Source organism: Ruminococcus sp. RTP21198st1_G1_RTP21198_201120, from assembly GCF_040924265.1.
Taxonomy (GTDB): domain Bacteria; phylum Bacillota; class Clostridia; order Oscillospirales; family Ruminococcaceae; genus Hominimerdicola; species Hominimerdicola aceti.
Window position 1 is genome coordinate 57,672 of record NZ_JBCOMH010000014.1, and the last position, 45,694, is coordinate 103,365.

At 43.8% G+C, this 45,694-nt stretch carries 37 protein-coding genes and 1 pseudogene (1 of these 38 running past the window's edge); 26 read left to right on the forward strand and 12 right to left on the reverse strand.

Annotated elements, in window-relative coordinates; translation table 11 throughout:
- The 3 genes from AB5627_RS10110 to AB5627_RS10120 all read left to right on the forward strand — a co-directional run.
- A protein-coding gene (locus tag AB5627_RS10110; protein WP_022288484.1) for an ABC transporter ATP-binding protein crosses the window boundary here: on the forward strand, positions 1-562 show its 3' portion. It extends 173 nt beyond the left edge of the window; only the last 562 of its 735 coding nucleotides appear in the window; the start codon falls outside the window, past its left edge; its stop codon occupies positions 560-562.
- Positions 563-739: 177 nt separating this feature from the next.
- Positions 740-1,705: a 50S ribosomal protein L11 methyltransferase gene (prmA, locus tag AB5627_RS10115; protein WP_022288483.1), complete on the forward strand. Its 966-nt coding sequence runs from the start codon at positions 740-742 to the stop codon at positions 1,703-1,705.
- A 21-nt stretch (positions 1,706-1,726) separates the two neighbouring features.
- Entirely contained in the window at positions 1,727-2,065 is a 339-nt protein-coding gene (locus tag AB5627_RS10120) for a hypothetical protein (protein WP_022288482.1), read from the forward strand.
- Between the two features lie 85 nt (positions 2,066-2,150).
- Here the strand turns inward: AB5627_RS10120 and spoIVA are convergent, their stop codons facing one another.
- Both spoIVA and AB5627_RS10130 read right to left on the reverse strand, forming a co-directional pair.
- The gene (spoIVA, locus tag AB5627_RS10125) at positions 2,151-3,626 is read right to left on the reverse strand and encodes a stage IV sporulation protein A (protein WP_022288481.1); all 1,476 of its coding nucleotides are present in this window, start codon (positions 3,624-3,626) and stop codon (positions 2,151-2,153) included.
- Positions 3,627-3,638: 12 nt separating this feature from the next.
- Positions 3,639-5,198: an SPOCS domain-containing protein gene (locus AB5627_RS10130; protein WP_022288480.1), complete on the reverse strand. Its 1,560-nt coding sequence runs from the start codon at positions 5,196-5,198 to the stop codon at positions 3,639-3,641.
- 226 nt (positions 5,199-5,424) lie between these two features.
- Between AB5627_RS10130 and AB5627_RS10135 the strand changes: the two genes are divergently transcribed.
- A complete protein-coding gene (locus AB5627_RS10135; protein ID WP_022288479.1) occupies positions 5,425-6,213 on the forward strand; it encodes a ZIP family metal transporter in 789 nt (262 codons plus the stop codon).
- Positions 6,214-6,455: 242 nt separating this feature from the next.
- A complete protein-coding gene (locus AB5627_RS10140; protein WP_265290512.1) occupies positions 6,456-9,029 on the forward strand; it encodes a right-handed parallel beta-helix repeat-containing protein in 2,574 nt (857 codons plus the stop codon).
- Positions 9,030-9,103: 74 nt separating this feature from the next.
- Here the strand turns inward: AB5627_RS10140 and AB5627_RS10145 are convergent, their stop codons facing one another.
- Positions 9,104-10,321 (reverse strand): hypothetical protein, encoded by a 1,218-nt coding sequence (locus tag AB5627_RS10145; RefSeq protein WP_022288478.1) that lies wholly within the window; start codon positions 10,319-10,321, stop codon positions 9,104-9,106.
- Between the two features lie 151 nt (positions 10,322-10,472).
- On the opposite strand from AB5627_RS10145, the gene AB5627_RS10150 reads away from it, so the two are divergent.
- Positions 10,473-10,916: a hypothetical protein gene (locus AB5627_RS10150; protein ID WP_022288477.1), complete on the forward strand. Its 444-nt coding sequence runs from the start codon at positions 10,473-10,475 to the stop codon at positions 10,914-10,916.
- Positions 10,917-10,963: 47 nt separating this feature from the next.
- Here the strand turns inward: AB5627_RS10150 and AB5627_RS10155 are convergent, their stop codons facing one another.
- Complete coding sequence (locus AB5627_RS10155) at positions 10,964-12,037, reverse strand: GGDEF domain-containing protein (RefSeq protein WP_022288476.1); 1,074 nt, start codon at positions 12,035-12,037, stop codon at positions 10,964-10,966.
- 328 nt (positions 12,038-12,365) lie between these two features.
- Here AB5627_RS10155 and AB5627_RS10160 point away from each other — a divergent pair, with 328 nt between their 5' ends.
- From AB5627_RS10160 to AB5627_RS10170, 3 genes are read left to right on the forward strand one after another with little or no spacing between them, the layout of a single operon-like run.
- Positions 12,366-13,223 carry a pyridoxamine kinase gene (locus AB5627_RS10160; RefSeq protein WP_038670828.1) on the forward strand — a complete coding sequence of 286 codons (858 nt, stop codon included), beginning with the start codon at positions 12,366-12,368 and terminating at the stop codon, positions 13,221-13,223.
- Positions 13,224-13,244: 21 nt separating this feature from the next.
- Positions 13,245-13,751: a tRNA (cytidine(34)-2'-O)-methyltransferase gene (locus tag AB5627_RS10165; protein ID WP_022288474.1), complete on the forward strand. Its 507-nt coding sequence runs from the start codon at positions 13,245-13,247 to the stop codon at positions 13,749-13,751.
- A gap of 28 nt (positions 13,752-13,779) precedes the next feature.
- Entirely contained in the window at positions 13,780-14,652 is an 873-nt protein-coding gene (locus tag AB5627_RS10170) for a DegV family protein (RefSeq protein ID WP_022288473.1), read from the forward strand.
- A 67-nt stretch (positions 14,653-14,719) separates the two neighbouring features.
- Here the strand turns inward: AB5627_RS10170 and AB5627_RS10175 are convergent, their stop codons facing one another.
- Positions 14,720-17,254 (reverse strand): InlB B-repeat-containing protein, encoded by a 2,535-nt coding sequence (locus AB5627_RS10175; protein ID WP_022288472.1) that lies wholly within the window; start codon positions 17,252-17,254, stop codon positions 14,720-14,722.
- Positions 17,255-17,508: 254 nt separating this feature from the next.
- Here AB5627_RS10175 and AB5627_RS10180 point away from each other — a divergent pair, with 254 nt between their 5' ends.
- Entirely contained in the window at positions 17,509-19,260 is a 1,752-nt protein-coding gene (locus AB5627_RS10180) for a helix-turn-helix transcriptional regulator (protein WP_022288471.1), read from the forward strand.
- Between the two features lie 98 nt (positions 19,261-19,358).
- Here the strand turns inward: AB5627_RS10180 and AB5627_RS10185 are convergent, their stop codons facing one another.
- Positions 19,359-20,915, reverse strand: a complete 1,557-nt coding sequence (locus AB5627_RS10185) for a hypothetical protein (RefSeq protein WP_333635048.1) — start codon at positions 20,913-20,915, stop codon at positions 19,359-19,361.
- Between the two features lie 495 nt (positions 20,916-21,410).
- Here AB5627_RS10185 and AB5627_RS10190 point away from each other — a divergent pair, with 495 nt between their 5' ends.
- Positions 21,411-23,156 (forward strand): SH3 domain-containing protein, encoded by a 1,746-nt coding sequence (locus AB5627_RS10190; RefSeq protein WP_265290510.1) that lies wholly within the window; start codon positions 21,411-21,413, stop codon positions 23,154-23,156.
- A 51-nt stretch (positions 23,157-23,207) separates the two neighbouring features.
- Here AB5627_RS10190 and AB5627_RS10195 read toward each other — a convergent pair whose 3' ends face one another.
- Complete coding sequence (locus tag AB5627_RS10195) at positions 23,208-23,381, reverse strand: hypothetical protein (RefSeq protein ID WP_022288469.1); 174 nt, start codon at positions 23,379-23,381, stop codon at positions 23,208-23,210.
- A gap of 362 nt (positions 23,382-23,743) precedes the next feature.
- On the opposite strand from AB5627_RS10195, the gene leuC reads away from it, so the two are divergent.
- The 9 genes from leuC (at position 23,744) to AB5627_RS10240 (ending at position 32,400) form a co-directional block, all read left to right on the forward strand.
- A complete protein-coding gene (gene leuC, locus AB5627_RS10200; RefSeq protein ID WP_022288468.1) occupies positions 23,744-25,006 on the forward strand; it encodes a 3-isopropylmalate dehydratase large subunit in 1,263 nt (420 codons plus the stop codon).
- Positions 25,007-25,097: 91 nt separating this feature from the next.
- Positions 25,098-25,487, forward strand: coding sequence for a hypothetical protein (locus AB5627_RS10205; protein WP_022288467.1), 390 nt, complete (start codon positions 25,098-25,100; stop codon positions 25,485-25,487).
- A 27-nt stretch (positions 25,488-25,514) separates the two neighbouring features.
- Entirely contained in the window at positions 25,515-25,994 is a 480-nt protein-coding gene (gene leuD, locus AB5627_RS10210; protein WP_022288466.1) for a 3-isopropylmalate dehydratase small subunit, read from the forward strand.
- A gap of 73 nt (positions 25,995-26,067) precedes the next feature.
- Positions 26,068-26,742 (forward strand): hypothetical protein, encoded by a 675-nt coding sequence (locus AB5627_RS10215; protein ID WP_022288465.1) that lies wholly within the window; start codon positions 26,068-26,070, stop codon positions 26,740-26,742.
- A 1-nt stretch (position 26,743) separates the two neighbouring features.
- Entirely contained in the window at positions 26,744-27,826 is a 1,083-nt protein-coding gene (leuB, locus tag AB5627_RS10220) for a 3-isopropylmalate dehydrogenase (protein ID WP_265290509.1), read from the forward strand.
- A 34-nt stretch (positions 27,827-27,860) separates the two neighbouring features.
- Positions 27,861-28,826 carry a PP2C family serine/threonine-protein phosphatase gene (locus AB5627_RS10225; RefSeq protein ID WP_046440093.1) on the forward strand — a complete coding sequence of 322 codons (966 nt, stop codon included), beginning with the start codon at positions 27,861-27,863 and terminating at the stop codon, positions 28,824-28,826.
- Positions 28,827-28,891: 65 nt separating this feature from the next.
- Positions 28,892-30,583 (forward strand): biosynthetic-type acetolactate synthase large subunit, encoded by a 1,692-nt coding sequence (gene ilvB, locus AB5627_RS10230; protein WP_287209594.1) that lies wholly within the window; start codon positions 28,892-28,894, stop codon positions 30,581-30,583.
- A gap of 26 nt (positions 30,584-30,609) precedes the next feature.
- A complete protein-coding gene (locus AB5627_RS10235) occupies positions 30,610-31,188 on the forward strand; it encodes a hypothetical protein (RefSeq protein ID WP_022288461.1) in 579 nt (192 codons plus the stop codon).
- Between the two features lie 57 nt (positions 31,189-31,245).
- Complete coding sequence (locus tag AB5627_RS10240) at positions 31,246-32,400, forward strand: AI-2E family transporter (RefSeq protein WP_329963327.1); 1,155 nt, start codon at positions 31,246-31,248, stop codon at positions 32,398-32,400.
- Between the two features lie 65 nt (positions 32,401-32,465).
- Here the strand turns inward: AB5627_RS10240 and AB5627_RS10245 are convergent, their stop codons facing one another.
- The 4 genes from AB5627_RS10245 to AB5627_RS10260 all read right to left on the reverse strand — a co-directional run bounded on the left by AB5627_RS10245 (position 32,466) and on the right by AB5627_RS10260 (position 37,815).
- The gene (locus tag AB5627_RS10245) at positions 32,466-34,145 is read right to left on the reverse strand and encodes a [FeFe] hydrogenase, group A (RefSeq protein ID WP_022288459.1); all 1,680 of its coding nucleotides are present in this window, start codon (positions 34,143-34,145) and stop codon (positions 32,466-32,468) included.
- Between the two features lie 8 nt (positions 34,146-34,153).
- Positions 34,154-36,046, reverse strand: a complete 1,893-nt coding sequence (gene nuoF, locus AB5627_RS10250) for an NADH-quinone oxidoreductase subunit NuoF (protein WP_022288458.1) — start codon at positions 36,044-36,046, stop codon at positions 34,154-34,156.
- Between the two features lies 1 nt (position 36,047).
- On the reverse strand, positions 36,048-36,524 hold the full coding sequence (locus AB5627_RS10255) for an NAD(P)H-dependent oxidoreductase subunit E (protein WP_022288457.1): 477 nt from the start codon (positions 36,522-36,524) through the stop codon (positions 36,048-36,050).
- A gap of 316 nt (positions 36,525-36,840) precedes the next feature.
- A complete protein-coding gene (locus tag AB5627_RS10260) occupies positions 36,841-37,815 on the reverse strand; it encodes a biotin--[acetyl-CoA-carboxylase] ligase (protein WP_022288456.1) in 975 nt (324 codons plus the stop codon).
- 206 nt (positions 37,816-38,021) lie between these two features.
- Between AB5627_RS10260 and AB5627_RS10265 the strand changes: the two genes are divergently transcribed.
- The 6 genes from AB5627_RS10265 to AB5627_RS10290 all read left to right on the forward strand — a co-directional run bounded on the left by AB5627_RS10265 (position 38,022) and on the right by AB5627_RS10290 (position 45,320).
- Positions 38,022-38,984 carry a phospho-N-acetylmuramoyl-pentapeptide-transferase gene (locus AB5627_RS10265; protein ID WP_022288455.1) on the forward strand — a complete coding sequence of 321 codons (963 nt, stop codon included), beginning with the start codon at positions 38,022-38,024 and terminating at the stop codon, positions 38,982-38,984.
- 60 nt (positions 38,985-39,044) lie between these two features.
- Positions 39,045-40,136, forward strand: a complete 1,092-nt coding sequence (locus AB5627_RS10270; RefSeq protein ID WP_022288454.1) for a lysylphosphatidylglycerol synthase transmembrane domain-containing protein — start codon at positions 39,045-39,047, stop codon at positions 40,134-40,136.
- Complete coding sequence (locus AB5627_RS10275) at positions 40,133-40,780, forward strand: phosphatidylcholine/phosphatidylserine synthase (protein WP_368369831.1); 648 nt, start codon at positions 40,133-40,135, stop codon at positions 40,778-40,780. The genes AB5627_RS10270 and AB5627_RS10275 overlap by 4 nt, the downstream gene beginning before the upstream one ends.
- 107 nt (positions 40,781-40,887) lie before the next feature.
- Entirely contained in the window at positions 40,888-41,760 is an 873-nt protein-coding gene (locus AB5627_RS10280) for a phosphatidylserine decarboxylase (protein WP_022288452.1), read from the forward strand.
- 43 nt (positions 41,761-41,803) lie between these two features.
- Entirely contained in the window at positions 41,804-43,762 is a 1,959-nt protein-coding gene (gene pulA / locus AB5627_RS10285; protein WP_022288451.1) for a type I pullulanase, read from the forward strand.
- 142 nt (positions 43,763-43,904) lie between these two features.
- Positions 43,905-45,320: a GDSL-type esterase/lipase family protein gene (locus AB5627_RS10290; protein ID WP_368369832.1), complete on the forward strand. Its 1,416-nt coding sequence runs from the start codon at positions 43,905-43,907 to the stop codon at positions 45,318-45,320.
- A 169-nt stretch (positions 45,321-45,489) separates the two neighbouring features.
- Here the strand turns inward: AB5627_RS10290 and AB5627_RS10295 are convergent.
- A pseudogene (locus tag AB5627_RS10295) lies at positions 45,490-45,694 on the reverse strand (hypothetical protein); the annotation flags it as partial.

Sequence of the window (45,694 nt, forward strand, 5' to 3'; positions counted from 1 at the left end):
GGGAATTATCGGAAAGAACGGTGCAGGAAAATCGACCATTCTGAAAATGATAACAGGCGTAAGCTTTCCAAACAGTGGCACTATCACTGTAAGAGGAAAGGTTGCCGCATTGCTTGAGCTTACAGCAGGCTTTTCACTGGATATGACGGGTATGGAAAATATCTATCTAAAGGGCTATCTACTCGGTCTTAATGACGATCAGATAAAGGAGATAGAGCAGGATATAATTGATTTTGCAGATCTTGGAGAGTATATCGACCAACCTGTAAGAACATATTCAAGCGGAATGAAAATGCGTCTTGGCTTTGCTATCAATATAAATATCAAGCCTGATATCCTCGTTGTTGACGAGGCACTGAGCGTTGGCGACGCAGACTTTCAGAAGAAGTGCCGTGACAAGATAAATGATGTTATCTCCACTGGTGTAACGGTACTGTTCGTTTCCCACTCACGCAAGGCTATCGAGGAAACTTGTACAAGGGCGATATTCCTAAAAGACGGCAAGGTGCAGGTGGACGGCACTGTTGAGGAAGCCTTTGACGCTTACGATAAGAAAAAATGATCATGAAAGCTTTTCGTTTTTTGACGGGAAGCTTTTTGTTTACTCTTGTTATAGTTGATATTTGATAAGTGTATACAATTATCAATATTTAATTTTGTATAATAAATCATAGTCAAAAAGCTTTACAAAATCGCAAAAATGTGTTATAATAAGATATTATCGAAAGGAATTGATATTATGAATTGGGTTGAAATGGATATATATACCACAACAGAAGGCATCGAAGCAGTAACGGGAAGTCTGCTTGGAATGGGTATAAACGGCTTTGTTATCAAGGACGCAAAGGATTTTCAGGACTTTCTTGATGATAAGGACGGCAACTGGGATTATATAGATGATGACCTTATGGGACTAAAAAACTGTGAAACTACGGTGACAGTTTATCTCCCTGAGAACGCTCAGGGTCTTGAAAATCTTGAAGCTATGAAGCTGGAGCTTAAAGCGCTCAAAAAGCGTGACGTGAACAATGAGTTCGGCAGGCTTGAATATGAGCTTAAAAACGTTAAGGAAGAGGACTGGGCGAACAACTGGAAGCAGTATTTCAAGCCCCTTTGCGTTGGCGAAAAGCTTCTTATAAAGCCGTCATGGGAAAAGGTCGCTGAGGGTGAAAAGAGAAAGATACTGGAAATAGACCCTGCCTCATCTTTCGGCACAGGTCAGCATAACACAACCCAGCTTTGTCTGGAGCTTGTGGAGAAAAATCTCCATGAGGGCGACAGGATACTTGACCTTGGGTGCGGAAGCGGAATACTTTCTATCGGCGCATTGCTCCTTGGTGCTGAAAGTGCAACAGCGGTGGACGTTGACGAAAATTCTGTTAAGATAGCAAAGGAAAATGCAGAGAAAAACCATATAAGCGCAGAAAAGTATACAGCTTACTGCGGAAATATCATAGACGATAAGGCTCTGGTGGAGCAGATAGGCACAGGCTATGACCTGCTTTGTGCAAATATCGTGGCAGATGTTCTTATAGGCATGAGCGGGATTTTCGGCGGATTTATCAAAGACGGCGGAACGCTCATAGTTTCAGGTATAATCGACCAGAGAAAAGATGAGGTGCTTGACAGGCTTAAAGCAGAGGGCTTTGAGCTTATTGAGATAAGAGAAAAAGAAGACTGGGTGGCTGCGTCATTCAGGAAATAAGAGATGAAAGGACGGATCAAAATGCAGTTATTGTTTTTGGTTATCAAGAGAATCGAGTTAGTAGACGAAATCATGCGTTCGCTGGCACAGGCAGGCATAAGAGGAGGAACGGTCATTGACAGCGTGGGAATGGCGAAATCTATTTCTACAATGGATAATCTGCCTATGATCGGCGTTCTGAGATCTATTCTCAGCGGCGAGGATGCTGCACAAAAGGGCAAGACAATTTTCGTTGCCGTTGCAGACGATCAGGTAGATGTTGCAAGAAAGGCGATAACTGATGTTACAGGCGACCTTTCACAGCCTAATGCAGGCGTGCTTTTCGGTGTGCCGATCAGCTTTGCAGAGGGAGTAAATTAACACTTTATACAAGATAAAAAGCGTTGCACTTTTCACAGTGTAACGCTTTTTTTGGTGGATCAGTTTATTTTCATTTATGAAACTCTTAGAGAATAAAACAGATAAGTCCCGAACAGCCCTCGTTTATCATGCGCTCGATAGTTTCCTTTATCTTCATGCGTGCGTCCTCAGGAAGCTTTGAAAGCTTTGTGTGCAGACCCTCGCTCACAAGCTCGTGGAGTGACTTGCCGAAAATGTTTGACTCCCATATCTTTTCAGGCGATTCCTCAAAATCGTTGAGCATATAAAGCACAAGCTCCTCAGATTGCTTTTCCGAGCCGACGATAGGTGCTACCTCGGTGTTGATAGTGGTTTTCAGCAGGTGAATAGCTGGTGCGGCGGCTTTGAGCCTTACACCGTATTTTCCACCCTGCTTTATTATCTCAGGCTCATCAAGGGTCAGCTCGTTCATTTCAGGCATAACTATTCCGTAGCCTGTTTTCTCCATTTCATCAAGGGCAGAGCTGAATTTCGAGAAACGTTCTTTTATCTTCACAAGTTCCAAAATTCTCGGCATAAGGTCGTTTTCGTCCTTTATCTCAAGCCCTGTGGCTTCGCCTATTATCCTGAAAAACAGCGCAGGGTCAAGTTCCACCTTTATGACAGCCGAGCCTTTTCCAAGGTCTATCTCAGCCACCGAGCCTGAGGACACCTGCTCACAGCAGCATATCTTTTCGGCACAGTCTGAAATGTCACGAAGATTTGTCACGGCTGAAGCCGCTTCCTTGATATGTCCGAAAACCGCTTCTTTCAGCCAGTGACCCTTGTCAAGAGAGTTTATCCATGAGGGCATTGAGATGTTTATCTCTTTCACAGGGAAAGAGTATAGCAGAAGCGTAAGTATCTCTTTTATCTCTTTTTCCGAAAGCTCCAAACAGTTTATAGGCATAACTGTAGTGCCATATTTGTCGGAAAGCTGTTCGCAAAGGTCTTTTGTCTGCTGAGAGTAAGGCTCAGTGGTGTTCATAAGCACCACAAACGGCTTGCCTATCTGCTTCAGCTCGTCGATTATACGCTCCTCACATTCCTCGTATTCTTCTCGTGGAAGGTCGGTGATACTGCCGTCTGTCGTCACCACAAGACCTATGGTGGAATGTTCTGTTATGACCTTTTGCGTTCCCACCTCAGCCGCCATGTTGAAAGGCACTTCCGTGTCAAACCACGGTGTGACCACCATTCTCGGGGCTTCATTCTCAATGTAGCCTATGGCGCTTGGGATTATGTAGCCCACACAGTCTATCATTCGCACGTTGAAGCTTGCTCCGCCCTCTAGGGTGATGTTTACAGCCTCCTCAGGAATGAACTTAGGCTCAGTGGTCATGATAGTCTTGCCTGCGGAGGACTGGGGCAGCTCGTCAATGGCACGCTCCTTGCGGTAGTCGCTTTCAATGTTCGGTATAACGAACTGCTCCATGAACTGCTTTATAAAGGTGGATTTTCCCGTGCGGACAGGACCTACCACGCCTATATAGATATCGCCCCCCGTCCGTGTGGCAATGTCGGTGTAAATATCGTTTTTCATGTGTCTGTCCTCCTAGTTCATTAATGGGATAAGCAACATTCCCTGTTTTGATATTTTATCGTCGGTAAGCTCGTTTTCTTCAAGTATGGCGGTTATGGAAGTTGAATACTTTTTCGCTATCTCCCAGATATCGTCGCTCTCATTGCAGTAGCATATTTTCAGAGCGTATTTGTCATTTTTCTCTTTCGGCTTATCTGTGAGTACCCTAAGCTCTGATATCATAGTCCCTGTCTGTTGAATAGTCATTTCTCCGCCTATCTTGATATCGGCTTTAAGCTCCGCTGTTGTTTCGTCTGCAAGATAGTATGTGCAGTTTTCTATGCACAGGTCAGGGGATATGGATATCTCACCATTGACATTCTCCGGAATGGGTATCTCATGCTCAAAAGGCGAATCGTTTTCAAGATAAAGGGGAGTGCCGTCCTCGTTCCTGCCGATAATACAGAACGTCACGCTTCCTGAAATGATAAAGGCTTTCTTTTCCTCGTCAAGCCTTGATGTCACATTGGAAAGGGTCGCCCAACTGTCGTGAACACAGCGTATCTCACCCTCCTGGCAGGAAAGCTTTGCAGTAACACTGTGGCTGTCAGATAACTTTATGCTTTCGCTGTCAAGTTTGCTTTCACACCTTTCAGCCTCGCACTCAAAGCAGGTGGAGTATGCGTCTGTGACGATCTCACAGGTGGAAATCTTTTTGGCAACGCAGTTCACAAGAAGCACAAGCTCACATTCAAGTGTGCCAGAATCGTCAGATTTCGGTATGATATCACACCCCGCAGGGGTTATCCTCACGTCTGCGGTGAAAGTATCGTCAATGCCGTCTATGTCGATTATCTGTGAGAACGGCAGAGTAAACCGCATTGTTTCGGCTGTTTCTTCTCCATCGGTAGTTACGCAGGAGTAAAGCATCATTATCTCAGCGTCGCCCTTTGTCACAAGCTTGCCTGCTATCATCTTGTGTTCCTGTGGGATAATGCGGCAATCTGTCCGCAGGATAGTGCCAACAGGGGCTTTTGCCGCAGAAAGCTGCAATTCCTCTATTAGTGTGATACGTTTTGCAGCGGTAAGACGTTTTGCTGGGTATGTAACAGCCGCCTTTTTTAGCTGAATGCCGCAGCCGAATGCGTCTGTGACTATAGGCACAGTTACTTCGCCCGTTACCTTTGCGTGGATAGTCACAGCCCCCCTGATATCAAGTCTGCGCTGATTTACCACACGGCAGTTGACATAATCGCATTTTGGCGTGAGCCATATCATAGGGTCACCGCAATCCCCTTGCAGGTCGAAAGACTTTGTGTAGTTCATTTTCTGCTCGATGCAGTTTATCCGCTTGTCGTTCTGGCTGATGTAAAGCACTCTTATGAGCACTGCCATGTCAAAGCTGAGCTTTCCGCCGTTTATGGAATGGCTCTGTACTGTTGGCATGATAACGCATTTTAGTACCCTGAAAATATCGGGATAATAGTCGGGCAGCAGAAAATCCTTTTCCACAGCCTGCTCGCAGGAGGCGTCAAGGATAGTCCGTGTCATTGACAGCATCTCTCTGTTAAGCTTAAGATCCATAGTGTTCATCTTGTCTGTTTCCTCCTAAAAATAAACTGATCATACGATCGTAAAGGGCTTGTAATGCCCTGCTGAGAACATTATATTCACTTGGGACGGGTCATATTCTGAAAATCTCAGACAAATTTAATGTATTTTGTCGTCAGAGGCTTTTTCACACAGCGTAAAGGCTTTTCATAGACTAAGATATGTCATTGTATCTGACATAATACTGTCTGAAAGGAAACATAATAGTATGAATGGTCTACTTTGGGCTGCGGCAGGCACGGGCTTTACATTCTCTATGACGACGTTAGGTGCGGCTGTGGTCTTTTTCATGAGAAAAGAGGGGCAGAGCGAAAAGGTGCAGAAAGCCTTTTTAGGCTTTGCCGCAGGCGTTATGATAGCCGCAAGCGTGTGGAGCTTGCTTATCCCTGCCATAAACGAGGCGGAAGCTCTCGGCAGGATAGGCTGGATACCTGCCGCAGGCGGCTTTGCGCTAGGCGTGCTGTTTCTTATGGGGCTTGACAAGGCAATGCCTTATTTTTTACCTGAGCCTGAAAGGGAAGAGGGCGTCCGCAGGGGGCTAAAGCGTTCGGGAATGCTTATTTTCGCTATCACACTGCACAATATCCCGGAGGGCATGGCAGTAGGTCTTGCCTTTGCACTGGCGGCACATAATGACAGCTCGGTACTGCTGGCTTCTGCTATCGCACTTGCCATAGGCATGGGAATACAGAACTTTCCGGAGGGGGCGGCTATCGCACTGCCGCTGAGGCAATCGGGCATGGGCAGGGCGAAAGCATTCGGCCTTGGCACTCTTTCAGGAATTGTTGAGCCTGTTTTCGGACTTCTCACCGTTCTTGCCGCAGGTGCTATCCAACCGCTTCTTCCGTGGCTTCTTGCCTTTGCCGCAGGAGCAATGCTCTATGTGGTGGTGGAGGAGCTTATCCCCGAAGCACATCTGGGGGAAGGTCACATGGGAACAGTTGGCGTAATGCTAGGCTTCTTGCTTATGATGATACTTGATGTGGCGCTAGGATAAAAAGGCATATTTGTTAAAAACTGCGGTGAAATTTTTTACCGCAGTTTTTTTGTTGTGATAACGCACAAGTATCATGCGTTGACTTTGTGAGTTATTGCTTTCGTCTTTTTGACGTTTTTCGGTTGACAAACGGGGCATGATTTGGTATAATTGAATATGTGTAAAATATGTTCTGCTAAAAAGATAAAAAGAACAAAAAGAGAGCAGCGATAACCCTAAGACAACGAAAGGACAGATGAGAATTGACAAAGATAACTCGCACCTTTATTGCCTCTGCAGCGGCGTGTTTATTCGCCATTATGCTTATGACAGTAAGGTGCTTTGCTTATGATTATTCCACTATCACCGGCACAAAAGCCAGTGGAGCGGAAATAAGCGGATATTCGGGAGCGCTTGAAGTGAATGTTGTTGACTTCGGCGCAGACAAAAAGGGAAAGAAAGACTCCTCAAAGGCGATACAGAAAGCCCTTGACTATGCCATTGACAACGGCTCCAACTCTGTGCAGATAAAGGTCGTTGTGCCGAAAGGAAAATACAGGATAGACAAGCTTTTGGAGATATATTCAAACACTTGGCTGTATCTTGAGGACGGAGCGACTATTGTCAGAAATTTTGACAAGGGCTGTATGATAAAGAACGCTCAGGCAAACGGTGCAGGCGGATATGGCAGCGAGAGAAATATCGTTATCGAGGGCGGCTGTTGGGACGGCAACCCTTCGTCTACTTCAAGACCATTTTCTAATATGAGATTTGGTCACATGAAAAACCTTTGGATAAAGAACGTTGAGATAAAAAACAATTACAATGGTCATCATGTTGAGATAGGCGGTGTAAAGGGCATCACTATCGAGGATTGCGATTTTCATGGTTATACGGGAACATTTCAGAAAGAGGCTATACAGCTGGATACCATAAGTAACAGTGATGTTTTCCCGGCGTATGAGCCTTTTGATGATACCCCTTGCGACAATGCTGTAATAAAGAACAACAAATTCCATGACCTTATAAGAGGTCTTGGCTCACATTCAGCTTGTCTTGGTGTATATTATACTAATACACTTATATCAGGCAACTCATTTTATAATATGAGCGGAACAGCTATCGTACTTATTAATCATAAAAAATGTATAATCGAAAACAATACTATGAAAAACGTTGGCTGTGCCATAGATTTCAAGTACATGACCGATTATGAAAATGCAAATTTCCATGTGCCTAATTCAGGATATGCAGGTATAAAGGATCGTCTTGACGATAATGCCAATACCATAATAAGAAACAACGACATAACCGTTGTGGGTACATATTATTATCCCCAGCCGTATGCTATCCAGATATTCGGCAAGAAGCTTGAAAAGTCATACTCACACCCTGATTACAATTACACTGTAAAGGGCGTGAAGATAGTAGACAACACTATAAAAACAGCTGGTTCGGCAGTAAGGCTCACGGACGTTTCGGGAATTTTCATAGGTTCTAACGATATAAGCTATGACTATGACAGATATAATTATTCCATGGATCTTATATGGCTCAGCGAATCGTCACAGGTGACTGTGACCAAAAATAAGCTTACAGGCACAAAGCAGAACAGCGTTTATATAAGCGGTGGTTCAGGCAATGAGGTAAGCTCAAATACCATTAAAAAGCCGGGCGTGTCGGGAGTTTATGTTTCAGGCGGTTCTGATAAAAATACCATATCAGGCAATACTATAACCTCAGCAGACTCCAACGGCATAAAGATAACCAAAGAATCTAAGGCAGATGTGAGAAAAAACACTGTTAAGAAGTCTAAAAATCACGGACTTATATTCACTGGCGGAAGCGGTAAGGCTTCTGACAATATCCTTGAAGAAAACGGTCTTAGCGGTTTTATGGCTGACAACAGCGCTTCTGTGGAGTTTTTCAACAACACCTGCAATAAAAATAAAGGCTACGGAATAAAAGCTAATAAGAAATCTCAGGTTAAAATAAGCGGAAACAGCTTTGCTGACAACAGCAAGGGCGATGTTTACGTCACAGGCAGTGCGGCAGTGCTTCTGAACGCACCTGATAACGTAAAGTCGCAGGATATCTGCTCTGATAAGCTCACTTTAACATGGGACGAGGTGTCGCAGGCTGACGGCTATTATGTTTACAGAAAGACCGACGCTGAGGACGCAGAGTTTGAGCAGATAGCAACTGTAACAGACGGCACTTCATTTACAGACTATGGACTTGTTCCAAAAACAAGATATGTTTATAAAGTGAAAGCTTTTCTTGACACTGTTGACAGTGTCCAAGAGGGAAGCGACAGTGCGGATATGAGCATAAAAACAAAGCTCACTATTCGGGGTTGTACCACAAATATGCGTGGCTCTATGTCATACACTGGCAAGGAGAGAACGCAGATATTTGACGTTTTTGTAGACGGAGAAACGCTTATTCCTGACGTTGATTACAGAACAGTTTACTCTGACAACGTGAACATTGGAACTGCAAAGGTGACGGTTATAGGCATTGGTCAGTATTGCGACTCGGCTGATTTTCAGTTTGACATAACACTAAAGTCTGACAATGTGATGGTCATAAAGCCGCAGGAGCTTAACAGCAAGTCTATCGTTATGGGCAAGCCTACAATGAAAGCACAGGGCTATGAGGTAGCAGAAGCGGTCAAGGATAAGCTTGACCACACATCTCACAGAGAGCCTGCCATAGTGGTGAACTACAATTCACCTGCACAGGTAATCGCAAAGGCGAGAGCTGATATGCTCGGCCTGAAGGTGCGCTCATACCGTGAACTGACGGGCGAAACTATTTACGGCGCTTGGCTGTAAGCTATAAAAATTGGCATAAAAAACACGGCTGATATTTTCTCAGCCGTGTTTTTTTGTATGTCTTTATTCTTTCCTTACTGTGGTGTCTGCTGAACGTCCTGCATTTGCGGAGCAAAATTTGCAAGGGAATAGAGCCTGTTCATGAAATCACCGTCAACAAAGAGATTTTTCACAAGCACCTTTGTGTCAGGATTTTTGTTCTTAGGGTTGATTGTCTGCTGATAAACTGTGAGATAATTCTCATTGCCTGACTTGCTCACATAGCAATCTATCACCATATATGTAGGCAGGAATTGAGTAACAGCCGTCTGATAATCAAAAAGCGTGTAAGGGCTTTGCTCCATTGAAACCTTAAATGACTTTATGTCCTCAGGCACCATGAATTTGTATGCATCCTTGAGGTTTTTGTATTCTGCCCAATCGTCCTCAGACTCTATAAAAGGCTCTTTTGACTTGATTCTCACACCGCCCACAAGGAAAGCCAGCAGAAGGATAAATTCACTGCCCCATACTATCCACAGGATCGTGCCGTTCACAAGCGAGCCGTTATCTCTTGATGAATGTGATGACTTGTAAGACCAGCGACCCTCCTTGTTGATAGACTTTATATCATTCCAAAGGTCAGACGGGTGTGCGATTATGTCAAAAAGACCTGTCTTGTCATACTTCCTGAAATCGTAGGTGTAGTCATATGCGTTCATGGTGTATGACTTTTCAAGGCTTTTCTGTGCGGATTTTTTATCCTTGCCAAGAAGCTTGTCAAGCTCGAAAAACTGCCATACAGACTTTTTCTGCATCGTGGCAATGTCCTCGTCTGTGAAATCGCCTGTTGAATCGTTGCTGAAAAGATCATATGCCTTGGTCTGGTGATAAAAGTCATAATAATCACCGAAGCCGTCTGTGTTTTCATCAAAAAGCATATTCAGCTCGTCATAATAATCATAGGCTGTGTATTCACCCATAAGCTCATAGCCATATTTTTTCAGATCGTTGTAATCATACAGCGCCCATTTAAAATATGAGGCAAATAAAAAGCCCACCACTGCACAGGCAACTGCCACAACTGTGTTTCGCATTTTGAATGCTCTGACTATCTTTCCTCCCACAAAGCCAAGTGCGCATGACACCGCTATCGCAGCGATAACGTTGAGATAGATGATAGTGCACCAGCCCTCAAAAAGCAGATAGAGCCAGAAAAGCAATCCGCCGCATACTGCCGTTGCAAGCACCATGAGCACTGCTCCAACTGGGCTGAATTTGCCCGACTCTTTGTAATGTTTGTGTTCTCCCATTTAAAATACCCCCTTATATACTTCAGGCATAAGCCATGAAGAAATTATATCACAAATTTAAAGATTTTTCAATAGTTTTGCTGAATTTATGCAGGCATAAAGAGAAATTTTTGTGGAAAACTATTTGCAATTATGAAAGGAGCGAACTTAGATGATAGAAAAGGATACAATAAAGCTTCTCAGGGAGTGCGATGCAGGAATAAAAATGGGTGTGCAGTCTATTGAGGATTCGCTGAAATACACTTCAAACGGAGAGCTAAAGCGAACGTTAGAGAAAAATCTTGCAGGGCATGTGGAGATACAAGAGAAGCTTCAGGGACTTTTAAATTCATATCATGACAGCGGAAAAGAGCCGCCTGCTATGGCAAAGGGCATGGCATGGCTTAAAACCAACTTCAAGCTTGCGGCAGAGAGCAGTGACGACGCTGTGGCAGATTTTATAACGGACGGCTGTAATATGGGCGTGAAGTCCCTGTCTGGATATCTCAACAATTATAAGGCGGCAGACGAGAAGTCCAAGAACATTGCCAAGGAGCTTATATGTCTTGAGGAACGCCTTTCTGTAGACATGAGAGGATATCTCTCTGCAAAATAGGCATGAAAATGGCAGCCGTGGAGTTTTTCCTACACGGCTGCCTTATCTTATTTAGATACAACACAGTTTTTTCCCTGATTTTTGCCCTTGTATAGCAGCTTATCCACTTTTGAGATACCCTCGTCATAGTTTTCGTTCGGAGTCACTGAGTAAACTCCAAAAGTCATGGATATATTGAAACTTCGAGAATTTTCCTTAAATGTACACTCATGTATTTTCTGGCAAATGCTCTTTGCTATCTTCTCACAGCTTTCTGTGTCTGTATTTGGAACAACGAATAGTATTTCCTCACCGCCCCAACGGCACACATAGCCCTCGCTAGGCACGTTTCCAGCTATAACATCTGATACCACTCTAAGTACCTTGTCACCGACTTCGTGACCATATGTATCATTAACGTGCTTGAAATCATCAATATCGCCCAAACACATAGAATATACGCTGTTTGTCCTGCGGCTGTTGCTTTCTATCTTTTTGATAAAATCCATCATGGCACGGCGGTTGAAAAGCTGAGTGAGTGGGTCGATAGTAGCGAGCTTTTGAAGCTTTTCGTTCTGTGCTTTTGCTTCACGCTTGTTATGCTCATTTGTGAAAATGTATATGGAAGATACATAGATAATTATAATAAAGCTGCATAGAGTATTGTAAATGTATAAGATATTCTCTCTGTTGGTATCAAAGCTGTAAGGTGCGACTCTGTTTGTGACTATGATACGCATGACTATGAACACAACAACATCAAAGGACGAAAGTATATATGGTATCGCTTTCCTGTTTTGTGTAATGAAAAATGGAATTGGTATTATACACAGCATTATCTGCGTAAATCCTGCTGACCAGCCTATGTAATAAGCACCCATGCAGGCGTGTACTATTATCTCGCCAAGCACAAGGTAAGTAAATGATATTTTGCCTATCTTCTTAAAATGAAGCAGGAAATACATCACTGCATAGAATGCTACGCTGAAATAGTTATAATATACCATTTGGTATACTCCGAACCGATAAAACAGCACAAGATATATTATATGACCTAACAGCAGTATGATATCACCATAGCGATATATTTCCTCTGCGGTGAACATTCCTGCAAAGAGGTTTATTTCTTTTTTTATTTTCATACATTTGTTTCTTTCTTTGATATTTGGTTTGATATTATAAACAAAATCACTTTACTTTAATAGATATATTATATACTATTTTAAACGTTTTTGCAAGACTAAATTTGTACAAATTATCATGATGAATTTTGTAGGTGCTAGTCTAAAAAGTGCGAAAAATGGCGCTTATTTGTTGCTTTTCATAGCGCGCGTAAATCATATTATATTGATATGAACAATATGAAAAAATATAGTGAAAAAAATATTGCCGGCAAGCCATGGGCTATTGAAAAATCCTGATGGATATGTTATAATAATATTTATGAGTATTTTTTAAGAGGGTTTTATTATGCAGGGTTGTAAAAAGGTTGTTTCCATTCAGGATATATCGGGCCTTGGCAGGTGTTCGCTGACGGTGGTGATACCGGTGCTTTCGGCAATGGGTATTCAGGTGTGTCCTGTGCCTACGGCTGTGCTTTCGGCTCACACGGGCTACAGCGAGTTTGTCATGAGAGATCTTACGGACTTTATGAAGCCTGCATTGGAACACTATAAAAAAATGGATATGAAATTTGACTGTGTGTACAGCGGGTTCCTGGCTTCAAGCGAGCAGATAGACCACTGCCTTGAGTTTTTCGAGGCTTTTCCTGACGCCCTGAAGGTCGTAGACCCTGTTATGGGTGACGGTGGAAAGGCATATAAGACCTACACAAAGGAGCTTTGCAGCCGTATGGTCGAGCTTGTAAAGGTGGCGGATATAATCACGCCTAACCTCACAGAGGCGGCTATACTTCTTGGTGAGGAATATCCTACGGCTTCAATGCGCAGCTCTGAGATAAAATCATGGCTTGTAAGGCTTTCAAAGCAGGGCGCAAAGATCGTTGTTATCACAAGCGTAAATCTTGCAGACGGCGGAATGTCAACTGTAGGCTATGATAAAGAAAATAACAGCTTCTGGAAAATAAAGAATGATTATGTTCCTGCACACTATTCAGGAACGGGAGATATGTTCACAAGTGTTCTTATTGGAGGACTTCTCAAGGGTGACAGCCTGCCTATCGCAATGAACAGAGCCACAGCGTTCACAGAGCTTACTGTCAAGACTACATACAGCTACCAGACCCCATGGACAGACGGTCTTATGCTGGAGGGTCAGCTTCCTTGGCTCACAAGCTATCAGGAGCTTAGGGACTATACGAATTTGTGATATTTGGAAGTGTTACCGAAGATGAACAGACTTAATATCGTGCTTGTAGAGCCACAGATACCGCAGAACACAGGTAATATTTCAAGGACTTGTGCAGTGACAGGTGCGGCACTGCATCTTGTGAGGCCTTACGGCTTTGAGATAAGCGACAAAAAGCTAAAGCGTGCAGGACTTGATTACTGGGATAAGCTGGAGATACATGAGTATGACGACCTTGACGACTTTTTCTCCAAAAACAGTGGTGAGTTTTACTTTTTTACCACAAAGGGCAGAATGGTACACTCAGATGTGGATTATCCGCAGGATAGGGAAGTGTATATAATTTTCGGCAGGGAGGACAAGGGTCTGCCTGAAAAACTGCTTTATGAAAATCCCCAAAGCTGTGTGAGGATACCAATGAGGAAAACGCTCAGAAGCCTTAATCTTTCAAACTCAGTGGCGATAGCCTGCTATGAGGTGTTAAGACAGTGGAATTATCCCGACCTTGGCAGAGAGGGCAAGCTGACGCAATATACATGGGACGAATAAAATAAATAAAAAAACGGAGGGTGAATTTATGGCAAAAATAAAATTTCTTACCGACTCAGCGAGCGATATCACTGAGGAGCTTGAAAAGAAGCTGGATATCCAGATAATGAATTTCAAGGTGGCAATGGGTGATGACAGCTACACATCAAGGATAGATTTCGACAACGAGAAATTCTACAAAATGCTCGACGATTTTGACGGCATACCTGTTACATCGCAGATAACAGCCTTTGAATATCAGGAAACTTTTGAGAAGCTCTACAGCGAGGGCTATACTGATGTTATAAACACTACCATAAACTCAAAAGGCTCGGCAACATACAACAACGCTGTTATGGCGGCAGAGGAGTTTTATTCCGCTCACCCTGAGGCAAAGGGCAAGTTCACTATATACAATATAGACGGCGAGAGCTACTCAGGAGCGTATGGTTATGCAGTAGTTCAGGGCGCAATGAAAGCCACAAAGGACGTTCCTGCGGCTGATATCGTGGCATTTATGGAGGACTGGATAAAGAACTGCGTTATTTTCTTTGCACCATATACACTCAAATATGCAAAGAAGTCAGGAAGGATTCCGTCTGCGGCTGCTTTTGTGGGCGAGGTAATGGGTCTTAGACCTATCATGAGGATACATGACCATGCTATCGTTACAGAAACAAAGGTAAGAGGCGACAAGGCTATTGTGCCAAAGATACTTGACCTGACTGTAAAGGAAATGATACCGCAGACACCTTACTGCATCGTTTACGGCAATGACGAGAGTGTCAGGGACGAAATGGCACAGGCTATGACGAAGAAGGTGGGCTATCCACCTGTGGAGTGTTTCCAAATAGGTGCGGCAATTGCAATAAACGCAGGTCCAAAGGTGACGGGCGTTATCTTTAAGGCACAGAACAAGTAAATTTGATATGGATATAAAAAGACGGACGTTTCGCTTTGAAACGCCCGTTTTTTGTCAGCTCATGCTGTTATTTGTTTTTGCGTGATCTTCTGCCTGCAACTACAAGTCCGCTTCCTGTGATAAGGATAGTAAAGAGGATACCGCCAAGGTCATTGCCTGTGTTAGGGTTTGTGCTTCCTGCATTGTTCTTTACAGGGTTCTTGCTGTCAGTGTTTGAGTTGCTGTTTGTATTTGTGCTGTTGTTTGAACTTGTGTCTTTGCTGTCTGAGTTTGTATCGCTGCTGTCAGAGCTTGTATCATTTGCCTTTGGCGTCATAGTAAGGTCAGTGATGACCCACAAGGTGCCGTCAGAGCCGTCGCTCGTATCATTTTCATAGCGTTTGTAATTCACAAATTCGCCGTTTATCTTAAGCTTAGTGTCTGGTCCGAATATGTAAGAGGTATTTTCACTCTCAACAAAACCAACAGCCGTCACATATACACCATAATAGTAAGTCTTTCCGGCTTCAAAAGCGCTGATCTTGTTTTCATAAATTTCGCTTCCCCACTCTGGCTCTGTAGAGATCAGACCGGTCTTGCTGTCAAGCTCCCACCACGCAGCTCGGAGCGCATAGTTTGCGCCGTCTGGCACATTGCCTGTAAACACTGGCTTGTCGCCGTCCTTGAAGTTGATGGTGGCGTCGTTGATCTCCACCACGTCAATAACTTTCACGGTGGACGGCGTCATGGTCAATACATTGCTGAACCAAATGGTTTCACCGCTATCATCCACATCGATCTGATCGGGTGTCAGGGTGATTTCTTCGCCGTTGATATAGAGCTTCGTGTTCTGATCGAAGCGGTAGCCCTCTTCCATGCCCAAATCGGAAATCTTGAAATATACGCCATAGGTATAGCTTTTGTCGGCTTCAAATTCCGTAATGAGCTTACCGTTATAGCGTTCGTTCCAGTAGTCGCTGGAGGTAATGCCATAACCGCTGCCGTCATTGGCGTCCCACCGCTGATGATCGGTGTCAACGATAGGGTCAATGACACCGGTGCTGAAAAGCGGTTTATCTCCGGCATTAAAGTTGATAATGGCATTAAGTCGGATTTCTTCAACAGCCTGACCGGGGCGCAGCTCTGTTCCATATCTAATAAGACAGGTCTTGCCGTCATCCATCACCATGACCCACGCGCTAGACGGCAGGCTTGCTCCATTCAGTGTAACATTTTCATTTTTCAAATTGCGATCGAAGGTATAGCCGTCCTTTGCCTGAAGTTTCACGGAATATATATACCTTCCGCCCTTTTCAAAGGTATTGAATCGAACATCGTCGTCCGAATAAACGCTTTCATCAGAATACCAGTAGCCAACCGTGTGCATTGTGTCGTCGGCGTCCTTTTCCTGCTTTTCCCAACACTCAAAGAGAATATCATATTTATCCTGATTAGTGCCTGTTCGCTTGGCCGATGCCTGTGGGGCATTGCCCGGCTGATAATCGAGCTTCACGTTTTCGATATCGATCATGTTAATACTGCTTAAAGTTGCCGCAGGCGTCCAATGTGCTTTTAGAGTAATATTCCCAGTGATCTTGGTATCAAAGGTATACTTTGCATCATTTAGATACCACCCAGCAAAATCATAGCCGTTCCTCTTCGGTTCATTTGGCTCGATCGCAGAAGTATTCAATACCTTTTGCTCTGACACTGCACTTCCGCCGTCTGAATCAAATGTCACTGTGAACTCATCAAAAGACCATGGAAATACACCACAGTTCTCGATCGTACCTCCAGAAATGACAACAATCGCCGTATTGTTTTTGCCATATACTGCATTGCCGAGACCTCCCAAGTCTACCTTGCAGTCCTTAATTGTGCCGCCGGTCATGGTGAAGCTGCCATTTTCGTATATGTTCACTGCACCGCCATTATTGCATGCAGAACAGTTTTCAATCGTTCCGCTGTTCATCACGAAGAAGCCGCCCTGCTTGACAAATACAGCACCGCCGTCGTCATCCGCTCTGCAGTTGCTGATCGTACCATCGTTCATTGTAAATGTGCAGCCCATGCCTATATCCACAGCAGCGCCGTCATCACCTGCTTTGCAATCCTTAATAGTACCGCCGTTCATAACGAACTTGCCGTACTTGACCGGAGTTTCCGTTACACCAGTGTTGGATACATCCACTGCGCCGCCGTCTCCGTCGGCATCCGTGCAATTCACGATACTGCCGCTCTCTAGAGTAAGCGTTCCGCCCTTGACTTCAAATCCGCAGTTCTTGTTCTGCCCATCGATCTTGCCATTGGTGCCGCTGTCCTTTACTGTTAGGTTTCCGCTGCTGCGCACCCGAATTATATCCTCATCTGTCGAGCTGCAGCTCAGGGTATATCCGTTGAGATCAAGAGTAACAGTGCGCTCCACATCTAGTTCCCAGGTGGTCTCAATGTTTCCGCCCAACTTGATCTCTGCAAATTCCGTATTTTCCAATGCCGACTTCAGTTCCGTTTCATTACTGACTGTAGAATTTTCAGCAAATGTCAACATAGACATTTGTGGTGCTGCCAAACATAGGGTAAGGATAAAAGCGGTTATTCTCCCTTGCAGTGATCGTTTTTTCATAATATACATCTCCTTTTGATATTATATTTTTTCTCATGTTCGTTATTATCCTATAAGCACACCTCCATTACTTTGTATTTTCCCTAATGTGATATCCTTTATCACATTATAACAAATCTATGAATAAATTTGTGATTTATTTCATAATAGTCATATGCCAATTTTGAAATTATATATCGTGGGGGACTTCCTTTTTTGATAAATATGATATATAATTAACGTAATACCATATGACAGCGGGAGGGATCGTTAAAATGAAGTTTTGCGAACAGCTTGGTAAGTATATAGAACAGCTTTCCTGCACGGCAAAGGAGCTTTGTGAGTTGTCAGGGATATCTCCCTCAACATTTAGCAGATACAGAAGCGGAGAGAGAATACCTGAGATAGACACTGTGGCGTTTGACGGGCTTTGCAACGCTCTTGAGGCTGTGGCAAGGGAAAAAGGCTATGGCGATATGACAAGGGAGAACATAAAAAGAACCCTTCTTGACTGTGAAGATATCATACCTGCCGACAGAGAGTCTATGCGGCAAAATTTCAATACCCTTATCTCAGCCCTTGATATAAACATCAAGCGTATGTGCAAGGAGATAAATTATGATGTTTCCACCGTTTTCCGTATACGGAACGGCACTAGAAAGCCTGCCGACCCTGAACGCTTTGTCGCCGCAATAGCAGGCTTTACTGCAAGGGAGCTTAGAACTCCCACAGAGATATCAGCGGTCGCACAGCTTGTGGGCTGTAATGAAAGTGATATAGAGGATGTGTCACAGCGTTATGAAGTGATATGCAAATGGCTGTTCAGCGATCATGCCAGACAGAGCAGAGAGATAAAAAGCGGTGGAATTGAAAAGTTTCTTGATAAGCTTGATGAGTTTGACCTGAACGAATACATAAAGGCGATACGTTTTGATGAAATGAAAGTACCTGCATTGCCTTTTCAGCTTCCTGTGTCAAAAAGTTATTTTGGCATCAAGGAAATGATGGAAAGTGAGCTTGATTTTCTGAAAGCCACAGTCTTGTCACGTTCTAATGAGCCTGTGATAATGTACAGTGATATGCCTATGAAGGAAATGGCTGATGATCCCGAATTTCCGAAGAAGTGGATGTTCGGTATGGCTCTGATGCTTAAAAAGGGTCTGCACCTTTGTCAGATACATGATCTTGACCGCTCCTTAGATGATATGATGCTTGGTCTTGAAAGCTGGATACCGATGTATATGACGGGGCAGATAGCGCCTTACTATTTGAAAAACGTACAGAATAATGCTTTTTTGCATTTGCTGAAGGTATCAGGTGCGGCGGCTCTTTCAGGGGAAGCCGTGGCAGGCTTTCACAGCGAGGGCAGATATTATCTGACCAAGTCCAAAAAGGAGCTTGGATATTATCGTAAACGTGCCAATGATCTGCTTTCAAACGCCTGCCCGCTTATGGAGATATACCGAAGTGACAGGGAAAAAGATTTCAGCGATTTTCTCACTGCCGACTCTCACAGACGTGGCGGGCGCAGGAGTATTTTATCTGCTCTGCCTGTTTATACTATGGATAATGACCTGCTCAATAGTATACTTGACAGAAACGGCATTGACGACCGCCGGGGCAGAGATATAAAAGCTTATGTCAGCGAGCGTAAAAAGCGAGTTGAGAGCATACTGGAAACCATGACCATAGAGGATGAGATATGCTGTCTTTCCCGAGAGGAATTTGAAACACGTCACCATGCCCTTGACCTGTCGGGTGTATTCTGTGCCAGTGATGTTCTTTACAGCTATGATGATTATTCTGCACATTTAAAAAGCACAGAACGCTATGCACAGACACATGAAAACTATAGCCTTAAATATGCTAAGCGGCAGACCTTCTGCAATTTGCAAATACTGATCCATGAAGGTCAGTGGGCGATGATATCAAAGGGAAATGCGCCTGCTATACATTTTGTTATACGACACCCGAAGCTTCTCAGCGCCTTAGAGAATTTCATTCCGCCTGTTATAGAAGATCAATAAAATGCAGGATCATACTATCCCCTTGGTGTTCCTGACGAAAAACGGACGTTTCCGATGGAAACGTCCGTTTTTATAGCCGAAAGAAATATATTCGGTTATTATTCTTCGTCCTTTGCGGCAAATCTGTTGAAGATAAATGCAAATATCGCAAAAATAACATATCCTGCGGCAATGACAGTAAGAATGTTCTTTGTCACTTCAACGCCTGTTGACGGATTTACTTTTGAGCTGTCAGCCTGCGATGAGGCCTCGTCAACTATCTGCTGTATCTTTTCTGTTGCCTGTGATTCTGTAAGCTCCTGCGAACTGTCGTCCTCGCTTACTGTAGTAACAGCCGCACCGACATTTGAAGGCTGTCTGGCTGCTGTTGTGGTGGTGCTTTCAGGCTGTGTGTTTTCGTCAGCCTTTGGCTCTGTGCTTGCTGTTGTAGTAGTTGTGGTCGTTGTTTCGTCAGCAGGCTTTGGTTCTGCCGCTGTGACCTTTGTAACAGCTGATGTGTCAACTGCTTCCTTGACAGGTGTTACTTCTACGGAAGCTATCTGAAAATCTGCATTTGCCTTTAAGTAATAAAGCTGTACGAAAACCTCATCGCTTGTTCTTGAAGGGTCAAGATCTGAGTATATCCACTGTGCTTCCTCGCCGCCTGTGAGCTTCGTACTCTGTGCAGACCAGCTTCCGTCTACCAACGCACCGACTGCACCGCTTGCGTTGCCTGATGACTTTACGTTGACCTTTACATTGTAATGCTGAGAATAGTCTGTTATGTAGTCAGAAAGCTTGAAGCCGAACTGAAGGGAAGTTTCGCTGTTGAAGTCAGCGTCACCCTGCTTGTGTGTGAAAAGCGGTTCGGACTCAGGCTTTGCAGATGTTGTGGTTGTAGTGGTCTGAGTTTCGCTTTTTGCTGTTGTAGTCGTTGTGGTGGTTTCAACAGGCTTTGTTGTAGTTGTTGTAACTTTCTCAGACTTAGCCGTAGTTGTGGTAGTCGCTTCGGACTTGGTCGTAGTCTTTGCTGTAGTCGTCGTTGTAGTTGTGGTCGACTTTGATGTAGTTGTAGTAGCTTCAGCCTTAGATGAAGCAGTCGTAGTGGTCGCTGCAGGAGTTGTTGTGATCTCCTCCCCTGCACTGACAGTGAGCGGTGAACCCGCTGTAGGTGCTGAGTATGAAACTGACTTGTATCCATCGTCAGCTTCCGCCACCATCGTTTCAACCTCTACCCAATAGTTTATCTTGCCTGTTACGCCGTCCTTTACCTTGAAAGTCGCAAGGGCAAGGTCTGTTCTGTCCTTTATGTTAGAACCTGTAAGGTTTGCACCGACTATTTTTATAGTGCCTGATGAAGCAACATAGTTGGTTATAACAGAAAATTTGCTTCTCACATTGTATGTACTCTCGCTCTCTTCATCGGTCGGCACATATACTGTTACCTTTGACGGGTCATAATGCAGGTCTATAGTGAAGCCTGCAACGCCTGTTTTATCAGGCTCAAGGCTTGCTTTTACGTTTATGCTGTCGCCTGCCTGTGCAAAGTTCTTGTCGCTTGTGAGCTTTATCTCGTTTCCACCCGATGCACTAGCCACTGTGGAAACAATGCTCGTGAGCATAAGAAACGCTGTTGCCACCGACAGCGCCATCTTGTTTATTTTCAGTTTTTTCATTTGATACCTCCGTTGCAAAATTGTGTTTTTCTGTCAGTATTTTGCTCTTGATTAATTTTGTTTACTATTGTTTTGTCTTTAATTTGTAATAATTCATTATAAAATATTACAAGTTCTGTTACCTTTGTCGTAATAGGATTATATCACAATATAAAGTAACACGTCAATAGTCAAAACAGCGAAAATAAGCATATTTTTTTGGATATATTTATAATGAGAGCATTTGTGTCACAATATGTATGTACCGATCAACAGCAAATCCACTAAATAGGCTGTAATAAATCTGTAACCTTTAAGTGAAAGCTGCATTTTACTAAATGTAAATTTTTTATGAATCAAAAAGACTGTTGACAAAGCCCAGAGAAATGTACTATAATGAGGGTGAAGTTTTGTACTTGATACAGAAAAATGTACAAACCAACGTGTGTAAAAATAAGGACTTATACATAGGTGTGCCTTGTTGCGGTATTGCCTATATATTCTGAGGTGAACGAGTTGATAAAAAAGATGATTTCATATATCCTGTCATTTGCTATTGCAGCGTCAATGGCGGCTTCATGTTTGACGGCTTCAGCGGCAAATATGATGGGAAGCTGTACGGCAGACGTTCTGAACGTTCGCAGCGGTGCAGGCACAGGCTATTCTAAAACAGGCACAGTAAGCTATGGCGACAGCCTGACTATACTTTCCGAAACCACCGACTCAAGCGGTGCGAAATGGTACAAGATATCATGCGGCAATGTGACGGGCTATGTTTCGGCGGCATATGTTCAGCTAACATCAAGCGGCTCGCAGGGCAGTTCTGACGCTGATTTTGAGAGCTATATGACAAAGCAGGGCTTTCCTGAAAGCTATAAGCCATATCTGCGAAAGCTCCATGAACAGCACCCAAAGTGGATATTTACCGCTCAGAAGCTTGGCGTGGATTGGAACACTGCGTTAAAGGAAGAATGTGTTGTGGGCAGAAACCTTGTCCACTCGTCGGCTCTGGCTTCATGGAAGTCAATGGAAAAGGGTGCGTATGATTTTAACGGCGGTTATTGGTATGGGCTTGACGGCTCGTGGGTGGCGGCTTCAAAAGAGATAATAATGTATTATATGGATCCGAGAAATTTTCTCAACGATACATACATTTTCATGTTTGAAAATCAGTCATATGATCCCTCGTATCAGACGGAAAGCGGTGTAAAAACTATTCTTGCAGACACTTTTATGAGCGGAAGCTACACTTGTCCTGACACAAAGAAAAAGTATACATATTCGCAGACCTTTATGGACGCTGCAAAGAAATCGGGCGTTTCACCTTATCACCTTGCTTCAAGGTGCAGGAACGAGCAGGGCGTAAATGGTGCGCCGCAATCCCTTGGTACTGTGAAAGGCTATGAGAATTATTTCAACTTCTTTGACATTCAGGCTTATGCCACATCTACAATGACAGCCGCAGAAATGGGCTGTAAGTATGCAAAAACTACTAATCCGACCTATCTTCTTCCTTGGACAAATCAATACAAGTCCATAGTGGGCGGCTCGATATTTTTAGGCACAGGCTACATAACAAAGGGTCAGGATACCCTTTATCTGCAAAAATTTGATATGGTAGACGGCGGAAACGGTCTTTATTACCACCAGTATATGACCTGCGTTTTCGGTCAGGCGAATGAAGCCATAAGCCTAAAAAACGCCTATTCTCAGGATATTTTGAACAGCGCAATGGAGTTCAAGATACCTGTCTACAACAATATGCCTGATAAACTTTGCCCAAAGCCTACAAGCAGTGGAGATAACAACAATTATCTTAAATCTCTCAGCGTTTCAGGCACGAGCATTTCGCCAAAGTTCGATAAATTCACCGCAAGCTATACTGCCAAAGTCAATGCGGAGGTTTCTTCTGTTACTGTTAATGCAAATCCGCTTGGCAAAAGCGCAAAGGTGTCTGGAAAGGGTAAGTTGAGCCTTAAAACGGGCGAAAACACTGTCAAGGTCACCTGCACAGCGGCAAGCGGAGTGAAACGGACGTACACAATAAAAATAACAAGAAAAGCCGCTTCACAGACCCTGCAGCAGGGAGATGTGAATGGTGACAAGTATCTGACAGTTGTGGACGCTTTGCTCATGCTGCGTTATAATGCAGGCAAGACGCAGCTTGATCCCGCTCAGCTAAAGCGTGCGGATATGAACGGTGATGGAAAGGTCGATGTTATCGACGCTCTTACGCTGCTGAAAAAGATAAGTCAGAGTTAAAAATGCAAAAAAACAGGAGCGTTACCACCATGGTACGCTCCTGCGTGAGGGCTATTTCATCATCATTGAAATGCCGTCCATTACGTCACCGATAGCTCTGATAGCACGTCCTGTGCGGCTTTTGAGCATTTTCTTTTCGCTTGATGTCGCCTCTGTGACTGCATAAGCCACTGTTCCTGCGGCTATCGCCATTGAAACGCCTGTTATCATTGACTTCATCTTCATTGCTGTTTCCTCCTTTTTTCTTTGTAATATTATTTTTCGCAGAAAGAGAACAGCTATGCCATGCAAATGAAGTCAAGAGGGTTGACGGTATTTTCCCGTGAATGTTCGTATTTTGTGATGTTGTGAAGGATATTTCAGTTGGTGTGTAGTGCTATTGTACAAAATGTGATTAAAATTTTTGCAATTTATATGTAAAAGTAAAAGAGATATGTTCCTATCTCAAACGTTTAGTATAAATATTATTCATAGATATATAATAAATATGTATTTGCATTAACATCAAAATAGTGGTATAATAAATGGGTATAAAAAATAAAGGATCTTGGTAAACTCTGAGATCTGATAGTAAGGAGTAATATTAAATGGGTATGACAATGACTCAGAAAATTCTGGCAGCCCACGCAGGTCTTGACGAAGTCAAGGCAGGTCAGCTTATAATGGCGAACCTTGACCTGGTTCTCGGCAACGACGTTACGTCGCCTGTGGCTATCAACGAGTTCAATAAAGCGGGCTTCACAGATGTTTTCGATAAGAATAAGGTCACAATGGTCATGGATCACTTTGCACCTAACAAGGATATCAAATCCGCTACACAGTGCAAGACCTGCCGTGATTTTGCTTCAAAGTATGACATAAAGAATTATTTCGACGTTGGCGATATGGGCATTGAACACGCTCTGCTTCCTGAAAAAGGACTTGTCGCTCCAGGCGACTGCGTTATCGGTGCTGACTCACATACTTGTACATATGGTGCACTTGGTGCATTCTCAACAGGTATCGGCTCAACAGATATGTGCGCAGGCATGGCAAAGGGAAAGACTTGGTTCAAAGTCCCTGCCGCTATCAAGTTCAATATCGTAGGCAAGCTTCCAAAGTATAGTGCCGCTAAGGACGTTATACTTCATATAATCGGCATGATAGGCGTTGACGGCGCACTTTACAAGTCTATGGAATTTTCAGGCGAGGGTCTGAAAAACCTTTCCATGGAGGACAGGCTTTGCATGGCTAACATGGCTATCGAAGCAGGTGCAAAGAACGGCATATTTGCAGTTGACGATGTTACACTTGATTACATCAAGGATAAGGTAGACAGAGAGTATAAGATATACAAGGCTGACGATGACGCTGAGTATGAGGCTGAATACACTATCGACCTCAGCGAGATAAAGCCTACGGTCGCTTTCCCGCATCTGCCTGAGAACGCAAGAACATTTGACGATATCCCGGAGGTCAAGATAGATCAGGTGGTCATCGGTTCATGTACGAACGGAAGGATAGAGGATCTGAGATGTGCCGCTGAGATACTTGACGGCAAAAAGGTGGCAAAGAACGTTAGATGTATCGTTATCCCTGCCACACAGAAGGTATATATGCAGGCCATGAAAGAGGGTCTGCTGGAGATATTCATAAATGCAGGCTGTGCGGTTTCTACACCTACCTGCGGTCCATGTCTTGGCGGACATATGGGTATTCTTGCAAAGGGCGAAAGAGCCGTTGCAACAACAAACAGAAATTTCGTGGGACGTATGGGTCACCCAGAATCAGAGGTTTATCTGGCTTCACCTTACGTTGCCGCCGCTTCAGCTGTGACAGGCAAGATCTCACAGCCGTCGGAAGTTATGTGATATTCGGGGAGAAAATCAGCTGACAGATCTTGCGTTGGGGGAATAATTGATATGCGGTATGACCGCATATACGACTTGGGAGCGAGAACAGATGAAAAATTATCTTAGGGAAATATTCTCCGATATACTTCTTAGTATTGTTACAAAGAAGTACGGAACTTCACTAAATGACTATCAGCGTGAGGAGAAGGCTGACGAGATCATTCAGGAACTCCATGACAAAAATACATTTACCGTGGAAATGACGCAGGCTCTTATTGACAAGAAGGGCTTCAATACCTTTTATACCTCCAATATCGGGGGTACACCTGTGTATGCTCTCGTTAAAGAGGGAATGTTCCACAAGGTAAAGATCTGCTATTTTATTACAAGAAACAAGGATACTATAGACGGCCCGTATCTTGAAAAGATATATGAAGAGCTTAGAAAACAGGCGATAGGAGAAAATATATTCCATTCGTCAGAGTTCAAGCAGGGCTGATAAAGTTTGACGAAAGGGGTTTTCATAATGAAAGCTTGCGGAAAAGTACATAAATACGGGGATAACGTAGACACAGACGTTATTATCCCTGCAAGATACCTCAACACACCTGATATGCAGGAGCTTGCACAGCACTGCATGGAGGATATTGACGTTGACTTTGCAAAGAACGTTCAGAAGGGCGATATAATGGTAGCAAAGAGCAATTTCGGCTGCGGTTCATCAAGAGAGCATGCGCCTGCTGCTATCAAGGCGAGCGGAATATCCTGTGTTATAGCAAAGACATTCGCAAGAATATTCTACAGAAACGCTATAAATATCGGACTTCCTATCATCGAGTGCGAGGAAGCTGCTGAGAAGATAGATAACGGTGACGAGGTGGAGATAGATTTCGACAGTGGCGTTATCACAAACAAGACCAAGAATGAGACTTATCAGGGTCAGTCATTCCCTGAGTTTCTTATCAATATCATCAACAGCAATGGTCTTCTTAACTCACTTAAATAAGATATTTTGAAGCTTTAAGGGGGATCTCTCAAAAGAGGTCGCCCTTGAACTGTTTCTATGAAGGGGTGAAGCTATGATAGCTAAAAAGCTATTTGCGGCACTTGCAGCAGGGGTAATGCTGGTGTGCAGCGCAGGCTGCTCGAAAAAAGAGGAGAGCAGTAATAAATTTGAATACAGCAGCAAGGATTTTCTGCCTTTTATGGTAATGGTGGACGGCAGCAAGATAGACCTGACCCTAAGCTCTGCAGAGATAAACAGAAAGCTTGGCGGCAGTTTTGCAAGGGAAACTGCTTCAAACAGCAGTATAGTGCTTGTGGAAAAGGACGAAAAGACCGATAAAAAAGGCGTTACAACAAAGACCTTTGCCTGCAATAAGCCTGAGATAAATGGTGCTGGATTTTCCACTTTCAACGGACTTTGGGCGAATATAGACGAAGCAAGCATAGACAGCACTGTTTCACCCAACAGCATAAAGGTCAAAGGCTCTGACGGTTTGTCTTACTACTGGTCATATTATATGGATGGTGAGGAAATAGACTATAGTCAGGTGAACTTTGACGGCACTGATACGGCGGACAGTTATATGCAGTATCAGCTCAAAGGCATGGCTGCTGACGATTATTGCAAAAAGAAGCTTATTGACGGCGAGTGTTCGGTCTATACAGGCATTTTGTTCATGACAGCCGAAAAGCAGAGCTATTCCTGCGAGATAAGCGTTTCGACTTTAAATTCTGAGGAGGAAAAATAACATGGAAAAGAAAATAACAGTTATAAAGGGCGACGGGATAGGCCCTGAAATAGTAACAGAAGCACAGAAGGTCATCGACAAGGTTGCTGAAAAGTTCGGTCATAAGTTTGTTTATACTGATATCCTTATGGGCGGCTGTTCTATAGATAAATATGGCGTTCCGCTTACAGACGAGGCTGTCGAGATTGCAAAGAACTCAGACGCTGTTCTGCTTGGCTCTATCGGCGGAAATACTTCCACTTCACCATGGTATAAGCTTGCTCCGAATCTCAGACCTGAAGCCGGACTCCTGAAAATAAGAAAAGAGCTTGGTCTGTTCGCTAACCTGCGTCCTGCAAATCTTTATCCTGAGCTTAGAGAAGCTTGCCCCCTTAAGGACGATATAATCGGCGACGGCTTTGACATGATGATAATGAGAGAGCTTACAGGCGGTCTGTATTTTGGTGCGAGAAAGACAGAGAACGTTGACGGCGCTGAAACTGCTGTTGATACTCTTACATATAACGAGAACGAGATAAGAAGAATTGCTATCCGTGGCTTTGACATCGCCATGAAGAGAAGAAAGAAAGTTACAAGCGTTGATAAGGCTAACGTTCTTGATTCTTCAAGACTTTGGAGAAAGGTAGTAAACGAGGTAGCTAAGGATTATCCAGAGGTCGAGCTTGAGCATATGCTCGTTGACAACTGCGCAATGCAGCTTGTAAGAGATCCTAAGCAGTTTGACGTTATCCTTACAGAGAATATGTTCGGTGATATCCTTTCAGACGAAGCTGCTATGATATCAGGCTCACTTGGTATGCTGGCTTCCGCTTCACTGAACGACACAAAGTTCGGTATGTATGAGCCTAGCCACGGCTCTGCACCTGATATCGCAGGACAGGATAAGGCTAACCCTATCGCAACTATACTTTCAGCTTCAATGCTCCTGAGATTTTCTTTCGATATGGATAAGGAAGCAGACGCAATCGACAATGCTGTCAAGAAAGTCCTTGAAGCAGGATACAGAACAGGGGATATCATGTCAGAGGGCATGAAGCTCGTTGGCTGTAAGGAAATGGGCAGTCTTGTTGCAGATATGATATAACAGCACGATACCAGTTTTCAGACGGTGATAATAAATGTATTATTATATTTTCGGAATAACAGACAAGGGAAATTACCGTGAACAGAATGAGGACTGCATTTTAATAGACCACGAGGTCATCAACAGCGGCAGCTATGAATCAACTGTCGCTGCTCCTTTTATTGCAGCCGTTTGCGACGGTGTTGGTGGAGAAAATGCAGGAGAGGTCGCCTCGGAGCTTTGTTTAAGGCATCTTTCCATTCTTGAATATAATTCAGGGGTGGATATGAAAAGAACGCTTATCGATGTTCACAACAAAATAAAAAAGCAGGGCGTAAGGGCTGAAAACGCTGCAAATATGCAGACCACCCTGTGTTGCCTTGCGGTGGACGAGGAAAGCAGAGCAATGTGCATAAACGTTGGCGACAGCAGAATGTACCGCTATGTGAACGGCACTATCAGACAGATATCTGTTGACCAATCCTATGCACGATATATGTATGAGCATGGCAGGATAGAAGATGTGTCAGAGCTTGAGCCACAGTATCAGAATGCCATAATATCTTCTATCGGCAGCACTCTCAATGAACCTGATGTGGCACAAACACCGTTGGTGGCTGATTTTGGCAAAGAACCTGACGATATGATAATCATAGTGTCAGACGGCGTGTCGGATTACGTTTCTGAGGAAGAAATGGTGGTGGGGCTTGGTCTTGACCTTTCTGTTTCTGAAAAGCTAGGCGCTATAATGGAGCTTGCCCTCACAAACGGCGGAACTGACAATGTTTCCGTTGTGGGCATAAAGCCTTATCTTGACGATCATGAGCTTAAAACGCTCACAGCAAAAAAGGCTGTGGAAAAGACAGTGAGCGTGCAGGATATGCTTGAAAGTAAGAAGCCTGAAAAGGCGGAAGCTGTAGAGGAAAAGAAGCCTGATGAGCAGACAAAGCTTTTCTCTGATACGGTGGACGAGCTTATGAGCCAAATGAATGAAAGTATTGACTTTTTAAAGCAGATATAGTATAATCATATATTGATATATTTTTATGATCTTAGATGTATTTTGTAATTTGGAGGAAATAAAAAATGTTGAAAGAGTTACGTGGCTCAGACGTTATAATTGAATGTTTGCTGGAGCAGGGCGTCGATACAGTGTTCGGCTATCCGGGCGGAGCAGTTCTAAACATATATGACTCGCTGTATAAATATTCAGATAAGATACACCATGTTATCACCGCCCATGAGCAGGCTGCCTGCCATGCGGCTGACGGATATTCAAGAACAACAGGCAGAACTGGCGTTGTTATCGCAACTTCAGGTCCGGGTGCTACGAACCTTGTAACAGGTATCGCCACAGCTTATATGGATTCTATCCCTATGGTGGCTATCACAGGAAACGTAACAAGAGATCTGCTTGGTCTTGACTCTTTTCAGGAGGTAGATATCTGCGGGATAACAATGCCTATCACAAAGCATAACTACATTGTGAAAGACCCTGCGGAGCTTGCTGACATTATCAGAGAAGCTTTCTATATTGCAAACGAGGGCAGAAAGGGTCCTGTTCTTATAGATATACCAAAGGATATCACAGGCGCACTTATGGTCTATGAGAAGAAAGAGCCTAAGAAGGTAGTAAATCATAATCCTGAGGGCATAAACGAGGAGATAGCTGCTGCGGCAGAGCTTATAAAGAATTCTGAGAAGCCTTTTATCTACGCAGGCGGCGGAGTTGTTTCTGCTGACGCAACAGAAGAAATGGCTGAGTTCGCAAGAAAAGTGGACGCACCTGTTTCATTGTCACTTATGGGTCAGTGCGCACTTGACAATACTAAGGACTGCTATATCGGTATGCTTGGTATGCACGGCACAAAGACAGCCGCTATGACGCTCAGCGAATGTGACCTTATGATAGTTCTTGGCTCTAGATTTTCCGACAGAGTTCTTTGCAACGCTAAGACATTTGCAAAGGATAAGAAGATCATACATATTGATATAGACCCTGCCGAGATAGGCAAGAATATCGACGTTTACAGCCATGTTACTGGGGACGTTAAGTATATCCTTGCAAAGCTTTGCGAGCTGCTTCCTGATATGAAGCACGAGGCTTGGATGAATACTGTTATGGATTGGAAAAAGCAGTATGCACTGAGAATGGTGCCTATCGAGAGCGAGGACGAGGTGCTTCCGCAGGACGTTATCGAGGAGCTTGACAGACTTACAGACGGCAAGGCTATCATCTCCACAGAAGTCGGTCAGCATCAGATGTGGGCTGCACAGTATTATAACTTCAAGTGTCCAAGAAGCTTTGCTTCAAGCGGCGGACTTGGTACAATGGGCTACGGCTTTGGCGCAGGAATGGGCGCAAAGGTGGGCAACCCTGACAGAACAGTAGTAAACATCGCAGGCGACGGAAGCTTCTTCATGAACTGCAACGAGCTTTCTTCACTTGCAAAGCATAATATACCGCTTGTTGAGCTTGTTTTCGAGAACGACGTTCTCGGAATGGTAAGACAGTGGCAAAGACTTTTCTACGGCAAGAGATTTTCTCAGACTAACATTGAAAGAGGAACAGACCTTATGAAGCTTGCCGACGCATTTGGCGTTGAGGGCATAAGGATAACAAAGAGATCTGAGATAAAGCCAATGCTTGAAAAGGCACTCAAATGCGGTAAGCCGTGCCTTGTGGACGTTATCATCAACAAGGATATAAACGTTCTTCCAATGGTACCTGCCGGCGCAGACGTTTCACAGCCGATAATGAATATCGAACTTGATTAAGAAATCGAAATATAGGGGGTAATAAAATGGTAAAATATCCAAATGCCGCAAGCGGTATCAAAAAGGTGTTTCTGGCAAAGATCATAGGTGTGATAGGAGTTCCGCTTGCTTTTATACCTGGGATAGGCGCACTTCTTTTGATGACTTGTACCGTAGCCGCAACTATTTTCAACGTATGGGGAATACTTGAAGCTTCAAAAGACCATAATGGTTATCAGACAGCTCTTGTTTTCACAGTGGCTGATCTTATCTTTTCAATAGTTGACACATTTATTGACAATAATGCGATATCAAGTGTTCTGAGTTTTGCTGGCAATGTAATGAACATAGCGGTGCTTTACTATATCTGCAAATCAACAGGCGACCTGCTCAGGGACGTGAAGAACTACGGGCTTGCAAATAAGGGCGACCATGTGTGGAATGTAAACAAGACCTGCCTTATTGTCATGGCAGTGTGCCTTGTTGTGGCGTTTATCCCGATACTGAACATTCTCGCCGCATTTACAACATTGGTGGTGCTTGTTGTAACTATCTATGCGTCTGTGGTATATCTGATCTATCTCTATCAGAGCGGACAGTATCTCAGCCTTAACACAAATTTCTAAGCGATTTGAGAGCTGTACGGCAAAGGCTGTACAGCTCGTTTTTGTAAGGAGAAACTAATGAAATTTACAAAAAAATTCAAAGAAAATGCAGCCCTTGTGGTTCTTGGCGTAGTGCTTTTTTGGGGATTGACCAACTATGATAAGTTTTTTAGACTTCTGGGCGTAATGATCGGGGTCTTGAAGCCTGTTATATTTGGCTGTATAATCGCATTTATCCTGAATGTGCCAATGTCAGGCATTGAAAAGAGGCTTTTTAAGAAGCCTAAAAAAGAGAAATATGCCAAAACTGTGGAAACGCTGAAAAGACCATGCTCGATAGTGCTGACCTTTCTGCTTTGCCTAGGCGTTGTGGCACTTGTGTGCTGGCTTATTATCCCTGCACTCATAAAGACTTTCTCTCAGCTTTCAGACGATATCCCTGTGCTTATTTCAAATATTTCCAACAAGCTCAACAATTCCCCTGAGATAGCAGGGTGGCTTGACAGAATGAATATAAGCACTGCTGATATTATCGATAAGGTTACAAGCTGGCTGAAAGACGGCGTTGTGATCTTGAACACACTCAGTTCAACAGTAAGCTTTGTGACAGATCTTTTCTCTGGTCTTGTGAACTTCTTCTTGGGAATTTGCTTTGCGGTCTATATGCTTGCCGCAAAAGAGCGGCTCAAAGACCTGTGCAAGCGCATAAGCTGTGCTTTTCTCAGCAATCGTATCACCGACCGCATAAGCCGTATATGCCGTCGCTCTATCGACACTTTTGCGAACTTTCTTGTGGGTCAGACTACGGAAGCCCTTATCCTCGGCTCACTTTGCGGTATTGGTATGGCTATCTTCCGTTTCCCGAATGCGGTGCTTATTGCCATACTCGTTGCCTGCACTGCACTTATCCCTATTGTGGGAGCTTTTCTCGGTTATGTGGTGGGCTTCCTGCTTATATGCGTGACGGATTTCAAGCAGGCTGTGCTGTTTTTGTTGTTCATGTTCATTATTCAGGCTATTGAGGGCAATCTTATCTATCCAAAGGTGGTAGGAAACTCGGTTGGTCTGCCGTCACTATGGACACTTTTCGCTATCACCATAGGCGGAAACCTCTTTGGCATATTCGGAATGTTCATTGCTGTTCCTGTGTTCTCTGTTATATACTGCACTCTTGGAGAGGTAGTCAACTACAGAAATGAAAAGAGAGCTGTCAAGGTGGAGGATATATCATAACAAAATAGTCCGTACAAAAAAGGCTGCACAGTTTCGTGCAGCCTTTCGCTATTTATGCTATTTTGTTATTTTACATAGCTTACATGAAGCAGTTCATGCTCTCTGCCCTTGAGGATACCCTCGTAAAGCTTATCCATAAGCGGATTTTCTTCTGAACGTTTCAGCGTGCAAAGCTTGTCAGCATTGTAAAGATTAACACTGCGCTCTTTCTTCTCGTCGATAGTAGCCTTTGGCTGACCAGCGCCGCCTATACAGCCGTTTGGACAAGCCATAACTTCGATAAGGTCGAAATGCTCGCCGGCTTTCATTCTGTTCATTATGACCTCGACATTGCGAAGTCCGTTTACAACGCAGACCTTGATAGCCTTGTCGCCAAGAGGTACTTCAAGCTCTTTTATGCCCTCGAAGCCTCTTACGCCCTCGAATGCAAGATTTCTCAGGGAAGCAAGTGACTTGTCTGTGGAAACACGTCTGATAACTGCTTCTGTTACACCGCCTGTTACACCGAAGATTACACCTGCGCCTGTCATAGTGCCGAACGGCATATCAACAGCTTCCGGCTCTATCTCGTTGAACACGATACCGGCTTCTTTTATCATCATGATAAGCTCCTGAGTGGTGATGACAAAATCAACCAGCGGTTTGCCGTTCTCGTCCTTGAACTCATCTCTTGCGGCTTCTCCCTTTTTGGCAGTGCAAGGCATAACAGCAACAGAAAGTATCTTCTTGCCCTCGCCCTTGAACTTCTCGTTTATTACGGAAGCGAACATCTGCATTGGTGAGCGGCAAGTGGAAATGTTAGGCAGTATCTCGGGATACTCATTCTCAGCATACTTTATCCATGCAGGACAGCATGATGTGAACAGCGGGAGCTTTCCGCCGTTTGCAAGCCTGTCTGCAAACTCCTTTGACTCCTCCATAACAGTGAGGTCTGCAGCTGTTGAAGTGTCAAAAATGTAGTTGAAGCCTATTCTTCTAAGTGCTGCAACTATCTTGCCCATAACGTTCTCGCCGTTGTAGCCGAACTCTTTTGCCACTGCAACTCTTACAGCTGGAGCTACCTGAGCCACTGCAATAGTGTCCTCCTGATTAAGCTCTTTCCAAAGCCTGTGGCTGTCGTTCTTTATGATTATAGCGCCTGTTGGACAGACTGCCACACACTGACCGCAGCCAACGCAGTTTGAATCGCCTATAGGCTTGTCAAATGAGCAGGCTACCTTCATTTTTGAACCTCTGAATGCAAAATCTATTGCACCAACGTTCTGTACTTCGTTGCACACTCTTACGCAGTCACCGCAGAGGATACACTTGTTGGCGTCCCTGGTGATAGATACAGAAGAATCATCGATACAAGGCTTGGACTTTGGATTGTCAAAACGTACTCTGTGGATATCAAATCTTGCGGCAAGCTCCTGCAATTTGCACTTGCCGTTTTTATCGCAGGTCGTACATTCACCGCAGTGATTTGAAAGAAGAAGTTCCAATATCATCTTGCGGTATTTTCTCAGCCTTGGTGTGTTTGTGTATATCTCCATACCATTTCTCGGAGGAGTTGAGCAAGCGGCTTCCATGCCGCCCCACTTGTTTTCCACCATGCACATTCTGCAAGCACCGTATACTGAAAGCTCAGAATAGTAACAGAATGTAGGAAGCTCGATGCCTGCCTTTCTGATAAGCTCAAGCAGATTTTTTTCACCGTTTATAGCAACGGGGATATTGTCGATTATCATAAACTCTTTATTCATAGCTAAAATTAAACCTCCTTGACAGCTTTGAAATGGCAGTTGGAAATACAAGCTCCGCACTTTATGCACTTAGAGGTGTCGATCTTGAACGGCTTTTTGATCTCGCCGCTGATCGCACCCACAGGACAGACTCTTGAACACTTTGAACAGCCCTTGCATATCTCAGGGTCGATCTGATATGTCACAAGCTTCTTGCAGTTGCCTGATGGACACTTCTTATCTCTTATGTGAGCTTCATATTCCTCACGGAAGTTCTTTATTGTAGATACAACAGGGAATGCAGCCGTCTTTCCAAGACCACAGAGAGCAGTTGAGGAGATAGTGTCGGCAAGCTCAAGAAGCAGTTCGATATCCCCCTCCTGACCGTTACCATTTACGATACGCTCAAGTATCTCAAGCATTCTCTTCGTACCCTCACGGCACGGAACGCACTTTCCGCAGGACTCGTTCTGGGTGAAATTCATGAAAAATCTTGCAACTTCTACCATGCATGACTTATCGTCCATAACAACAAGTCCGCCTGAGCCGATCATAGCACCGACTTTTTTCAGCGAGTCAAAGTCAAGCTGGATATCGAGGTTAGGTGTAACAAGACAGCCGCCTGACGGACCGCCTATCTGAACAGCCTTGAACTTTCCGTCGCCTCTCATGCCGCCGCCGATATCGAATATTACTTTTCTGAGAGAAGTTCCCATTGGCACTTCAATAAGACCGGTGTTCGAGATGTTGCCCGTAAGAGCGAAAGCCTTTGTTCCAGGGGAGTTCTCAGGGCCTATGCTCCTGAACCATTTTGCACCGTTGTTGATGATAACAGGCACGTTAGCCAGCGTTTCAACGTTGTTGAGAACTGTAGGCTCGTTGAAAAGACCATGTTCAACAGTTCTTGGCGGCTTAACTCTAGGCATACCACGCTTGCCCTCGATAGAAGCCGTCAGGGCAGAGCCTTCACCGCAAACAAATGCGCCTGCACCACGGTTTATATGTATTCTGAATGAGTAATCTGTGCCGAGTATATTGTCACCAAGCAGACCAAACTGCTCAGCCTGTGCGATAGCACCTTTAAGACGTGATACTGCCAGCGGATATTCCGCACGAACGTAGATATATCCCTCTTTTGCGCCTGTTGCGATACCGGCTATCATCATGCCTTCAAGAAGTCTGTGTGGGTCGCCCTCCATGATAGAACGATCCATAAATGCGCCAGGGTCGCCCTCGTCACCATTGCAGACTATGTATTTTGTAGGGCTTTTCTGCTTTGCAACGCTTGTCCACTTTCTGCCAAGAGGGAATCCTCCGCCTCCACGTCCACGAAGATTAGATTCTGTCATTTCGTTGAGGATATCCTCAGGTGACATATCGAGAAGTGCCTTTTCAAAGGCTCTGTAGCCGCCTATAGCAAGATATTCCTTTATGGAAGTAGCGTCAATGTGACCGCAGTGTTCAAGTACGATACGCTGCTGCATCTTATAGAATGGTATTTCTGACTGCTGGCGATATATTTCACCGTTTTTCTTGTAGCACAGTCTTTCAACGCACTCGCCATTGCAGATAGTCTTGTCAACTATCTCGTCAACATCGTCAAGTTTCACCTTAGTGTAAAGCCAGCCCTCCGGCTCTATTCTAACAAGTGGACCCATTTCGCAGAAGCCGTGACAGCCGCTTCTTTTTACGCCGATAGCGCCATCGTGGATATCATCATCATGTGGCTCGTCAGCAAGTGCTACCACGCACTCCAATCCCTTTGCGGAGATAGTTTCGATAAGCTTCTGGTATATGTTCAGCGAACCGCCTGCAACACAGCCTGTACCTGCGCAAACAAGCACTTTTCTAGCCTGCTTGTCAACAAGCTTACCATACTGTTCACGGGCGTTGTCAAGATCGTATTTCGTTTTCAGCAGCATATTATTCAGCCTCCTTTTCTCTCAGTTCCTTAAGCAGAGCCGCAGCCTTGTCAGGATTCATCTCAGGGTGAACAACATCATTCACAGTGAGAACAGGGGCAAGTCCACAAGCACCAAGACATGAAACAGTTTCTACTGTGAACATCAGATCGTCAGTGGTGGTTTTCTTCTCGCTAAGACCAAGCTCTCCTCTGAGATATTCGAGAATAGGTATAGATTTTCTTACATGACAGGCAGTGCCGTCACAACATTTGATAACGTATTTGCCCTTTGGCTCGAGAGAAAAATTCTCATAAAAGGTCGCAACGCTATATATTCTTGCTTCGCCTGTGCCAAGCTTTTTTGCAAGATATGGGAATATTTCCTTTGGAAGATAGTGATATATCTCCTGAATATCCTGCAATATGGCTATGACCGCTGTTTTTTCATGATTTTCAAGAATTTTGTCGATCGGTGAATAATCAAATTCTTTTGTCATAAAATTTCCTCCATATAATTAAAGTTAAATTTGATTACAAAGTCAATAATCAAGACATACTGTCAACTATAATTATATACTATATGACACAAAATGAATAATGTTTTTATTTACATGGGCTATATATAATTAGAATAAGCATTGACTAACTTGTAGAAATACACATAAACGAAAACGTTTATATAGTTATAATGCATAAAAAATCGAGCCATTTCTCAATGGCTCGACCTGCTGATACTATTTGATAAACTGAATTAATTATAAAAAATCATAGACGTTTGTTTCGTTAGATATACCTGACATTTCGTACACTATGTTAAGCCTTGCGAATACTTATCTCTCCTGAGGAAATATATTCTTCTCTGCCGTCCTCGTATCTGACGTGCAGGCGACAGTCCTCATCAGCCCCAAGCATTGTGGCAGGAGTTTTTTCACTTCCTCTTATAACGTTTATCTTCTCGCCTACCCACAGCAAGCGTTTTCTGTATTCTGGGTAAAAGCTGTTTTCTTCAAAGCTGTCATAAAGACGCATGAAATTGTTTATTATCTCTGCGGCTATCCTGTTTCGCATATCGCTTTTTCTTTCGTGGAATATCGGTCCTGCGATATCTCTTATTGCCTCAGGAAAACCACCTTCCGGCTCGTAGGTGTTTACACCGATACCAAGCACAGCGTAGTCAAGTCCGCCGCTTTCCATGCTGAAAGAAGCCTCCGTGAGTATTCCGCATATCTTCCTGCCGTTTATGTAAATGTCGTTAACCCATTTTATGTCAGGCTTCTGATCGCTGACCTTTTCCACAGCAAGGGCAACTGAAACTGCAGCAGCAGTGGTTATCTTAACAGCGTCAGCCGCAGCCATGTCAGGGCGGAGAAGAATGCTCATGTAAAGTCCCGAATCAGAGGGAGAAAAGAAAGAACGTCCAAGCCTTCCACGCCCCTGCGTCTGCATACCTGCAATGACTATCCTGCCCTCGGGCACACCCTGATTTGCATAGTCTTTGAGTACCAGATTAGTGGAGCTTACTTCCTTGTATACCTCTATTTCAAGCCCCTGACGGTCAGGGTCAAGATATTTTTTTATGCCTGCAAGGGAAAGTATATCGGTGTTTTCATCAAGGGAATAGCCCTTGTTCGTCACCGCAGAGATAGGGTAGCCGTTTTCCTGCAAAGCTTTCACAGCTTTCCAAACAGCCCCACGGGTACAGCCCAGCGTGTCAGCAAGCTGTTCGCCTGAAAGATATTTGCCCTTGTTATCGTCGAGAAGTTCCAGCACTTTGTCTTTTATTGCCATAAAGAATGCCTCCTTAATGAGATAATTATAGCACAAAAGGTCAAAGTGTTCAACCCTCACCCTAAAAATCCCTAGCCTACTCCACATTAAGAAACCATTAAGAAAAAATTGTGCAAAATGACGGATAATAATATTTGCATTTTGCACAGCTATGTTGTATAATATAATAGTATATGTATGAATTGAAACAGAAAAGGACGATGACAATGTTTTATAACCTTTTGGCTAAGACGAATAATACTACATTGGTGTTGCTTGTGCCAATGCTGTGCAGTTTTCTTATTGCTTTTTTCAGCCTGAAATTCTTCAAACGCATTTTGCCTAAAGATCAGGGCAGAGCGTTCGCTGTGAACGGTGCTCTTTCTGAGGGCAAGCCCCGTGGCGCAGGAATTATCTTCGTGACTTCCTTTACCCTTTGCACAGCACTTTTCTATCCTCTCGATATCGAGAACATAATCTATCTCGTGCTTGTGTATGCCGCCATGCTCAGTGGATATTTTGACGATGCTGCTGAAACTCCTTGGGGTAACCTGAAAAAGGGCCTTATCGACCTTGTTATATCTCTTGGCATTGCGTTTACATACTATTTTTATAACGGCTCGCAGGTGAAGCTTTATATCACGGATTCCACTTTCACTATCCCTGCACCGCTGTTCATCATCCTTGCAGGCGTTCTCGTTTGGACGGCTATAAACGTTACAAACTGTACAGACGGCGTTGACGGGCTATGCGGTTCATTGGTCATGACAGTTCTTCTGCCACTTGCATTTATGGTGACAAAGAGTGGTGCGGCTGATATGCTCCTTCCTATGATAATGTTCGTGACGCTTGCGGCTTATCTGTGGTTCAACTGTTCGCCTAGCCAGATGCTCATGGGTGACGCAGGCTCGAGAGCGCTGGGCGTTTTCCTTGCGGTGATGTTTTTGAAAACTGCCGCACCGTTCGCATTTATCCCTATGGCTATAGTTATCATACTTGACGGCGGACTTGGACTTCTCAAGCTTTCTTTCAGACGTTTCCTGAAAATAAAGAATTTTATGGAGGGCATAAGAACTCCTCTTCACGACCATGCAAGAAAGAACAAGGGCTGGTCTGATACTCAGGTAGTAATAAGATTTACAATTTTGCAGATAATAGTAAATCTGTGCTTTATGGCATTCGTGCTGTAAAAAATATGTGTGGGACAAAAAGCGGTCTGACTTTTTAATGGACAGGCTGAAAATTCGGAGATGATGAAAATAAAAAAGAACCTGAAATATGTTCTTAATATATTCTTTATTGTGGTCATAGGCTGGCTGACAGTCAGACTGCTTTTCAGAGGAGAAGAATTTTCCGACATAGTGGCGGATCTTCACCTTGCAAAGAAAAGCTGGCTTGCAGTGGGTGCTGTGTGCGTGTTCTGCTATGTGGCAGGGGAGTCGGTCATAATAAAGTATATGCTGAGGCTTTTTGAAGTAAAAACTCCTTTCAGGCGTTGTTTGAAATATTCGTTTATAGGCTTTTTCTTTAGCTGTATAACGCCGTCTGCTTCCGGCGGACAGCCTGCGCAGATGTATTACATGAAGAAAGACGGCATAAAGATAGGCTTTTCCACCTTGATAATGCTTATCATCACCATAGCTTTCAAGGCTGTGCAGGTGCTTCTTGCAGTGGCGTTCCTGCTTTTCAACTTTGGCTTTATAAAGCTTCATGTGGGACGGCTTTGGTGGCTTCTGCTTATCGGCTTTATACTGAATATCGCCTATATCGCAGGGCTTGTGTTTATTTTCTATAAGCCTTTGTGGGCGAGAAAAATGGGCATAAAGCTTATAAATCTTCTGACACGCATAAGGATACTCAAAGAAAAGAACAACGAAAAATACATAAACAAAATAAAGCGTATCTGCGACAATTACATGATCGGTTCGGAATATATAAAGAGCAATGTGCATACTGTGATAAATATTTTTCTTATCACACTGGTGCAGAGACTGTTCCTGCTGGCTGTCACATGGATTGTGTATAAGTCCTATGGCCTTAGCGGAACAGGTTTTTGGAATATTATCGCACTTCAGACTATGATAGGCGTTGCAGTTGAAATGTTGCCATTGCCTGGTGCGGCAGGCGTAACAGAGGGCTGCTTCACATATATGTTCATGAGCATTTTCACCGCAGAGCTTGTAAAGCCTGCAATGCTACTGAGCCGTGGACTCAGCTTCTATTTACTGCTGATAATGAGCGCATTGGTAACATTCGTGGCTCACTTTATCGTTATGAGGAATGATAAGAAGAATGGTCTTGAGGGATCGCAGGAAGTTAAAAAAGAAGTCGAAAAAGAATGAGAGAAAAAGAAAAAATGATCGGTTTTTATAATTATTCGGTAATACTCACATACATAGGACTTGTTTCGTCAGTGTTCGGCATTACACAGGTCTTTGAAAATCATATGTCCATAGCCTTTCTCTGCCTGCTTCTTTCAGGTATCTGCGATCTTTTTGACGGCAAGATAGCAAGAAGCATGAAAAACAGAACAGAGCATGAAAAGGTGTTCGGCATACAGATCGACTCACTGTGCGACCTTGTTTGCTTCGGTGTTTTCCCTGCTGTAATAGGCTATCACTACAATTCAGTTTATCCGCTTCGTCTTATCGCAAGCATTATGATAGTTCTGGGCGCTGTTATCAGACTTGGCTACTTCAACGTTATGGAGGAAGAGCGTCAGAGAAACACAACAGAGAACAGAAAAGAATATAAGGGTCTGCCTGTTACAACAGTTGCTATGATACTTCCTCTGCTGTTCATGGGTCAGCACAATATACCGAGAAATATTTTTCCATTTGTTTTCCATAGCTTTATGATACTTATTTCAATACTCTTCGTATTAAAAATAAATGTCAAGAAGCTTTCCATGAAAGGCGTGCTGATACTCTTTACTATAGGTGCGATAATCCTTCTCGGCTATCTTAAAATGCAGCATATAATCTAAGATAAAAGTTACCTGAATGGGAAATGTTTTTGCCGGACAGGTGTGTGAAAAACAGGACGTCTGGTGTGTCGTCCCCTACAATAATGTAAATAAAAGGAGAGAAACAGATGAAATATCGTGACAGACAGGGCAGAGAATACGAACAGACCACATCTCAGGATAGCTTTCTTGCGGCTGCCTACAGCTCGGCAATGGGCAGGGCGCTTATGAAATTTCTCGGCTGTCCGATATTTTCAAAGTGTGCAAGAGTGATACTTGACAGCAAGTTCTCAGTGCCTTTTATTTTCGGCTTTGCAGAAAAAAACGGAATAGATATGTTTGACTATGAGGAAAGAATGTATCGCTCATTCAATGATTTTTTCACAAGAAAAATAAAGCCTGGCAGACGTTTTATCACTAAGGACAAGAATCTGCTGGTGTCACCTTCAGACGGCAAGGTGACTGCTTATAAGATAACACAGTCTGATACCTTTATTATAAAGAACGCAGTGTATAATACTGCCTCGCTTCTCAGGGACAGCAAGCTTGCAAAGCGTTATGAGGGTGGCTATGCAGTTATCATCAGACTTTCAGTGGACGATTATCACCGCTATTGCTATTGTGCAGACGGTGTAAAGAGCCACAACAGAAAGATAAATGGTATTCTTCACACTGTGAACCCTGTGGTGAACAATTATCTGCCTGTTTTCAAGGAAAATTCCAGAGAATATTGCATGATAAGAACGGAGCAGTTCGGAGATATTATTCAAATGGAAGTCGGTGCTCTTATGGTGGGCAGGATAACTAATCTGCACACTGAGGGCGGCGTAAAGGTCACAAAGGGCGAAGAAAAGGGCTATTTCGAGTTCGGCGGCTCAACTATCCTGCTGCTTCTTGAAAAGGACAAGGTAAAGCTTTGCGATGACCTGCTTAAAAATACGAGGGAGGGCTTTGAAACTAAGCTTCTTCAAGGCTCGGTGCTTGGCGAAAGTCTGAAGTAAAAATATCTAAGACGTAAAAAAATATAGGCAAGGGGCATGATTGATGTACAGATTGAATTATGAACAGTTCGACAGAGATAATCAATATATAGGAAACGATCTGGGTGCGGTCATGAAAGAGGGCAAAACTGTGTTCAAAACATGGTCGCCGCTTGCAACGGGAGTTTATCTTAATCTGTATCTTGACGGCGAGGGCAAAAGCCGTCTTGAAAGCCTGCCTATGGAAAGGCTTGACCACGGTGTTTGGTATGTGGAGATACTCCGTGACCTCGACGGCGTTTTTTATACCTATACATTTGAGTTTGACCACAAAACAAGGCATGAAACTATAGATATCTATGCAAAAGCCTGCGGAGTCAACGGAAACGTTGGTGCGGTGGTGGATTTCAAGACCACCGACCCTGAAGGCTGGGACAAGGTCAAGAAGCCTAAGTGCAGAAATGCCTGCGACGCAGTGGTGTATGAGTGCCACGTCAGGGATTTTTCTGCGGACAGTTCATCAGGCGTTGCTCCTGAGCATAGAGGAAAGTATGTGGCTTTTGCCGATAAGGGTACGAAATATCAGGGCGTGAACACCTGTATCGAGCATCTCAAAGAGCTTGGCATAACCCATGTTCATTTGCTCCCTGTGGAAGATTATGCCACTGTGGACGAGAGCAAGCCCTGGCTCAATCAATATAACTGGGGCTATGATCCTAAGAACTTCAACTGCCTTGAGGGGTCATATTCTACAGACCCTTATGACCCTAAGTGCAGGATAAGAGAGTTCAAACAGCTTGTTATGGCACTTCACGAGAACGGCATTGGCGTTGTAATGGACGTGGTATACAATCACACTTACTATACCGAGGAGTCAGCCTTTGAGCGTTCTTTCCCATATTATTACCACAGAATAAGAAATGACGGCTCATTTTCAAACGGCTCGGGCTGTGGAAACGAAACGGCTTCAAACCATATGATGATGAGAAAATTCATGATAGATTCTCTCAGATTTTGGGCAACGGAATATAAGATAGACGGCTTCCGCTTTGACCTTATGGCGCTTCACGATATTGAAACTGTGAACATCATAAGGGACGAGCTTAACAAGATAGATCCTCAGATACTAATGTATGGTGAGGGCTGGACGGGAGGAGAGTCACCGCTCCCTGCTGACAGGCTTGCATATAAATGGAATTCATATCAGTTTGGAAGAGTTGGACTTTTCAACGATAACATCAGAGATTCCATTAAGGGCGGTACTTTCAATCCATATGACAAGGGCTTTGTCAGCGGAAACAGAAATGCGGCTTCTACCCTAAGGCGTGGTATAGTCGGCTCTGTGCCACACTATCAGATAAATGACGCAAAAGAGGCTTGCTGGGCTTTTGAACCTACTCAGGCGGTGAATTACTGTGAGGCTCATGACAACAATACTTTGTGGGACAAGCTTTGTATATCGGCAAAGAATGACAGTGAGGGCGTAAGGATAAAAATGGATAAGCTTGCGGCGGCGATAGTGATACTTTCACAGGGCATGCCGTTCATACAGCTTGGTCAGGATTTTCTTAGGTCAAAGCCGAGGATACTCAAAGAGGGCGAAGAGCCAAACGATGTGAATATCTATTCCCATGACAGCTACAATGCGCCTGACTACACCAACTCCATAAAGTGGAACAGGAAGCTTGAATATAAAGAGGTCTTTGAGTATTACAAGGCTCTTATAAGGCTGAGAAAGGGAAGTCCGCTTTTCCGAATGTATACTAAAGAGGACGTGAACGCACATCTTCATTTTATGCACAATGACGATTGGAACTGCGTAAGCTGGAAGCTTGAAAAAGACGGAGAGTGCTATGTTATCGCACTTAATCCTTACTACGAGAACAGGGGCTTCGGTCTGCCTGAGGGAAGCTTTTATCTCAGGCTTGATGAAAGTGGCAAGATGAACAAACAGCCCGTTTCAGGCAGTTTCGTCTGTCCACCGCTGTCGGCTGTGGTTTATAAGAGGATAAAGAATATCTAACAACCCTGTTAATAAAATGACGAATAAATATTAATAATAAATTAATGTATATATCTTGCAGATAGAGTATAATTAAATTATTGGATCGAGAAATATTAAGGCAAAAGATACAAAAAAATTAAACAATGGAGGAAATCATAGTATGAAGAAGTTTTTGGCAGGCTTCTGTGCTGCGGCAATTGCAGCAGGCTGCATGGGAATGACAGTCATGGCAGACACGGAAGCAACGGACAAGCTCACCTCTTATGAGGCAACAAGCGACAATGTTAAGCTTATCGGTCGTACTTACAGAAAGGGCGACACAACGATACTTGGCTATTCTGCAAGCGGTATCGAGTTCAAATGCACAGGCACAAAGGCTGTTTTCAATGTAAACGGCAGCGTAGGTGAGGCAAGAATTGGCGTATTTGTAAACGGCAAGCTTGTTAAGCAGGGCTACATAAAAAATAAGAAGACAAACGCAGTTGAGGTAGAGCTTCCTGAGGGCAAAAGCACAGTTAAGCTCATAAAGCTTTCAGAAGCTGCACAGAGCGTTATCGCAATTGACAGCTTTGAGGTAGACGGCAAGCCACAGCCAACAGAGGCAGCTAAGCATTCTATCGAGTTTATTGGTGACTCTATCACTTGTGGATACGGCGTTGACGATCCACTTGGAAAGTCATTTTCTATCTACAACGAGAACGCCGCAAAGACATATGCTTATAAGGCAGCACAGAATTTTGGCGCTGACTACAGCTTTGTATCAGTAAGCGGAGCAGGTGTGATCTCTGGTTATTCAGGCAACGGCAAGATAAATGACGCACTGCTTGTGCCAAATTTTTATGATAAGTTCTGCTTTACATGGAGCTGGTTCGACGGTGAACAGACAGCTAATTATGATTGGGATTTCTCACAGTATCAGCCTGAGCTTATCGTTGTAAATCTTGGTACAAACGATAACTCATACACAAAGGGTGACCCTGATAAGTGTGCTGAGTTTGAAAAGGGCTATGTAAATTTCCTCAAGGAGATAAGAGCTAAGAATCCAAATTCTGAGATACTTTGTACACTCGGTATTATGGGACAGGAGCTTTATCCTTCTATTACAGATGCAGTTGACACTTATAAGACTGAAACAGGCGACAGCAAGGTATCAGTTTTCCAGTTCAGCGTTCAGGACAGCGAAAACAATGGTTATGCAGTTGACTATCACCCATCAGCTGTTTCACAGAAGACAGCAGCTTATGAGCTTACATATGCTATTGAAGGCATTTACGGCTGGGAGAGAGTTGAGTTGGTTAACGACGGCGTTGACGAAATGACAAAGGACGACGATGTTGAGTTCAATAACGTTGTTGAGGAGTCGTCAAGTGAGGAGAGCAGCGAGAGCAAAGCAGAGGAGTCATCTTCCGAGGCTTCTTCTGAAGCAACAAATGACAGCAGCACAGCGGCTTCATCATCAAAGACAACGACAAATCCTAACAGCACCACAAACCCTAATACAGATGCGGCAATGGGCATAAGTATAGGTCTGGCAGCACTTGCAGGTGCAGCTATGGTGGTTTCTAAGAGGAAGTAATAAAGTAGATATTTACACCGCACAGAGGTAAGACTTTGTGCGGTGTTTTTTTATATGGTCGGTCGTAACATTTCAGGGTGGCTTTGCCGACAAAATGTACGCTTTAACGCAAAAAAACTCCCTCATGCAGAAAACCTCTGCATGGGGGATATTTCATAAACGATAAAAATTACTTCTTAGTAGTAACACTCTTTGAAGCCGACCAAGCGCCATAATACTTAGTACCCTTTACCTTTGTGTAAGAACGAACACGAACGTAATATTTCTTGTTGCCTGAAAGCTTTGAAATAGTGGTCTTGTCGGTCTTGTTGTTTGTTATGGTAACTTTCTTTGCACTTGTGAACTTTGAGTTGGTAGCATACTGAATCTCGTAT

What these genes read in the sequence shown, in the direction of transcription:
- prmA (WP_022288483.1), top strand. Translation starts at nt 740, where the DNA reads ATGAATTGGGTTGAAATGGATATATATACCACAACAGAAGGCATCGAA.
- AB5627_RS10120 (WP_022288482.1), top strand. Translation starts at nt 1,727, where the DNA reads ATGCAGTTATTGTTTTTGGTTATCAAGAGAATCGAGTTAGTAGACGAA.
- spoIVA (WP_022288481.1), bottom strand. Translation starts at nt 3,626, where the DNA reads ATGAAAAACGATATTTACACCGACATTGCCACACGGACGGGGGGCGAT.
- AB5627_RS10130 (WP_022288480.1), bottom strand. Translation starts at nt 5,198, where the DNA reads ATGAACACTATGGATCTTAAGCTTAACAGAGAGATGCTGTCAATGACA.
- AB5627_RS10135 (WP_022288479.1), top strand. Translation starts at nt 5,425, where the DNA reads ATGAATGGTCTACTTTGGGCTGCGGCAGGCACGGGCTTTACATTCTCT.
- AB5627_RS10145 (WP_022288478.1), bottom strand. Translation starts at nt 10,321, where the DNA reads ATGGGAGAACACAAACATTACAAAGAGTCGGGCAAATTCAGCCCAGTT.
- AB5627_RS10150 (WP_022288477.1), top strand. Translation starts at nt 10,473, where the DNA reads ATGATAGAAAAGGATACAATAAAGCTTCTCAGGGAGTGCGATGCAGGA.
- AB5627_RS10155 (WP_022288476.1), bottom strand. Translation starts at nt 12,037, where the DNA reads ATGAAAATAAAAAAAGAAATAAACCTCTTTGCAGGAATGTTCACCGCA.
- AB5627_RS10160 (WP_038670828.1), top strand. Translation starts at nt 12,366, where the DNA reads ATGCAGGGTTGTAAAAAGGTTGTTTCCATTCAGGATATATCGGGCCTT.
- AB5627_RS10165 (WP_022288474.1), top strand. Translation starts at nt 13,245, where the DNA reads ATGAACAGACTTAATATCGTGCTTGTAGAGCCACAGATACCGCAGAAC.
- AB5627_RS10170 (WP_022288473.1), top strand. Translation starts at nt 13,780, where the DNA reads ATGGCAAAAATAAAATTTCTTACCGACTCAGCGAGCGATATCACTGAG.
- AB5627_RS10175 (WP_022288472.1), bottom strand. Translation starts at nt 17,254, where the DNA reads ATGAAAAAACGATCACTGCAAGGGAGAATAACCGCTTTTATCCTTACC.
- AB5627_RS10180 (WP_022288471.1), top strand. Translation starts at nt 17,509, where the DNA reads ATGAAGTTTTGCGAACAGCTTGGTAAGTATATAGAACAGCTTTCCTGC.
- AB5627_RS10185 (WP_333635048.1), bottom strand. Translation starts at nt 20,915, where the DNA reads ATGAAAAAACTGAAAATAAACAAGATGGCGCTGTCGGTGGCAACAGCG.
- AB5627_RS10195 (WP_022288469.1), bottom strand. Translation starts at nt 23,381, where the DNA reads ATGAAGATGAAGTCAATGATAACAGGCGTTTCAATGGCGATAGCCGCA.
- leuC (WP_022288468.1), top strand. Translation starts at nt 23,744, where the DNA reads ATGGGTATGACAATGACTCAGAAAATTCTGGCAGCCCACGCAGGTCTT.
- AB5627_RS10205 (WP_022288467.1), top strand. Translation starts at nt 25,098, where the DNA reads ATGAAAAATTATCTTAGGGAAATATTCTCCGATATACTTCTTAGTATT.
- leuD (WP_022288466.1), top strand. Translation starts at nt 25,515, where the DNA reads ATGAAAGCTTGCGGAAAAGTACATAAATACGGGGATAACGTAGACACA.
- AB5627_RS10215 (WP_022288465.1), top strand. Translation starts at nt 26,068, where the DNA reads ATGATAGCTAAAAAGCTATTTGCGGCACTTGCAGCAGGGGTAATGCTG.
- leuB (WP_265290509.1), top strand. Translation starts at nt 26,744, where the DNA reads ATGGAAAAGAAAATAACAGTTATAAAGGGCGACGGGATAGGCCCTGAA.
- AB5627_RS10225 (WP_046440093.1), top strand. Translation starts at nt 27,861, where the DNA reads ATGTATTATTATATTTTCGGAATAACAGACAAGGGAAATTACCGTGAA.
- ilvB (WP_287209594.1), top strand. Translation starts at nt 28,892, where the DNA reads ATGTTGAAAGAGTTACGTGGCTCAGACGTTATAATTGAATGTTTGCTG.
- AB5627_RS10235 (WP_022288461.1), top strand. Translation starts at nt 30,610, where the DNA reads ATGGTAAAATATCCAAATGCCGCAAGCGGTATCAAAAAGGTGTTTCTG.
- AB5627_RS10240 (WP_329963327.1), top strand. Translation starts at nt 31,246, where the DNA reads ATGAAATTTACAAAAAAATTCAAAGAAAATGCAGCCCTTGTGGTTCTT.
- AB5627_RS10245 (WP_022288459.1), bottom strand. Translation starts at nt 34,145, where the DNA reads ATGAATAAAGAGTTTATGATAATCGACAATATCCCCGTTGCTATAAAC.
- nuoF (WP_022288458.1), bottom strand. Translation starts at nt 36,046, where the DNA reads ATGCTGCTGAAAACGAAATACGATCTTGACAACGCCCGTGAACAGTAT.
- AB5627_RS10255 (WP_022288457.1), bottom strand. Translation starts at nt 36,524, where the DNA reads ATGACAAAAGAATTTGATTATTCACCGATCGACAAAATTCTTGAAAAT.
- AB5627_RS10260 (WP_022288456.1), bottom strand. Translation starts at nt 37,815, where the DNA reads ATGGCAATAAAAGACAAAGTGCTGGAACTTCTCGACGATAACAAGGGC.
- AB5627_RS10265 (WP_022288455.1), top strand. Translation starts at nt 38,022, where the DNA reads ATGTTTTATAACCTTTTGGCTAAGACGAATAATACTACATTGGTGTTG.
- AB5627_RS10270 (WP_022288454.1), top strand. Translation starts at nt 39,045, where the DNA reads ATGATGAAAATAAAAAAGAACCTGAAATATGTTCTTAATATATTCTTT.
- AB5627_RS10275 (WP_368369831.1), top strand. Translation starts at nt 40,133, where the DNA reads ATGAGAGAAAAAGAAAAAATGATCGGTTTTTATAATTATTCGGTAATA.
- AB5627_RS10280 (WP_022288452.1), top strand. Translation starts at nt 40,888, where the DNA reads ATGAAATATCGTGACAGACAGGGCAGAGAATACGAACAGACCACATCT.
- pulA (WP_022288451.1), top strand. Translation starts at nt 41,804, where the DNA reads ATGTACAGATTGAATTATGAACAGTTCGACAGAGATAATCAATATATA.
- AB5627_RS10290 (WP_368369832.1), top strand. Translation starts at nt 43,905, where the DNA reads ATGAAGAAGTTTTTGGCAGGCTTCTGTGCTGCGGCAATTGCAGCAGGC.